The sequence below is a fragment of the Bradyrhizobium sp. HKCCYLRH3097 genome (assembly GCF_051167875.1).
Taxonomy (GTDB): domain Bacteria; phylum Pseudomonadota; class Alphaproteobacteria; order Rhizobiales; family Xanthobacteraceae; genus Bradyrhizobium.
In genome coordinates this window covers 1-57,671 of the sequence record NZ_JBNPTX010000010.1, presented here as the reverse complement: position 1 = coordinate 57,671, position 57,671 = coordinate 1, and the positions used below count along the sequence as shown (strand labels likewise).

Sequence of the window (57,671 nt, the reverse complement as noted above, 5' to 3'; positions counted from 1 at the left end):
TGACGGCCTCTGAGGCCGAGAACAGGCTGCAGACCGAGCGGATCACGTCGATGGTCTCGACCGGGCCGAGCACGTAGTCGTTGACGCCGCGCCGGACCAGCTCGCGATAGGCGACGCCGTCGGACGGGCTGCCGATCAGCACCACGCGGGTGCCGGGATCGCAGACGCTGGCGAGATCGTCGAGGCCGCCGAGAATGTCGCCGCCGGGCCTGGTCTCGATCACGATGACGTTCGGCGTCGGCTGCGAATGATAGGTCTCGATGGCGCGCGGCATGCCGCCCGCCTTGATCGTGATGTGCGCCTTGCCGAGCCGGCGGTCCTGGCTCGCGGCGAGGATCGCGGCCGAGGTCTGGTCGGTTTCGCAGAATGCCTGCACCGAGACGCGCGGCACCGGCGCGATGTGATCGTCGAGGGCCGGGCCGGTGGGGCCGGGCTGCTCATCCTGGCTCTGACGGGACGCGTTGATCATTTGCCTGTATCGCTGAGCTTGGCCTTGTCGGACTCCGGATACGCCACCGCCGTCGACTCGCCCTTGCGGTACTTCTCGAACAGCGCGGAGCGGCGCGGCGTGTAGGCGGCCATCTCCGAGCGCGGCTGCTCGAGATCGGCCGGGTTGTCGATCATCGCAGCGAGGTTGCGCTGCGTGGCGCAGCCGAAATTCTGATAGTGCTGGTTGCTGCTGTAGCCGGGATTGCTGAAGTTCGGCCCGAGGTCGTCGGGCCACAGCCCGCAGGGACCGGCAACGGCGGCGATCTTCGGATAGCTCAGCCGGATGACGGCGAGCTGCCGCGGATCGTCGGGCATGGTGTTGCGCAGGGTGATCGCGTGCGAGGGAACGCCGCCGGCGGTCAGCACGGCGCGGATCTCGCGGTAGGCGTCGGCCGCGGCGCGTGCATTCGACGTGCCCGTCGGCACCTCCGCCATGATCCCGCCGGTGCCTTCACGCAGCCATGAGCGCGCGAGCCCCGCGACATCCACGCGCTGCTGGTAGGTCAGGCCGCCGCGGCCGCTGCCGATGAAGACGACGGTCGACTGCCGGCCTTCCTCGATCGCGATCGGATGGCGGATCTTGTAGTCGTCCGGGATCGTCGCGACGACCTCACCGGTGGTGGTGTTGCAGGCGCCCAGCGTGAGCGCCAGCCCCGCGATGGCGACGATCCGGCGCAGCGCGCGCCTGCCGTCTGGTATGGATGTTGCCGACATGATCGTTCCCCCGTGCCCCGTCGTCCCGCAATCTCAGTCGATGATGAAGCCGAAGCCGGCCGGCTGTCCCGTGGCCGCGTCGACCCTGGCGGCGATGCCGTACAGCCGGTTCATGCGGCCGAGCAGCGCCGACTCCGAGTCGGTGGCCGGCGCGAAGCCGTCGTCCGGACGCGACAGCTCCTTCTGGGCGACGGCGCGCACGACATAGGGCGTCACCAGCACCATCAGCTCGGTCTCGTTGTTGACGTAGTCCTGGCTGCGGAACAGCTGGCCGAGCACCGGCAGCTGGTTGAGCCCGGGCAGGCCGTTGATCGCCTGCTTGGTCTGGTTCTGGATCAGGCCGGCCATCGCCATCGAGCCACCGGAGGGGATCTCGACCGTGGTCTCGGCGCGGCGGGTGCGGATCGCGGGGATCGTCACCGACGAGGTCGAGGCCGAGGTCAGCGCATAGGACACCGTGATCGCGTTGTCGTTCGACAGCTCCGACACCTCCGTCATCACCCGGAGGCTGATGCGGCCTTCGCCGAGCACGACGGGCGTGAAGTTGAGCGAGATGCCGAACTTCTTGTAGGTGATCGACGTGCTGCAGACCCGCGTGGTGGGATCGCAGGAATAGCCGCCGGGAATCGGGAATTCGCCGCCCGCGATGAAGGTCGCGGATTCGCCGGAGATCGCGGTCAGGTTTGGCTCGGCGAGCGTCTTGACGACACCGGCCGTCTCCATGGCGCGCAGCGTCGCCGAGACCGACGACAAGCCGCCGCCGGTGGCGGAAAGGCCGTTGGGGCCGACCAGCGACTTGCCATAGGCGGTGAACGGGTTCGTGTTGTTGAAGTTCACCACCGCGGTGCCGTAGTTCAGGCTGGCGCTGAGATCGATGCCGAGCTGCTTGACGATCTCGCGCCGGACCTCCGACACGTTGACCTTCAGCATCACCTGATCGCGGCCGCGCACGACGATCGAGTTGACCACCTTGTCGGCACCGCCGACGAGGCGTGCGGCGATCTCGCCGGCCTGCTGCGCCTCGACCGGGCTCGACACCGATCCGGTCAGGATCACGCCTTCGCCGACGCCGTCGATCTTGACGCCGGGAATGCTCTGGCTCAGCGCCTGGCGCACGCCGTTGAGGTCGCGCTTGATCGCGATGTCATAGGCCGCGACCTGCTGTCCCTCGCCGTCGAAGAACACGACGTTGGTCTGGCCGACTGCGGCGCCGATGATGTAGGCGCGCCGGGCCGAACGGACGACCGCGTTGGCGACCTTGGGATCGGCGACCAGCACGTCCTTGACGTCCTGCGGGAAGTCGACGACCACCGACTTGCCGATGCCGAGCGAGAGGAAGCGCACCTTCGACGAGCCGACCGACACCACCGGCGTCTCCAGCCTGTCGTCAGCCGCCTTCACCGGCGTCAGCGCCGGATTGAGCGCAAGCCCGATCACGGCCGATGTCGATAGCGCGCGGACGACCCACGTCCCGAATTTTGCGCGTTGATGCCCACCCATCATCTTCCTCGTCCTTTCGGTCACTTCTGCGCCGTGAGCGAGCTCGTGATCCCATAGCGAATGATCTCGATGGCGCTGCCCCGTCGCGCCATCTGCTGCTGCTGTTGCTGCGCCTCGGTCTTGTTGCCGTCGGCGGCGTTCACGTCGGCGATGCTGCGCAGCGCCAGCGCCAGCGAGCCGGCCTGTCGCGCGCGCGCCAGGGTCTCGGCCTGCTCGGGCCTGAGCTCGAGCGTCACCGTCTTGCCGACGACGGTGTTCTGGCCTTCCTTCTCCTTCGGCGCCTGATCGATCGCGAGCACGCGGACGTTGGAGAGAATGATCTCGGAGCTGACGAAGTCGGCGGTGCCGGGCTTGTCAGGGTTCTTGTCGCGCTTCGACAGGATGACGTCGACGCGGTCGTTCGGCAGGATGAAGCCGCCGGCGCCGGTCTCGGGTGAGATCTCGGTGGAGATCGCGCGCATGCCCGCGGGCAGGATCGCCGCCATGAAGCCGGAGCCGTCCGCCTTCACCAGCTTCTGCTCGCGGATCGGCTCGCCGATCACGAACGGCGAACGGGCGATGGTGCCGACCAGCTGATTGGCCGCCTCGGGACGGTCGCCGCGCCGGATGAAGATGTTGCTCGCGGCCTCGGGCCAAGTCTGCCAGATCAGGTCGCCGGGCTTGATCGCCTGTCCGAGCCCGATGTCGGTCTTGGCGACCAGCACCTCGACCGTCGGCAACTGCACGACCGGCGCCGCCGGCGTCTGCCGCTGGCCGTCGGAATTGCTGACCAGATAGGCCGCAACGCCGCCCGCGCCGAGAGCGATGGTTAACACCACGATGCGTGCGGTCATCATACGCGTGACTACTTTGCTTACTCATACGCCTGGGGCGACGCGCGAGCCGACTGACAGCCGTCCCCCTCACTTACGACTAAGCGGCAATAGTATAAGCGAAATTGAACGGCGTGGGCTGCAGCAGCTGCCGTGCCGACCGATTGCGCAAGTGGTGAACAGGTTGTTAGCAAGCAAATAGCGAAACGACGCGAATGTGTTAGCTGTTTGCTGGCAGCGCGGTTGCGCGCGCTGATAGTTGCTCGCCAGATTGAATGAAATTGTGAGTTGCAGCCACGCCTCGGTGGTCGCGCGTTAGGATGAATCATTGACTAATCACGTTGGACGCGAACGCACGCTCATCGTGAGACGGTGTGCGTCGTGGCGCGATGGCGCCGCGGCTGATGCGATCAGCCGCTCGTGCCCGGACGAACAAGTGCCGCGCCGCACCGTAATCCGACGGGCCGACATTTTTAGAAAGCAGAAACGGGTTGGACATACGATTCCGTTGAGCGGGATTTCCGTTTCGGATTCAGATTTCCTCAAGAATTTGCGCGCACGGTCCGGGGCATGGCGGCTTTGCCCATTTCGAGTTAGTTCGACCGAAAATGCATGCAGAAATTGTAACAGGCATATCGTGCCTCGGCGGGGGCCGGGCCATCGGGGACATCATGGGTTCGAGGGGAGACGTGCAATGTCGGTTGCTCGATTCCTGAAGCAGCGCGCGGTCAGGATTCAGACGGTCGGGTCCTACACGCTTCCGAACTGGTATTCCCCGGAAGGACGGCTGCGATCCTTCGCCTGCCGCACCACGCGGGTGTCGCCGTTTCGCGCGCTGCTCGAGGTGCCCGTGGTCGGCAAGGTCGGCGATCGCCTGACCTCGTATTTCCGCGACTTCGGCAAGTTCGAAGGCGAGATCAGCGACACCGTGCATGGCGGCTTTCTGCTCGAGCTGGAGATGACGCGCGCCGAGCGCGCCAAGCTCGCCGAGAAGCTGGTCTGGCTGGAGAAGAAGCAGAAGGATCCGTCGATCCGCGATTCCCGCCGCGATGCGCGCTTCGTGCCGAACTCGCCGCATTCGGCGCTGACGCTCGCCGACGGCAGCTGCATCCCGTGCTTCGTGATTGATGCCTCGATGTCGGGCGCCGCGGTCTCGGCGGAGATCCAGCCGGAGATCGGCACGCCGCTGGCGGTGGGCAGTTGCATCGGCCGTGTCATCAGGCATTTCCCCGACGGCTTCGCCGTCCGCTTCGTCGACCAGTTGCCAGGCGCCAACGAGCTCGAACGGCGGGTCATCACACCGCCGGTGCGCCCGATGCGGCGGCAGCTCGTGGTGCACGGCGATGACCGCCTGATCGGGGCGCCGGAGGACTTCTTCCTGGTGTGACGGCGGCGCTCCTGCGGCGCTCGACGGCGGCCGCTCCGGCCTGCGCGGTTTCGCGTATGGAGCGGCGGTAGGAATCGCGGCATGGGAACCGGCGGCCGTCCGCACGGTTAACGCGATGTTAATCGGCATCGTGACAGCTTGCGCGTGCCGGGTGCATTGCCAGGAGGACCAGTCCCATGGAGGCCCAGAAGACCGCGGTGGATGCCATCGTCGTCCTGACCGGCTGCGACCGCGACGCGGTGGCCGCCTTCATCCGCCGCATGTATCTGGCGGGCGTCCGGGACCCCAAGCGGCTGACCTTCAAGGGCCTGCAGGAGCTGACGCGGGCTTAGCGCGATCGCGAGCCGGGGCCGGCGGCTGTTGCAGCCGGGTCACGCCGCAGAACTTTCAACCCCGATTCCCGTTCACAACCCTCGTGCGAAGGGATGCGGCCGGTCGCGCTTGCGGCTAAATTGAGGCGCTTGGCCGGCATCAGAGCACCCCTTCGATCTCGCCCAGAAGGCGACACATCTGCGCAACACGCTCTGAGCGGCCGGATCATGGGTCCCGGACATGCTCAGACAGCTCTTCGCGCCACAGCTCATCGGCCTCTACATCCTGATCGGGGCCACCATCTACGTCCACTTCCGCGGCAAGCAGCGGCTGCGCTTCGCCCGCCAGCTCGGCGACCACTCCACCTATCTCGCCCCCTACAACGTGCTGATGTATGCCGGCTCGGCTGTGCCCAACACGCCGGTGATCCCGGTGGAGCAGTTTCCGGAGCTCTCGAGGCTCACCGACAACTGGCAGGAGATCCGCGAGGAGGCCGTGCGTCTGTTCGACGAGGGCTTCATCCGCGCCGCGGCGGCGAACAACGACTGGGGCTTCTACTCGTTCTTCAAGAGCGGCTGGAAGCGCTTCTATCTGAAATGGTACGACGACTTCCTGCCGTCGGCGCGCACGCTGTGCCCGAAGACGGTCGAGCTGCTGAACGCCATCCCGAACGTCCATGGCGCGATGTTCGCGATGCTGCCGCCCGGCGGCAAGCTCGGCGCCCACCGCGATCCCTTCGCCGGCTCGCTGCGCTATCATCTGGGGCTCGTCACCCCGAACTCCGACAAGTGCCGTATCCTGGTCGACGGCGTGCCCTGCGTCTGGCGCGACGGCGAGGCCTTCATGTTCGACGAGACCTTCATCCACAGCGCCGAGAACGCCACCGACGTCAACCGCATCATCCTGTTCTGTGACGTCGAGCGCCCGATGAAGCTCGGCTTCATCGCCGCCATCAACCGCTGGGTCAGCCACCACATCGTCAAGGCCTCGGCGACGCAGAACGTCGAGGGCGAGCACGTCGGCGTGCTGAACAAGGTGTTCGGCAAGCTGTATGAGTTTCACCTCGCGACGCGGAAGGTGAAGGCGTGGAACAGGACGGTGTACTATGCGGCGAAGTACACGCTGACAGTCGCGATCGTCGGCGCGATCGTGGTGTCGGCGTTCCGGTGAGGCACCGAGTAGGGCGGATTAGCGGAGCGTAATCCGCCGCTTCTTCTCCGCGGAGGGACGGCGGATTACGCCTTCGGCTAATCCGCCCTACGCGTTCCAAAGATGGGTTCGGAACGGACGTTCGCGGTCACTCTGCCGTGGTCAGGGGTATGGCGGGTGCCAAATCGCAAATGGCGGGCTCCATTGGCCGGAATCGTTCAGTACGAGCAGGACCGCAGCGCCACGCGCCGCCGAGGTCCCATTGAAGAGCGAGAACTGGATGCTGTGGTCATTTCGTTCCTCTCCCTTGAAGAACGCCGAAGTCTTCATCGCCTTCGACGCCACGTCGGCCGTACAACCTTCCGCGGGAAGGTGACGGTGCACGACCGAAAGAACTTCATTCAAGTCTCGAGGGTGCTGCGCCAGTAGATTGTCGATCTTCAAGACGAACGTGGAAAGTTGGCTTTCACAGTTAGCGCGCCCGGCATCTTGCGCGTTGGTTGAGGGCGTGCCACCCGAGACGCCAACGAGTGCTGCTGCCAACGCCACTATCAATTTTCTCTGCATCTACTCCACCTGGGCTCAGGTACCTTGCCGCAATCGACGCAAACGGCAAATGGATGGCCAAGACGTTGAGATCTCGATGATTGTGTTATTGCCTACGTCAAGCCCGGCCGCTATCGGCGCAGCGATGGTTCGTTAAGCGGAATCTAACGGAGCTAAGAACTGTCCGCTGTGCGGATCACCATCAGGGGACTGCCGACCTCTTCTAAAAAGATACGAGCTGCTTGACAATTTCGCCAAATCAGCATTATGGTCCGCCCCATCCCGTTGCACGGTATGGGGACGGTTCGCGGTCGTCACGGACGTTGGCAGCGGGGAGCGGTGGACGCGGGGCGGCGGCGTGTGATGAGCACGGACGAACGCTTTCCTCGTGGACGGTGAAGGCGTGTGGTTCTGACACTCCGACGCTAGTGTCAACGTTGCGACGACGCTAACGCGTCGCGTAGCGGATGGTGGCCAGAAAGCCCGGTGCACCAGGAAGAGCGCGCTATAGCCTGTTAAAACCATCGCGCGGGGAAGGCCGGGTGTGTTCGGCCAGACCTGTGGTGACTGCCGCCTGCTTTTTTTCTGCAGGCGGGCCACGGGCGCGGCCAGCGCCCGGCCTTCCCTGCGCCCTCCATCTGGAGAGGGCGGGAATTGGAGCATCACTCGGGCGCGGAATGCGTCGCGAGGCAGTGGATGCTCGTTCCCTGTTCAGCCCGATGCTGTTTGAGATTGTGGATCAGTGTTGCCGCTTGCGTCCCTGCGAGCGCAGCGAAGCAATCCAGCGTCCTCGTGACGCCTTGGATTGCTTCGCGACGCTCGCAATGACGGAGTGTGGGGCGGGCTCCGCGGCGCGCCGCGAGGTCGGTGCTTACCCTCCCCTGGAGGGGGAGGGTCGCTCGCGCGCGAAGCGGGCGAGCGGGGTGGGGTGATCTCTCAGCGGGCGCCGTTGCGAGCGGAGAGATCACCCCACCCCGCCTCACGTGTCGCTGCGCTCCTCGTGAGGCAACCCTCCCCCTCCAGGGGAGGGTGATCCCGGTGCTTGGCTGCGATTGGGCGCCAGACCAAAAAAAGCCGCGCAGAGCGCGGCTTTTTGGAAGTGTTGCGAGGACCGTGGGCGCGTCGGCTTACGCCGCCGCAGGCCCGATCGAGACCTTCAGCGTGCCCACGCCGTCGACGCCGCATTCGATCTTGTCGCCCGGAACGACCGCGGCGACGCCGGCCGGAGTGCCGGTCATGATGATGTCGCCGGCGGCGAGCTCGACCTGCTGGGAGAGCTTCCAGATGATCTCCGGCACGTTCCAGATCAGCTCGGAGAGGTCGCCGGTCTGGCGCTCGGTGCCGTTGACCGACAGCCAGATCTTGCCCTTCGACGGATGGCCGATCTTGGACGCGGGCTGGATCGCCGAGCAGGGCGCGGAATGGTCGAACGACTTGCCGACCTCCCAGGGGCGCTGCATCTTGCGGGAGGCGAGCTGCAGGTCGCGGCGGGTGAGGTCGATGCCGACGGCGTAGCCGTAGACGTGGTCGAGCGCCTTGTCGGTCGGAATGTTGAGGCCGCCGCTCTTCAGCGCGACCACCAGCTCGACCTCGTGATGCATGTCCTGGGTCAGCGGCGGGTAGGGGATCACGGCGCCCTCGGGCGCCAGCATGTCGGCATGCTTGGCGAAGAAGAACGGCGGATCGCGCTCGTCATTGCCCATTTCGCGGATGTGCTCGAGATAGTTGCGGCCGACGCACCAGATGCGGCGGACCGGGAAGACACCGGCTTCGCCGACGACGGGAAGCGAAGGCTGCGGGAAGGCCGGGATGACGGTGGAGGCGCTCATGAAATGGATCTCGGGTGCGGTGAAATAAGCGGGTCAGGACGTCGCGGTCATGGGGATGACGTTCGGCCCCATGTCGCGCTGTTGCAGGCGGAAGAACGAAGCATAGCGGCCGCCACGGCGCAACAGATCGTCATGCCGGCCGCGCTCGACGATCTCGCCGCCCTCGACCACCAGGATGGAATCGGCGTTCATGATGGTGTGCAGGCGATGCGCGATGACGATGGTGGTGCGGTTCTGGCAGAGATGCTCGATGGCCTCCTGCACCTGCCGCTCCGACTCGGAGTCCAGCGCCGCGGTGGCCTCGTCGAGCAGGATGATCGGCGCGTTGCGGATCAGCGCACGCGCCACCGCGATGCGCTGGCGCTGGCCGCCGGAGAGCTGGGTGCCGTGCTCGCCGACCGGCGTGTCGTAGCCGAGCGGGAAGCCCATGATGAAGTCGTGGGCGCAGGCCGCCTTCGCCGCCTCGATGATCTCGGCCTCGGTCGCGCCCGGCTTGCCGAAGGCGATGTTGGCGCGGATCGAGTCGCGGAACAGGTAGACGTCCTGGCCGACATAGGCGGTCTGCTCGCGCAGGGAGCGGCGCGAGACCTGCGCGATCGACTGGCCGTCGATCAGGATGTCGCCCGAGGTCGCCTCGTAGAAGCGCAACAGCAGCGCCAGCACCGTCGACTTGCCGCCGCCGGACGGGCCGACCAGCGCGGTGACCTTGCCGGGCTCGGCGACGAAACTCATGCGGTTGAGCACCGGCTCGTTGTCGCGATAGGCGAAGGAGACGTCGCGCAGCTCGATCTTGGCTTGCGTCAGCTTCAGCGCCGGCTTGTCGTCGTCCGGCTGCTCGCTGGCCGGGCTGTCGACCACTTCGAGCAGCATGCGCGCGCCGACGAGCTGGCTGTTGAGATCGATGTTGAGCCGCGCCAGCCGCTTCGCCGGCTCGGTCGCCATCAGGAAGGCGGTCATGAACGAGAAGAACTGGCCGGGCGTGGCGTTGAGCGCGACCACGGCATAGCCGCCATACATCAGGCAGCCGGCGACGGCGAAGCCGCCGAGCATCTCCATCAGCGGGTTGGAGCGGTTGGAGACGCGGGCCATCTTGTTGGCGTTGCGCTCGACCACCGCGATGTTCTCGTCGATGCGCGCGCGCATCGCGTCCTCGAGCGTGAACGCCTTGACGGTGCGGATGCCCTGCAGCGATTCCTGCATGGTCTCGAGGATGTCCGCATTGCCGGTAAACTGGCTGTGGGCGAGGCCCTTGATGCGCTTGACCAGCTTGCGCAGCACCAGCATGGCCGGCGGCACGACGACGAGGCCGAGCAGCGACATCCAGGGGTCCTGCGCGACCATCACGGCGATCATGCTGATCAAGAGCAGCAGGTCGCGGCCGATCGCGTTGATCAGCATGGTCAGGACGTCGGTGATCGACTTGGCGCCGGCGGTGAGGCGTGCCAGGAACTCCGACGAATGCCGCTCGGAGAAGAAGCCGATGCTCTCGCTCATCAGCTTCGCGAACAGCGCGCGCTGGTTGTTGGCGAGGATCGCGTTCGAGATCTTCGACAGGATCACCGCATAGCCGTAGGTCGAGACGCCCTTGACGAACAAGAGCAGCACGGTGACGCCGGAGAGCACCGCGATGCCGGGGATGCTCTTGTCGACATAGGCCTTGTTGATGACCTGGCCGAGGATGTAGGCGGCGCCGGCGCTGGCGCCGGCCGAGACCGCCATCAGCGCGAAGGCGGTGAGATAGCGGCGCCAGTAGAGGATGCCCTGTTCCATCACGAGGCGGCGGATCAGGATCGCGGCGCCATAGGGATCGTCGGTGATCTTCTTCGGAAATTCGGCCATTCTGGTCCCTGGCCGCCGGGACAAATCGCCGGGCGGACAGCAGTGCTTGCCCGCTCGGGGCGGCTTTTTCAAGCCCCCCGGCGTCCGGCTAAGTCGTTGATTCTAGGCCGAGGCCCGCTGCAGCGTGCCGCTGTGGCGTTCCAGGAACAGTTTCTCCTCCCAGGCCAGCGCATGGGCGGCGATCGTTTCCAGATCGTCATAGATCGGCGTCCAGTCGAGCAGCGCCTTCAGACGGCTGGTGTCGGCGACCATGCTCATGATGTCGCCGGGGCGCCGCGGCGCGTATTGGACGGGAATGGCGCGGCCGGAGACGCGCCGGACGGCCTCGATGGTCTCGAGCACGGAATAGCCGCGGCCGTACCCACAATTCAGCGTGACCGAGCTGCCGCCGGCGCGCAGATAGGCCAGCGCGGAGCGGTGCACCTGGGCGAGATCGCAGACATGGATGAAATCGCGGATGCAGGTGCCGTCGGGGGTCGGATAATCCGTGCCGTAGACGTCGATCTTGGCGCGCTGGCCGGTCGCGACCTCCATCGCGATCTTCATCAGGTGCGTCGCGCCGACGGTGGCAAGCCCGGCTCGTCCGAACGGATCGGCGCCGGCGACGTTGAAGTAGCGCAGCACCACGTAGTTGAGGTCATGTGCCGAGGCCACGTCGTGCAGTATGATCTCGGCCATCAGCTTCGAGGTGCCGTAGGGCGAGGTCGGACGGGTCGGCGCGCTCTCGGGCACCGGCACCTCGTTCGGATTGCCGTAGACGGCCGCGGTCGAGGAGAACACGAAGCGGCTGACGCCGCGCTTGACCGCCGCATTCAACAGGCTGCGCGTGGTCATGGTGTTGTTGCGGTAGTAGAGCAGCGGATCGCGCACCGATTCCGGCACCACGACCGAGCCCGCCAGATGGATGATGCTGTCGACGCCGTGCTGGCCGATGACGCCGTCGACGAGATTTTCATCGCCGGCATCGCCGATGAACAGCGGCACGCCGTCGGGCACGAAGGCGGAAAAGCCGCTCGAAAGGTTGTCGATCACCACGACGCTTTCGCCGGCTTCCGCCAGCGCGAGCACCATGTGGCTGCCGATATAGCCGGCGCCGCCGGTCACGAGCACGGTCATTGTTTGACGCGATCCCTGTTTGTTTCCGGCAGACTAACGCCCGCGAAATGAACGACCTGTTGCGTGCATAGCGAACTGGCGGCGATGCTTAATGTTGCGTATAGGGAACCGCTGCAATTGGAGTTGAGTGTGCAAGCCGAGCCGTTTTCCGCCGCAGATCTCGACGTGATCGTGCCCAACCTGCATCGGCGCTATTCCGGCGTGACGGCGACCAACCGGATGGTGGCGCCGAAGCTGGCGAGGCTGGTGCGCGCGGCGTGGCTCGGCTCCTACGCGCCCGAAGGGATCGCGCGGATGCGCGCGAGCGATCTGTTCAAATTGTGGGGCCGGCGGCGGCCGCTGATCTGGCATGCCCGCCGCAACGACGAGATGATCGTCGGCGTGATCATGCGGGCGCTCGGCTGGCCGTTGAAGCTGGTGTTCACCTCGGCCGCGCAGCGCCATCACAGCTGGATCACGCGCTGGCTGATCCGCCGCATGGACGCGATCATCGCGACCAGCGACATCTCGGCGTCCTATCTGAAGCGCGAAGCGACGGTGGTGACGCATGGCGTCGACACCGAAGTGTACTCCCCGCCGGCGGATCGCGCCGCGGCCTTCGCCGAGAGCGGACTGCCGGGCAAATATGCCATCGGCTGCTTCGGCCGCGTCCGCGCGCAGAAGGGCAGCGACGTGTTCGTCGCCGCGATGTGCCGGCTGCTGCCGCGTTTTCCGGAGTTTTCCGCGGTGCTGGTCGGCGCCGTGACGCCGGAGCAGATGCCGTTCGCGAGCGAGCTGAAGAAGCAGATCGCCGCCGCGGGCCTGGAGCAGCGCATCGTCATCGCCGGCGAGCTCGACATCGCCGACGTGCAGCGCTGGTACCAGCGCCTCACGATCTACGCCTTCACCTCGCGCAACGAAGGCTTTGGTCTCACCTTGATCGAGGCGATGGCCGTGGGTGCGGCGCTGGTCGCGGCGCGTGCAGGCGCGGCGGAGATCGTGGTTGAGGATGGCGTCACAGGCGTGCTGGTCCCGCCCGGCGACGTCGATGCGCTGGTCGCAGCGCTCGAGCCATTGATGCGGGATCCGGATGCCGCACAGACGATGGGCGCGCGGGCCCGGACGCGCGTGGTGGAGAAATTCAGCCTCGAGGCCGAGGCCGACAAGATCGCAGCCGTCTATCGCGAACTGGTCTGAGCGATGATGTCGGCGACGAACGCATCGAGATCGCCGCCGGCGAACAGGAAGCCGGGCAGGCCGGCGGCTTCGGCCGCCGCGATGTCCGAGGCGCGGTCGCCGATCACGAAGCTGCCCTCGCGCCTGATGGGCCAGTGCTGCATCAGGTCGAGGATCATGCCGGGGGCCGGCTTGCGCCAGGGATGCTCGCGCAGATAGCGCTCGACGGAGCCTTCGGTGTGGTAGGGGCAGTAGCGGACGTCGTCGATCACAGCCCCCTGCGCCGCGAGCTCGGCCCGCATCCAGTCGTGCAGGTCCGTGACGTCATCCTCCGAGAACAGCCCGCGCGCCACGCCGGACTGGTTGGTGAACAGGAAGACGTGATAGCCGGAGTCATTGAGCCGCCGGATCGCCTGCGCCACGTTCGGCATCCAGCGGATGCGCTCCGGTGAGCCGATGTAGTTGTCGTCGTGATTGATGACGCCGTCGCGGTCGAGAAACGCCGCCGGCTTGAGCTGAGCGGTCGTCATCTAGCCCTCGTCCTGCATCAGCGCCGCTTCGATCATCTCGCAGATGCCATGCGCCGTCGCGAGATGGATCTGCTGGATCAGCGGCGTGTCGTCGCTCGGCGCCACCAGCAGCTCGTCACACAATTCGCCCATCGGGAGGCCCTTGGCGCCGGTGAAGCCGACCGTGACCAGTCCGCGCTCGCGCGCCTTGCGCAGCGCGTTGAGGATGCTCGGCGAGCGGCCGGAGGTCGAGATCGCCAGCAGCACGTCGCCCGGTGTACCGAGCCCTTCGACCTGGCGGGCGAAGACGTGATCGAAGCCGTAGTCGTTGCCGATCGCGGTCAGCGCCGAGGTATCGGTCGTCAGCGCGATCGCGGCATAGGCGGGCCGCTCCTGCCTGTAGCGGCCGACGATCTCGGCGGCGATGTGCTGCGCGTCCGCCGCGCTGCCGCCATTGCCGACGATCAGCAGCTTGTGGCCGCCACGCAGCGCAGAGATGATTTTCGTTGCGATCCGCCCGGCGCTGGTGAGCATCGCGGCATCGTCGGCCGCGCGCTCCATGGCGGCGCGGGAGCGGGCGAGATGGTTGGCGATCGGGTCGAGGGCGCGGGTCACGTGGCGGCTCAGGTTACGTCAGGGCCGGTGTATGGGGCGCGGTGTCGCTTCGCAAGCTAGTGCACGACCGGTATTGCCGCGTCGGCAAGGACCTGCTGGGCGATGGCGGCGACATCGGTCGCCGGAATGTCGCGCATGCAGCGGTGGTCGTTCATCCGGCAGACCGGCCGGTGGCAGGGCTGGCAGGGGACCTGTGTCCTGGTCTGGACCGTCGCCGCGAGGCCGTTCAGCGGCGCCCAATGGTATGGGCTGGTCGGACCGAAGATGCCCATGGTCGGCGTCCCCAACGCCGCGGCGATGTGCATGAGCCCCGAATCATTGGAGATCGCGACGCTGGCCGCCGCCATGGCCAGGATGCCGTTGCGCAGGTCGGTTCCGGTGAGGTCGCGGACGTCCGGGCCGCCAGCGGCGACGATCTCGGCGGCGAGCGCTTTCTCGCCGGGGCCGCCGACCACCCAGACGTCGAGGCCGGCCCCGCGCAGCAGCCGGGCCGCCTCGCCGTAATAGGGCCAGCGCTTGGCGGCACCCACCGATCCCGGTGCCAGCGCCACGGCCGGGCGGTTCCCCAGGCCATTGGCCTCGCGCCAGCGCGCGACGTCCTCCGGCGGCACCCGCAGCTGCGGGACCGGCCATTCCGGCGGCAGGGGCGCCCCGTCGGGCAGCGCCAGCGCGGCATTCTTGTCGATGAAGCGGGGCAGCGCCTTCTCGCCCCAGCGCCAGCGGTTGAGCAGGCCGAAGCGGACCTCGCCGACGAAGCCCACCCGCTCGGGGATGCCGGCCAGCGCCGGTGCCAGCGCCGATTTCCAGGTCCGCGGCATCACCAGGGCGGTCCGATAGCGACGTTCGCGCAACATCGCGGCGAGCTGCCATTGCCGGCCGAGCGCCAGCCGGCTGCGCGGCAGATCCCAGACGATGCCGGAGCGGACCCCGGGCATGTAATCGACCAGCGGCGCGCACAGCGACGTCACCAGCAGGTCGACCGGCCGATTCGGCCAGCGCTCCTTGAGCACCCGCACCACGGTGTGGCCGCGCACGAAATCGCCGATCCACATATAGGGGATGATCAGGATCGGGCTGGTGTCCGCCGCGTCCACCTCGACCTTGGCCGAATTCGAATTCATTCTTTGTCTGCCTAGCTCAGGCGCGCTGGTAGCCGCTCGGCCGCCGCAGGTAAAGTGGGCCGAGCGGGCCGTCACCAAAGCGCTTACACTTTGCCGCCGCATGCGCTACGCGAGGGCCGGGGTTTTCGGGATCAGGACGGGTTGCGGAATGTTGCTGGTGACCGGCGGCGCCGGGTTTATCGGATCGAATCTGGTCGCGGCGCTGAACGACGCCGGCCGGACCGATGTCGTGGTCTGTGACACGCTCGGCAGCGAGGGCAAGTGGCGCAACCTGGCCAAGCGGCAGCTGGCCGACGTCGTGCCGCCTTCCGATCTGGACGTCTGGCTGAAGGGGCGCCGGCTCGAGGCCGTCCTGCACATGGGCGCGATCTCCGCGACCACGGTGGTCGACGGCGATCTCGTGATGGAGCGCAACTTCCGCAGTTCCTTGCGCCTGCTCGACTGGTGTACGGCCAACACCACGCCGTTCATCTACGCCTCGTCGGCGGCGACCTATGGCGACGGCGCGCAGGGCTTCGTCGATGAGCCGTCGCTGGCGGCGCTGAAGACGTTGCGGCCGATGAATCTCTATGGCTGGAGCAAGCATCTGTTCGACATGGCGGTGGCCGCGCGCGCCGAGCGCGGCGAGAGGCTGCCGCCGCAATATGCCGGGTTGAAGTTCTTCAACGTGTTCGGTCCCAACGAGTACCACAAGGGATCGATGATGAGCGTGCTGACCCGCCGCTTCGACGACATCAAGGCCGGACACACGCTGCAACTGTTCAAGTCGCACCGCGAAGGCATCGCCGACGGCGACCAGCGCCGCGACTTCATCCATGTCGACGACGTCGTCCGCGTGATGCTGTGGCTGTTGGCCTCTCCCTCCGTCTCGGGCCTGTTCAACGTCGGCACGGGCCAGGCGCGCAGCTTCAAGGACATGATGCTGGCGGCCTATGCTACGCTCGGTGCGACGCCGCGGATCGAGTACATCGACATGCCCGAAGCGATTCGCGGCAGCTACCAGTATTTCACCCAGAGCAAGGTCGACCGGCTGTTGGCGGCCGGCTACAACGGCGGCTTCACGTCGCTCGAGGATGCGGTCGCTGGCTATATCCGGAACTATCTCGATTCCGCCGACCGCTTCCGCTAGACGATCTGGTTCCGACCATTGCACCGAGACTGCCGCTGATGTTCGACTTTGACGATCTCTCGCAAGCGATCGCCCGCCAGACGGTGCTGTGCATCGGCGACCTGATGCTGGACGAGTTCGTCTATGGCGAGGTGTCGCGGATTTCCCCCGAGGCGCCGGCGCCGGTCATCGCGGTCCAGCGAAGCGAGACCACTATCGGCGGTGCCGGCAACGTCGCGCGCAACATCGCCGCGCTCGGCGCCCGCTGCATCTTCGTCGGTCTCGTCGGGCAGGATGCGGCCGGCGACCAGCTGGAGGCCGAGCTCGCCAAGGAGGGCGGCATCGAGAGCGTGCTTGTCCGTGATCCTTCGCGGCCGACGACGCGCAAGGTGCGCTTCGTCTCCGAGCATTTCTCCACCCACATGCTCCGCGCCGACTGGGAGCGCGCCGCACCGGCGGCCGGCGAGATCGAGCAGAAGCTGATCGAGGCCATCCTGCCACTGATCGCGCGGGCCGATATCGTGCTGCTGTCGGACTACGCCAAGGGCGTGCTCACGGCGCGCGTGTTGCGCAACGTGATCGACGCGACGCGCAAGGCCGGCAAGCGCGTCATCGTCGATCCCAAGAGCGCGAATCTCGCGATCTATCGCGGCGCGAGCGTGCTGACGCCGAACCGCAAGGAGTTTTCGGAAGCGACCCGCAGCCGCGCCGAGACCGAACAGGAGATCGCCGCGGCCGCGCAGGATGCGATCTATCTCGCGGACTGCGAGGCGATCCTGGTGACGCAGAGCGAGCGCGGCATGACGCTGGTCCCGCGCGAGGGCGATCCGATTCACGTGCCGGCCTATCCCGTGAAGGTGCGCGACGTCTCCGGCGCCGGCGACACGGTTGTTGCGGTGCTTGCCGCGACGCTCGCGGCCGGCGCCGCCTGGGCGGATGCGTTGCGGATGGCGAGCGCCGCGGCGGCGGTGGCCGTCAGCAAGCACGGCACCGCCAGCGTGACATCGGCCGAGCTGCGCCGAAAGATCCTGCCGCATGCCTATCGTGCCGCTGAGGAGAAGATCATCGAGAGCGATGACGAGCTCGCCGCCCGCGTCGAGGTCTGGCGGGGAGAGGGCCTGCGCGTGGGCTTTACCAATGGCTGCTTCGACATTCTGCATCCCGGCCACGTCAAGGTGCTGACCGCGGCGCGCGCCGCCTGCGACCGGCTCGTGGTCGGGCTGAACAGCGATGCCTCCGTCAAGCGGCTGAAGGGCGAAAGCCGGCCCGTGCAGGACGAGCGCGCGCGCGCCGAGGTCCTGGCCGCGCTCGAGGCGGTGGACCTCGTCGCCATCTTCGCCGAGGACACGCCGCTCCGCTTGATCGAGCTGGTCCGGCCGAGCGTCCTGGTCAAGGGCGGCGACTATACGCGCGAGCAGGTGGTGGGGCATGAGGTCGTCGAGGCCGGCGGCGGCGAGGTGATCCTGATCGACATCCTGAAAGGGCACAGCACGACCGCGCTGGTCGATCGCGCCCGGAGCGAGGCGCGATGAGCGCGCTGGCAGGTCATCCCGGCCCGGCGCTGCTGGCGCGCCGCTGGCGCGATCCGGCGGCGTGGCGGACGACGGTCGATGTCGTGGCGATTCTGCTGGCGGCCTCGCTGCCGTGGTCGACCTCGCTGGTGTCGATCCTCGGCGTCGTCATGCTGATCACGATGGTGCCGTTTCTCGATGTCGAGCGTCTGCTGCAGGTCCTGAAGCGGCCGATCGCGCTGGCGCCGATCGCGCTGTTCCTGCTGGCGCTGGTGGGAACGCTGTGGTCGGACGTCGCATGGGGCGCGCGGTTCTACGCGGTGGGACCTGCGGCCAAGCTTCTGGTGCTGCCCGCGCTGCTCTACCATTTCCAGCGGTCGGAGCGCGGCCTGTGGGTCTTCACCGCGTTTCTCGCCTCCTGCGTGCTGATGGTCGTGGTGTCGACCGCGGTCGCGTTCAATCCTGCGCTCGCGCTCAAGGCCAATGCCGATCGCGGCATCTTCGTGAAGAACTACATCGACCAGGGCCAGGAGTTCTCGCTCTGCGCCGTGGCGCTGGCCTATCCGATCGCCCAGTTGCTGCGCGCCCGCCGCTTCCTTCCGGCCGGCCTGCTCACTGCGATCATGATCGCGTTCCTCGCCAACATGATCTTCATCGTTGTCTCGCGTACCGCGCTGGTGACGATCCCGATCCTGCTTGCGGTGTTCGGGCTGATCCACCTGAAATGGCGTGCCAACCTGCTGATCGCGGCCGTTGCCCTTGCGCTGGGCCTCGCGGCATGGACCGTGTCCCCGCAATTGCAGGGCAAGGTGGCGACGTTCACGAGCCAATATCAGGACTACAGGAACGATCGCGCGGTGACGTCGATCGGCGAGCGGCTCGAGTTCTGGCGCAAGTCGTTGCGGTTCCTGGCCGACGCGCCGCTGATCGGGCACGGCTCGGGCTCGACGCGTCATCTGTTCGAGCTGGCCGCGAGCGGGTCGCGCGACCTCTCCTCGAGCCAGGTCGTCAGCAATCCGCACAATCAGACGCTCTACGTGGCGGTCCAATGGGGGGCGCTCGGGATCGTGATTCTCTACGCGATGTGGGCCGTGCACCTTCTGTTGTTCCGCGGCGACGGGCTGGTGCCCTGGATCGGGCTGCTCGTCGTCGTGCAGAACATCTTCACCTCGCTGTTCAATTCCCACATCTTCGATTTCCACGAGGGGTGGATGTACGTGATCGGCGTCGGCGTGGCCGGCGGAATGGTGTGGCGATCGCGGACGCCGCCTGATGCTAGGCAGGGGACGCTCGAACCATGACGCGTCCGTCTCAACTGACCTACCGGAATATGCTGATCGCCGCGCATGACCTCCTGGTCAGCGTCGTCGCGCTGTTCGCGGCGTTCTATATCCGCTTCGAAGGCGCCAGCACCTTCTGGGAGCGGGTGCCGCTGCTCTTGCAGATCCTGCCGTACTTCATCGCCTTCAGCTTCGTCGTCTTCTACTTCTCGAGCCTTCTGACGACGAAGTGGCGGTTCATCTCGCTGCCGGACGCGCTGAACATCGTCCGAGTCGCGACCGTGCTGACGCTGGCGCTGCTGGTTCTCGACTACATCATCGTTGCGCCGAACGTCCGCGGCACCTTCTTCTTCGGCAAGCTCACGATCATTCTCTACTGGTTCCTGGAGATCTTTGCGCTGAGCGCGCTGCGTTTCGCCTATCGCTACTTCCGCTACACGCGGGTGCGACGGCACGCGCGGTCCGAGGACGCTGCCCCCGCGCTCCTGATCGGCCGTGCTGCCGACGCCGAGGTCGTGCTGCGCGGCATCGAGAGCGGCGCGGTCAAGCGGATCTGGCCGATCGGCATTCTCTCGCCATCGGCCGCCGACCGGGGGCAGTTGATCCGCGGCGTGCCGGTGCTGGGCGGCATCGACGATGTCGAGGATGTCGCGGCCGACTTCGCCCGCCGCGACCGGCCGATCGCGCGCGCCCTGATGATGCCGACGGCGTTCGATCCGGACTGTCATCCGGAAACCTTCCTGATGCGGGCGCGCCGGTTGCGCCTGATCGTGAGCCGCCTGCCGTCGCTGGAGAGCGGCGATGCGCCGAGGCTCGCGCCGGTCGCGGTCGAGGACCTCCTGCTGCGGCCGAGCGAGAAGATCGATTACGGACGTCTCGAAGCGCTGGTGCGTGGCAAGGCGGTGGTCGTCACCGGCGGCGGCGGCTCGATCGGGGCCGAGATCTGCCAGCGCGTCGTGGCATTCGGCGCGGCGCGGCTGCTCATTCTGGAGAATTCCGAGCCGGCGCTCTACGCGATCACCGAGGTGCTCGCGGCCGATCCCGAGGCTGCCGTCGCCGTCGAGGGGCGCATCGCCGACATCCGCGATCGCGACCGGGTGTTCGCGCTGATCGGCGAGTTCAAGCCGGATCTGGTCTTCCATGCCGCCGCCCTGAAGCATGTGCCGATCCTCGAGCGCGACTGGAGCGAGGGCGTCAAGACCAACATCTTCGGCTCGATCAACGTGGCCGATGCCGCGGTGGCCTCAGGGGCCGAGGCCATGGTGATGATCTCGACCGACAAGGCGATCGAGCCGGTGTCGATGCTCGGCCTCACCAAGCGCTTCGCCGAAATGTACTGCCAGGCGCTCGATCGCCAGCTCGCCGACCGGCCGGTGGGACGGCCGCCGATGCGGCTGATCTCGGTGCGCTTCGGCAACGTTTTGGCGTCGAACGGCTCGGTGGTGCCGAAGTTCAAGGCCCAGATCGAGGCGGGCGGTCCTGTCACGGTGACGCACCCGGACATGGTGCGCTATTTCATGACCATCCGCGAGGCCTGCGATCTCGTGATCACCGCGGCCTCGCATGCGCTGGCGCCGCAGCGCCCGGACGTCTCGGTCTATGTGCTGAACATGGGCCAGCCGGTCCGCATCGTCGAACTGGCCGAGCGCATGATTCGCCTGTCCGGCCTGCAGCCGGGCTACGACGTCGAGATCGTGTTCACGGGCATCCGGCCCGGCGAGCGCCTCAACGAAATCCTGTTTGCGAGCGAGGAGCCGCCGGTCGAGATCGGTGTCGCCGGCATCATGGCCGCCAACCCGAACGAGCCGCCGATGCCGACGCTGAAGGCCTGGATCGCGGCGCTCGATCAGGCGATCGCGCGCAATGATCCAGTGACGATCAAGTCGGTGCTGAAGGATGCGGTGCCGGAATTCGGCTCGAGCGCGGCCTGAGTCTTCAATGGCGCCGCCGCGAGAAGCGGCTCAGCACCCAGGTGACGGCGCCGAGACCGAAGATGAGCAGGATGGCGTCGGCCGTCATGGAACGCTGCGCGACCGAGATGGCTGCGAGCGTCGCAAGCACGACGTTGAGGATGAACACCTCGCTGACGACGCGCGAGACGGTGAAGCCGTTATCGGTGGCCTGTTGATAGAAATGCGTGCGGTGCGCCGCCCAGAATGGCTCGCGCTGCGCCATCCGCCGCAACAGGGTGAAAGTGGCGTCGATCAGATAATACAGCGGCAGCAGCAGCGCCGCTGCGACGTCGCCCTGCCAGGCAAGATGGAGCAGGCCCCAGCCGAGCAGCAGCCCGATCGGCAGGCTGCCGACATCACCGAGAAAGACCTTTGCGACGGGACGGTTGAAGGGCGCAAAGCCGAGCATGGCGCCACCCAGCGCCGCAGTGATGGTGGTCGCCGGCCAGGGCAGTTCACCGGAGAGGCCAAACAGGACGAGCGCCGCCGTGATCGGCACCGCCTCGGCCACGGTCATCAAATCGAGCCCGTCCATGAAGTTGACGAGGTTGACGAACCACAGGCCGGCGATCAGCAGCAGCGCGCGCTCGACCGCCAGCGGGATCGGAAACAGCCTGAGATCGTCAGGCGCGGTGAATACGACGAGGCCGACGGCCAATCCCTGCAGGACCAGGCGCGGCAGCACCGGGATCGGCCTGATGTCGTCGATCAGGCCGACCAGCGCCAGCATCGGCACGGCGATGAACAGCATCAGCAGCGGCGCGAAACCGGCCACGGAGGCGAACGCGCCGCCGACAACGATCGTGGCGCCGATCACGGCAATGCCGGCCCCCTGCGGCGTCGGGATCTTGTGCGACGAGCGCGCATTCGGCCGCGCCAGCGCGTAGCGTTGGAGCACTGGACGCAACAGCACGATCAGGATGGCGCACATCGCGGCCGCGAGCACGGCGATGGCGGCAAGGACCGCGGTGGGATCGGCGATCATCCGCGGACCTCTGCGGCCGAGATGAGGCGATCATAGAGCGCCACCACCGAACGGCCAATGATCCTGGCCGAGAGCTTGTCCTCGACCAGTTGACGGGCCGCCGCGCCATAACGTGCGCGCATCTCGGGCGACGCCGCCAGCTGCGCCATCGCCTGCGCGAGCGCCGCCGCATCCTCGACCGGCACGGCGAGTCCGGTCTGGTCGTGGATCGCAATCTCGCGGCAGCCGGGTGCATTGGTGGAGATCAGCGGCCGGGCGCAGGCGGCGGCCTCCAGCAGGCTGACCGGAAGTCCTTCGCGATGCGACGGCAGCACGGCCACGTGGCAGCGGCGCCAGAGCTCGGTGATGTCCTTGATCTGGCCGAGCAGGGTGATGCCGGGTTCCTTCCGCCAGGCCTCGACCTCCTCGGCCGAGACTGAGGCAGGATTGGCCGGATCAGGCGAGCCGGCGATCAGCAACTGGTCGTCGCGGCCCTGCTGGCGCAGCATGCGGTGCGCAGCGACCAGGGCGCGGACGCCCTTGTCGGTCAGCAGCCGTCCTGCGAAGCCGAAGGTGATCGGCCCGTCCGGTTCTGGCAGCGGCTGGAAGCGGTCGGTATCGACGCCCGAGCCCGGGATCAGCGTGATCTTGTCGCCCCGGACGCCCATGGCTTGAAGCGCCTCGCGATCGTCGGGATTCTGGACCAGCACGCAGCTCGGTGTCCGGTTCATGAGCTGCGGCAGCAGCCACAGCAGGCCCTGCTTGAGCAGACGCGAGCGCCAGCTCGCCGATGTGAACACATAGCCGAGGCCGGTCATGGCGTTGACGACCGGAGTGGTGCGTCCAAGCGCGGCGAGCGAGCCGAGCACGCTCGACTGCAATCCGGAATGATGCACCACGTCGGGGCTGATCGCAGCCTCGACGGCGCGGATCGCGCGGATCGTGGGCAGGGCTGATGACGGCGACAGCCCGCCGCGTTGGAACGGGATCGGATGCAGCACGAACCGCTCGGCGGCGATCGCGGCGGCGCCGGCATTGACGTTGGTCGCGACATGCACCTCGTAGCCGGCCTCGCGCGCCGCGCGCGCCATCGGCAGGCGATGCATCAGGAAGGCGTAATCCTCGTTGGCCACGTAGAGCAGGCGGCGCGGCGAAGCGGAGCGGGGCGGGGGCATCAAACTCACGGTGTAGGATGGTCGAAGCGCCGTATAGGGCAAGAGCGGCCCTCGCGCGAGCCGTTATCTGTCCTGCGGCGGGCGGAAACCGCCCGCCGGGCACCCTTCGCCCGCCGAATGGCGGAGACGACGCCTCGAATGCCGCCGGTCTCAGACCAGATGGAAGCTCGACAGATGAGACAGCAGCTCGGCCGTCGACACGTGCTGAATCGTGATGGTGTCGAGTGCCGGATCGGTGATGACGGCGTTGCCCGCGGCGTCGTCATGGATGGCGGCCTGCAGCGTGGACGGGTCCGCGAAGATGCTCTGGCTGAACACGATCTTGTCGGTGCCGACCGCAAAGTCGGCGATGTTCACCTGACCGAAATGCTCGGCGAACACGAAGGTGTCGTGTCCCTGCAGCGACACCGATGAGGATGCCGCGCCGGAGATCGAGGTCCCGGAGATCAGAGTGCCGCCCTGGCCGTCCGCTGCGAAGTGAAAGCTGTCCTGCGACAATGGGCCGACGAAGTGCAGCGACGCGCTGTTGGGCCCGTCGCTCAGCGACAGCATTCCGCTCGTCTCGTCGAAATGCGTCTGAAGCGATGTGAATGCGATGCTCTTGAGATCGATCTGAGCGGCGGTGCTACCGAATCCGATGAGATTGCCGCTGAAGGAAGGCGCGGCGAGGACCAGGTCGGTCGCACCCGACGTCGTGGCCGTCTCTGCGCTCGCCGTCACCGAGCTGACGGTCGGGATCCCGATCGTGCCGTCGCCATTCAGATCCTGATGGAAGCTGCTCTCGAGGGCTTCAAGGGACGTCGAGCTGCCGGAAACGGCGCCGATGGCATTGCCGGTGTAGTTGCCGCTGCTATCGGTGTTCCAGACCGTGTAGAGGTCGGCGCCGGCCATCTTCCAGGCGACCTGATAGCCGCCGCCCGAGACCTCCGCAGCGATCGCCGCCCAGCCGCCGAGCTGGCCGGCAACGATGACGTTGCCGCCGAACATGACCTGCGTTGCGGTGCCTCCCGACACCGGCGCCATCAGGTAGGTCGTGCCCGACAGCGACAGGCTGGTAGACCCGAGCGCTTCGATCACGCTGCCGCTCGGTGTCACGCTTGGGGCGCCGATGGTGCCGTCGCCGTTCAGATCCTGGTGGAAGCTGGGCTCCAGCGCTTCCAGGGCTGCGGAGCTTCCCGCAACCGCGCCGATGACGTTGCCGGTATAGTTGCCGCTGCTGTCGGTGTTCCAGACGGTGTAGAGATCGGCGCCCGCCATTTTCCAGGCGATCTCATAGCCGCTGCCGGACGGCTCCGCGGCGATCGGCGCCCAGCCGCCGAGCTGACCGACGGTCACGATGCTGCCGCCGAACATGATCTGCGGACCAGTGCCGCCGCCGACGGGATTGAGGAAATAGCTCGACCCGGCCAGCACCAGGCTTGTCGATCCCGCGGCCTCGATGACCGTGCTCGGAACGCCGATCGTGCCGTCGCCGTTCAGGTCCTGGTGAAAGTTCGGCTCCAGCGCCTCGAGCGCGCTGCTGGCGCCATTGACCGCGCCGATGGCGTTGCCCGTGTAGTTGCCGCTGCTGTCGACGTTCCAGACGGTGTAGAGGTCGCTGCCCGCCATCTTCCAGGCGATCTGATAGCCGCCGCCGACGGCCTCTGCAGCGATCGGAGTCCAGCCGCCCAGCTGCCCGGGGCTGACGGTGCTGCCGTTGAAGCTGATCTGCGGTCCTGTCCCGCCCGCGACCGGATTGAGGAAATAGCCGTTGCCGGACTGGACCAGGCTCGTGGCCCCCGCGGCCTCGATGACCGTGCTGACAATGCCGATCGTGCCGTCGCCGTTCAAATCCTGATGGAACGCCGTCTCGAATGTTTCGAAAGCGGACGAGCTTCCGGAGACGGCGCCGATCGCGTTGCCGATGTAGTTGCCGCTGCTGTCCACGTTCCAGACGGTGTAGAGATCCTGCCCCTGGAATGTCCAGGCGACTTCGTAGCCGCCGCTTCCATTGGCTTCGACGCCGATCGGCGTCCAGTTGCTGAGCTGGTGAACGACGACGTTGGCGCCGTTGAACCGCAGCGCCACCGATGTGCTCGCACCGATGGTGTTGAGATCGTAGATGACGCCGACCTGGGCGAGGCTGATCGATCCGAGCGCCTCGACGATGGTGTTGGCGAAATAGGGGGCCGATCCGACGGCAGGATTGATCTGGGCGAGACCCGCGCCGGCGACCGCCGGATTGGCCATCGGCACCGCCGTCTGCTGCAGGATCTCCGAGACGTTGGCGTAGCTCAGCGTCGGGTTGGCCGTCAGGATCAAGGCCGCGATCGCGGCAACGCTCGGTGCGGCTGCGGAGGTGCCGTAGAAGTCGGTCATTCCGGTGACGGTCGTCGAGATGTTGTCGATGCCGGAGACCACGACCGGGCTGAGCTGGAGCGGCGTCGTAAGGCGCGTGCCGTCGTTGGCGAACAGGATCTCGGTCCCGGCGCCGGACGATGAAAAGCTTTCCGAGACCGGTGTTGCGCCAAAGGCAGGCGTGTTGGCGGCATCGACGGCTCCGACGGTGATGACCCCCGGGGTCATCGCGTGACCGAAGACAGTTCCGATATTGGCGCCGCTGATGGAGACCGGGAGGCCGTTGCCTGCCAGGATCTCCTTGATCGTCGATGGCGTGGAGCCGGAAACGTCCGCAATGACGATCTGGTAGGTGCCGGAGACCGCGAAATGCAAGCCGATCCACGGGTTCTGATAACTGTTGGGAACGTGTCCGAGATATTGTCCATTCTGGTACACGTTGACCGAGAGATGAGACGCGGCTTGACCCCAAGCCTCGTCCCATTGCACGAGCAGGTTGGCGCCCGCGGTCACGGTGATGGTTTGCGCGATGTTGCCGCCGAAGCTCAGCGCATTGCCATCGTAGTACATTCCTCCGATGCTGCCGGAGATCGAGGTCCAGGACGTCTGATAGGCCGTGCTGCCGTTGTTGCCGGCCGACGTCACATAGGTCACGCCCATGGCCTGAACGGTCTGAATGGCCTGGGCGACAACGCCGTTCTGGAAGAACGGCTCGTCCGAATAGCTCACATCGTCGACGATGACCTTGCAGCCGGCATTGGCGAGCGCGATGATGCCGTCGGCGAAGTCCTGTTCGCTCTGGAACGCGGTATAGAAGGCGAGACTGGCGTCAGGCGCAATGTCGTGGATGACCTGCATCATCGCACGGCCTTCGTCCGTCCCGCCCGATGGCATATCCTTGAGGATCTGAATCTTGGAGGCCGAAGGCAAGGCTCCGCCGGCTTCGTCCGCAGCGGCGCCGCCGAGATTGTTGAAGCTGCTGGAGAGGACGCCGATCTTGATGCCGGCTCCCGTCACGCCCGTGGAGTTGCCGCCGAGCGCCTGAACGACCTGGGCGCTGGTCGCACCTTGTGCACTGACCGCCGAGGCGATGGCTTCCGTCACTGCGTCCTGAAGCGACGGCGCGGGCGCGCCGCTCGGCCCGGCCTGCGCTGTCGCGGGCTTTCCGAGGCTGCTGAACGACCATGTCTGCAGCGATGCGCTGGCGCTTGACCACATCTCGACGCTGATCGAGAGGACGAATCCGGTCTCGTTGGTGCTTGGCCCGGCATACGCCGGTTCGACGGAGACGTTGCCCGCAATCGCTGGGGCCGGATGGAAGGACGTCTCGGTGACTTGCCAGGTCGAGCCGGCGACCACCGTCCGAGCCGTTAGCTCGGCCGCCTCCTGGGCCGACGTCTGGGCCCGCGCGCTCACGTCGAAGAGTTGTGCGACCACCGTTGCCTCGCCGTCGCCGTGCGCGAGGAGGCCCGGCGCCTCGCTCGGAGCATCGGCGCTCGGCGCAGGAGGGGCAGGATCGATCTGCCCGGCCGGGCCAAGCAGCGTCTGCGCGATGGCGGAGGCCGGCTTGAATTCGTACTCGGCGGGCGCGGCAGGCTGCTGCACATGCGACTCGTGACGGCCGCCAGCAACAGGATCGAAAATGAGGGACTCGGCAGCTTCCCGCCAACGGTCAGGAATGTCTTCGGTACGGCCAGATTGGTAAAGCATGCATGCAGCGATGGTGATCCTGTCCTCGAGGCCGACAGGCGAAATGGGATTGAAGCATCGCGCAGTGATGCCCCTCGATCTTGTATAAAATGGTACCGAAGAATGGCGGCTCCGGCCATACGTCATTGTTCGATCTGTTTGATCGATTTCAACCATTGATTGTGTTCGGGGGTGGCAGCTCCGGACGGTCGCGGAGATCGGAGCGTGCGCTGCAGCGGATCGCTCCCGCCAGCCTGCCCCGAAGACCGCTGGCGCGCCGATCAGACCAGGTGGAAGCTGGACAAATGGGTCAGCAGGTCTGCCGTCGTGACGTGCTGGACGGTGATCGTGTCCTGCGCGGCATCGGTGATCACGGCGTTGCCGGCCGCATCGTCGTGAATCGACGCCAGCAGAGCCGCCTGACTTGCGAAAAGGTCGTGGCTGATGACGATCGCGTCGCTGCCCAGATGGAAGTCGGCGACGCTGACCTGGCCGAAATGCTCGGCGAAGACGAAGGTGTCGTGTCCTGCCAGGGAGACGGCCTGCGGAGCAGGGCCGCTCGCCGGACCCGCGGCCGCCGAGATCATCGTGCCGCCCTGGCCGTCATTGGCGAAGCGGAAACTGTCCTGCGACAGCGGTCCGAGGAAATGCAACGAGGTGCTGCTCGCGCCGTCGCTGAGCGACAGCAGCCCGCTGCTGTCGTCGAAATGCGCCTGCAGCGAATGAAAGGCGATGCCGTTGAGGTCGATCTGATCGCCGCTGCTGCCGAACCCGATCAGAGAGCCGCCGAAGCTGCCGGGCACCGTCAGGACCACGTCCGGGCCACCGGCCAGCGTCACGGCTTGCGTGCTCGCCGCGACGTGCGCGGGCACACCGATGGTGCCGTCGCCGTTCAGATCCTGATGAAAGCTGGTCTCCAGCGTCTCCAGCGCCGCCGAGCCGCCCGGAACGGCGCCGATTGCATTGCTGACGTAAGCGCCGCCGCTGTCGGTATTCCAGACCGTGTAGAGGTCGACTCCCGCCATCTTCCAGGCGACCAGGTAGCCGCCGCCGGAGCTCTCTGCGCCGATCGGGTTCCAGCCGCCGAGCTGACCAACGGTGACGACGCTGCCGCCGAACACGATCTGTGGCCCGGTGCCGCCGCCGACCGGATTGAGGAAGTAGGTCGAACCGGATTGCACCAAGCTCGTCGATCCCAGCGCTTCGATCACGGCCGAGGGGATGCCGATCGTGCCATCCCCGTTCAGATCCTGATGGAGGTTCGTCTCCAGTGCTTCCAGCGCGCTGTTGGTGCCGTTGACGGCGCCGATCGCGTTGCTCGTATAGGCGCCGCTGCTATCGGTATTCCAGACCGTATACAGGTCCGCGCCCGTCATCTTCCAGGCGATCTGATAGCCGCCACCGACGGTGTCCGCCGCGATCGGCATCCAGCCGCCGAGCTGACCGACGACGAGAACGGAGCCGCCGAACGTGACCTGCGGACCGGTGCCGCCGCCGACCGGGTTCAGATAGTAGCTGGATCCGGATTGGACGAGGCTGGTCGATCCCAGGGCTTCGATGACGGTGGTCGGAATGCCGATCGTGCCGTCGCCGTTCAGGTCCTGGTGGAGGTTGGTTTCCAGCGCTTCCAGCGCACTGTTGGTCCCGCTGACCGCGCCGATCGCATTCGTCGTATAGGCACCGCTGCTGTCGGTATTCCAGACCGTGTAGAGGTCGGCGCCGGCCATCTTCCAGGCGATCTGATAGCCGCTGCCCACGACGTCGGCTGCGATCGGCGTCCAGCCTCCGAGCTGACCGACCACCAGGTTGGCGCCGCCGAACTTGACCTGCGGGCCGGTGCCGCCGCCGACGGGATTGAGGAAATAGCCGTTGCCGGCCTGGACGAGACTCGTCGATCCCACGGCCTCGATGACCGTCGTGGGAATGCCGATCATGCCGTCGCCGTTCAAATCCTCATGGAATGACGTCTCGAACGCCTCGAATGCAGCCGTGCCTCCCGAGACGGCGCCGATGGCATTGCCGGTGTAGTTGCCGCTGCTGTCGACATTCCACACCGTGTAGAGATCCGCCCCCGACATCTTCCAGGCGACCTGATAGCCGCTGCCGCTGGTCTCGCCCGCGATCGGGGTCCAGCCGCCCATTTGTCCGGGCTGGACGATGCTGCCGCCGAACTTGATCTGCGGTCCGGTACCGCCGCCGACCGGATTGAGGAAGTAGCTCAGTCCGAGCTGCACCAGGCTGGTCGATCCCAGCGCCTCGATCGTCACCGGCGTTGCGGAAACGAGATGGAAGCCGAGCGCGTCCATCTGCTTGAGATCCACGGCCGTCAGCGTCTGCAGCGTGCTGTAGGTGTAGAATTCGTTGAACGGATCGTTGCCGCCCTGCACGCCGCTGTTCAGGAAGTCGCTGGGGTCCGAGGACTGGCCGTAATCCGCGAGCTTCGTATAGCCGCCGTCGACCGAGAAATACGCGGTCCCCGCCGTCGCGCCGCCGGTCATCAGCCGGACGCCCGGGCTGGAGAAGCGGAACAGATCGAACACGTCCGGCTGCGGCCCGTAGGGCACGCGGCCGAACGCGTGCGTCAATTCGTGCAGCGCCACGCCGACCAGCAGGTTTGAATTGATGTCAGTCGCGAAGGTCGCGCTGCCGTCGTCGGTGGTTGCATCGTTGGCGCCGAGGCCGCCCCACAGCTTCAGCTGCGAATTCCACACCGCGACGTAGGACTGTCCCTGGATGCTGGATCCCGCCGGCAGGGCATTGAAGGTGGTATCGCCTGGGCTGGCATAGTTGATCAGGTTGGACCTGACGCTCGAATAGCTCATCCACTGGCCGCCGTCAGGACCGGCCGCCGCGCCGCCGCCGACGCCGCTATAGTCGATCTTGATGTTGACGGTGATATGATCCGAGATCATCGAGGTGAGGATCGCGGCGGCCTGCTGAATGCCGGCGCGAAAGCTCGCCGGTGCATTCATCGCCGCCGTGTCGAACAGCAGATTGATTGTCAGTCCGCCGGCGCTCACCGCGGTGACCGCGCCGATCCCGCCGAAGTCACCCTGCGCGAGCTGGGCCTGGACCGCCTCGTCGGGCAGCTCCACGGGATTCGACGGCGGAGGGACCCCCGCGTCGTACGGAGGTGAGGTCGTGACCGACTGTAAGGTGGACACTCCGGGCATTGCCTCAGTTCCGGCTAATCGCATGAGCGGCGCATGGCTCGACCGTATCGACGCGCTGCCGAGCCGAATCGCGACCATCCCAAGTTACAGGGCATCGATCTTGCTCGGAGGTTAACGGGAGCCCCGAAGCACTGGAAAACGACCCGCGATGGCCGTCGCGGGCGTTGATCGAACCGAGGCCGGGTTACGCGTTCAGTGCAGCAGCTCGGGCAGGCGGTCCAGGAACGCGGGGACCGGTAGCGCAGCACCAAAATTGTAGGGGTTGCTGCTGAGCGCTGCGCGATAGCGATCGAGCTGCGGGCCGCCCTCACGCAGGGATCTGCCGGTTCCGTCCAGGCAATCGAGCTTGTAGCGGACGGCTGCCGTGATGTCCTGTGCGGTATTGGGGTGGATTTCGAGCCCGTGACGGGCCAGCACGGCGGTGTCGATCAGCAGCGCCTGCAGCGGCTGGCGGTAGGTCTCGCGCAGCGAGAGGTAGCGCCGTCCACGCCGGTCATAGACCGGCCGCACGGTGAAGTCGGTGCGGTCATGCCAGAACTGGCAGTCGTTGGAGATGCAGTTGACCAGCAGCATCGGCGTTCCCAGCGCCTGCACGGCCGTGGTCAGGCCCGATGTCGTGCCGACGAACAGACGAGCTGCGGCGCAGAGATAGAGGTCCATCTCCGCCGATTTGATGTCGCTGTGCGCGTAGTCGAACACGCCGGCCATGCCGCGCAGCGGCGTCATGCTGCGATCGCCGAGCCTGACCACGGCGCCGCCGCGTGAGGTGATTGCGGCGATGGCGTCCAGGTAGTCGCCGACATTGGCGGAGCGATGCTGGCGCGTGGTGCCTGGTCCGTCGCCATGATAGCCGCCCTCGCGGATGTGCATCGCGACGAACCAGTCCGCGGTGACACCTGCGGCGCGCAGCCTGGCAGCCCCGGTGTCCATCAGCTCCGATGGGACCTTCACGATCGGCAGCCGCCGCTGTTCGGCCCAGGCGACCTGCGCGCGCGACGCCGCGTGGGCCCATGGCTCAGCCAGGCCGTCCTGGCCGCGGACGGCGATGAACTGGTCGCCGACCAGCCGCTGATAGGGCAGCAGGTCGTCGACGAGAGCGGGGTCCTCGACGATCGTGACATGCGGCGCGAACAGCCTGAGGAACGGTTGGTTGACCACCTTGCTCGCCGGAGCAAGCAGGACGTAGTTGGCGCGCGGCAGCATGCCGAGCGCGGCCATGCGCAAATGGCAGTCGATGAAGCCGATGTGGCCGATCAGCGTCACCCATTCGTAGCCGAGCAGCCGGACCGGGAGCGCGGGATCGAAGATGCTGCTGGCGCCGGCAATCCGATCGATCAGCGCGCCGGGAATCGACCATTTGGCCGCCAAGGCGTCCTGATGGTCGAGCGCGGCCTGATAGCAGCGGAACGTGTCCTCGTAACGGCCCTGGTGATAGAAGTTCTCGCCGAGCTGGATCAGATTGTCGTAGATCAGGAGCTCGCCGGCATGCTCCAGCTCCCAGGCGCTCGGCGTGTAGGTCGACGGATCATAGCCGCCGGCATAGTTCTGGTGCGCCATCACCGAGCGGGGATCGCGCGCGACCGACGCCCTGAAGCAGGCGGCGGCCCGGACGTGGTCGCCGGCCAAGGCGTGGACGGCGCCGAGCTTGCGCAGCGCGTTGCCGTCGCCGGAGGCCGCAGCCGCTGTCAGGAAATGGGCCGCGACCGGCAGATTGTCGCGATACATGTGGGCGACGCCGACCGCGAAATTGATCGCGAAGCTGTCGATCGTCTCGGGCCGTGGCACGTCGCGCACGATCCGGTCATAGGCGCTGCACAGCGCCAGCGTGGTGAAATAGGCCTGCGCGCCCACACCGGCTCGCGCACGCACGTTGCTGCGGAAGATCAGGTTCAAGATCCGCACCGCACGCAGCGCGCTCGGCTTGCGGCTTGCGGCCAGATGAACCTGCGCGGCGGCGGCCAACGTGGTCGAGGTCGTCAGCGCCAGCAAACGGCCAAGGCGCGATCCCCTTGCCAGTTGCCGGTCCATCAGCCGGAGCAGCGTCGCCCCGGCCGGCGCAACGATGAGCCTGCTGTCGACGATGTTCGCGGCACGAGTGGTCAGCGGCAGCAATTGCCGGCGCCGCGCGCTCAGGAACGCGTAGAGACGAAATGCGGATGTCGTCAGCCACGTCCGCGGCGACCAGCGGCTGCGCGGCGCCTGCGGCGATGGTTGCGCCGTCGGCATCGCGCGGATCGGCGCAGGCGCCGCCTTCGCGCCGAGGCGGCGCCGGAGAGAGCCGAAGGGGGCGCGGACCGTCATGGCGCGCGATAGCCGGGCGTGGTGGACAAGATCGCCCGTCGCGTGGCGGCCTGGGCGAGCAGGCGAGACAGCGACATCGGCCGCGTCCGCAAGGTGATCCAAGCCAGCGCAGCAAGGCGGCCGCTTGCGCCGAGGCTCAACATCAGCCCAAGCAGGTGCGTATCGAGCGCATTGCCGTCGAGCAAGGCGGATACGCGCGCTGCCTTGGCCGACGCTGCCGTATCGCCGCCCAGTACCATCCGCGCGGCGCCGAAGCGATTGCGCCGGGCGAACACATCCTCATACCCCTTTGGGAACAGCCTGCTCTGCGCAATCAGCGCGCCGATCTCCGCGAGCTTGGCGTTGAGCGAAGCCGGATCGGTTGCGGTCGCCGTCGAATAGTTCTGGCCGTGGATGCGCCAGTAGCCGAGCGCCTCGGCGATGAAGCAGCAGCCATAGGTCAATGCCAGCCGCCGGGCGAGAAACGCGTCCGAGAACGAGCCGAGCTTGACGTCGAATCCGCCGAGCGCCTGCAAGGCCGTGCGGCGGTAGAGCGAGGTGGTGCCCGAAAAGTAGTTGTCGCCAAAACGCAGCGCGTGGCGAACGTCGGCCGGCGTCAGCATCGCCGATGCGGAAGCCGGCAGCATCACCGGCCGCAGCATCCGTTTTGCGGACGGTCCCTGAGGGCCGATGATCTCGCAGCAGGCGAAGACCAGACCGGCTTCGGGATGGGTGGTCGCCTGCGCCATCGCCTTTTCGAGATAAGCCGGATGCAGCGCATCGTCGGCCCCGAGAAAACCGATCCATTCGGTGTCCGCGATCGCCAGGGCCTCGTTCTGACCGCGCACGACACCCTGGTTGGTCTCGTGGCGGATCAGTCGCCAGCTCGGCCGTTCCGCCACGAAGCGTGAAATGACCGCGATGCTGTCATCCGTCGAGCAGTCGTCGATGATGATGACGCGGTCGGGGGCGCGGGTTTGGTTCGCGATGCTGCCGAGCGACTCGGGCAGGTAGTGGGCGTGGTTGAAGTTCGGGACGACCAGCGTAACGGTCGGGGAGGCAGCGCGGGCGGGCGTCGTGGTCATGGTTCAGCGAGCTTCCTGCCGCATGCTGTCGAGCCCGGCCGCTCAAACCTTGGGCAGCTCTTTCAGAACGTCGTCCAGGGCGCCGAAGGCCCGCACGCGGCCGCCATCGAGATAGAGCCCGAGATTGCAGGTGTCGCGCAGCAGGCCATGATCATGGGTGGCGAGCACGACGATTCCCGAGCGCATCGTGATGTCCTGCAGCCGGCCGTGAGTCTTCTTGCGGAACTGCGCGTCGCCGACCGCGATCCACTCGTCCATCAGGATGATGTCGCCGTGAATCGAGGCTGCGATCGAGAACACGAGACGCAGCAGCATGCCCGAGGAATAGGTCCGGATCGGCAGCTCCAGATAGTCGCCGAGCTCGGCAAATTCGGCGATCTCGGGCACGCGCTGCTCGATCTCCTCGGGCGAGAGCCCGAGGATGAGGCCGCGGGTGCGAATGTTCTCGTAGCCCGAGGCCTCTTCGTCCATGCCGAGACCGATGTCGAACATCGGAACGTTACGCCCTACGGTCCGCAGCGAGCCGCGCGTCGGCTCGTAGATGCCGGCGAGCACGCGGATCAGCGTGGTCTTGCCGGCGCCGTTGTGGCCGATCAGGCCGAGCCGGTCGCCCTGCTTCAGGGTGAAGCTGATGTCATCGAGCGCCTGGACGAACTGGAACGAGCCGTCGCTCTTCGAGACCCGGCCGCCGACGCGCGAGGCCGCCTTGATGGCCAGATGCCGGAATGATCGTGCGTTCGGCGGCGCGACCGGAAATTCGATGCCGATTTGCTTGGCTTCAATGAGAGTCATTCGAGGCGGATCCAGAGCTCCCGGCCATGATGTCAGGCCCAATACACGACGCGCGACCGATAGCGCGTGTAGATATAGATCATGGCGGCGGTCAGGACCGCGACCGATCCAATGGCACCGGCCCAGGTCGCAAGGCCGGGAACGTCGCCCATCAGCGGACCGCGCGTGACCGACAAGAGATAGGCGATCGGATTGAGCGTGACGATGAGCTCGCCGCCGCGGATACTCGACGGTTCCCAGATGATCGGAGAGATGAAGAACAGGAGCTGCAGCACCGCCGCCATGACGGGCGGCACGTCGCGATAGCGCACGCAGATCATCGAGACGATCACCGAGGCGCTGACGACGAAGACGTAGACGATCATCAGGCCGAGGATGGCGAGGACCATTCCGAACCCGACCGACCATGGATAGACGAGCCAGATGAACGGGATCACCGCGATGTTGTGCAGGAAGATGATCAGGTTGCGCTGAACCATGCGCATGACATGGATCAGGATCGGCATGTCGACGGCTTTGATCATGCCGCCTGCATTGATCATCGTATAGCAGGCCTCGCTGAGCGAGGACGAGATGAAGCTCCAGATGGTCATGCTGACCATGAAGTGGGGCAGGTAGGTCTTCATGTCGGCGCCGAGGAAGCGGCCGGCCACCGTGCCCATGATCAGGGCGGTGATCGCGTTGGTGGCCGTGATCCACCACGGGCCCAGCATGGTGCGGCGGTATTTCGATCGGATGTCACCGGCAGCGAGCGCGCGCCAGGTGACGTGACGGGTGATGAAAGGCGCGATGTCCTCGCGGCAGCGCGCCCAGGAGATGCGACGCCGATCCGCAACCACGAACCGCTCGACCTGTCCATCGGTCAGGGTGGTCATCCTTGTACCTCGCGAGAGCCGTAAGTGTTTGTCTTACCAGCTGAATGCGGTTGGACCCCCGCCACGCCGGCGGCCCATCGCCGGGGCTTGCTGGACCATGTTACGAGGGCACTGTCAACCGGTCAGCTCAGGCCGCCGCCGCGGCTCAGATCGCGACCGAGCCCGAGGCGTCGACGATCCGCGGCTCCGGCAGCGGCACCAGGAATCGACCGCCTGCGTCCAGGTAGGCCTGGTTGCGCTTCAGGATCGGGTCCGCATAGATCCAGGCGAGGACGACGACGATGTCGGGCTTTCGCGTCGCGAGCTCGCTGGAGGGCAGCACGGGGATGTGGGCGCCCGGGCTGAAGCGGCCGTGCTTGAGCTGGTTGTCGTCGACGATGAACTTGATCCGGTTCTCCAGCTCGAAATGGTAGAGCAGGGTGGTGGTGGTGGTCGAGGCGCCGTAGGCCGCGACCAGCTTGCCCGCGGCGATGGCCTCGTCGAGAGTAGCGAGCACCCGGCGCTTGCAGTTCTCGATGGCGACGAACCAGTCACGGTAGATCTGCGGCTTGGTGACGCCGCGCCGTTCCTCCTCGGCGATCAGCGTCGACAGCTCCGCCGAGCGCGGGCGCTTGCCGGTCGATTTCGGCTGCGCAAAGGCGCGGATCGAGCCGCCCTTGGTGCCGGTGCGTTCGACGTGGAACAGCGTCATGTCGTGCCGGTTCAGGAAGGTCTCGAGCGGGATCAGCGCGTGATGCGAGACGTGCTCGTGGTAGATCGTGTCGAACACCATGTTGTCGATCATGTCGACGATGTAGGAGACCTCGAACACGAAGGCGCCGTCGTCGGCGAGCAGGAGGCGGATGCCCTTCACGACGTCGGACATGTTGTCGATATGCGCAAACACGTTGTTGGCGCAGAACAGCTTGGCTTCGCCCTGCTCCGACTTGATGCGGGCCGCCAGCGCGCTGGTGAAGAAATCCGGGATCGTCGGCACGCCTTCCTTGGTGGCGGTCGCCGCGATGTCGCGGGCGGGGTCGATGCCCTGCACGCGCATGCCCTCGTTCTTGAACGCCTTGAGCAGCGAGCCGTCATTGCTGCCCATCTCGGCGACCAGGCTGCCCTTGGGGATGGCGAGCGAGGACACCACCGATTGCGCATAGCGCTTGAAATGCTCGACGAGGCCGAGCGAGACCGAGGTGCGGTAGGTGTAGTCGCGGAACAGGATGTCGGGATCGACGACGTCGAGATTCTGCAGATGGCCGCAGTCGAGGCAAAGATAGCAGTCGAGCGGGTAGAGGTCCTGCTTCTCGCCCAGCCGGTCCGCCGTCACGAACGCGTCGCCGATCGCCGAAGGCCTGATCGGCAGCACGTGATCGAGCGAGGTCGAGCCGCAAAGGCGGCAATCGGTCTTGTGCTTGACGTGCTGCATGAGGTGTCGATCCTGGGTTGGCGATCCCGCAGGCGGGACGGTCGGCCGAAGAGGAATTTGCGGCGGGTTTTACAGGCCGGCGAAGCTCTTGGCGACCTCTTCTTGCCAGACTGTGGACACTCCGCCATCCAGAAACAGGCTCTGCCCGTTGATGAACGAAGCGCGCGGGCTGCAGAGGAAGTCGAGGGCGTCGGCGCATTCCTCGGCCGTCCCGAGCCGGCCCAGCGGGACCAGCTTGCGGTAGGTCTCCATCAGCTTCTCGTTCTGCTCATAGAAGATGCGCGATTCGCGCTTCAGATAGGTCAGCGGCATGATCGCGTTGACGCGGATGCCGCGCCGGCCGAGCGTCGCGGCGTAATGCCGGACCATGGCGTTGAGGCCGCCCTTGACGACATGGTAGCCGACCGGCTGCGAACTGCCGACGAATTCGGCATAGACCGAGCTGACCACGCCGATGGCGCGGTCGCCATCGTCAGCGAAATGGCCGGAAAAGCCCTCGATCAGGTCGCGCGAGGCGGTCAGGCCGACCTGGATTTCCCCGGCCCAGGGATCGCCCTGGCCGCGAAAGCGCTGGCTCAGGACGAGGTAGCGGACCGGGCCGTTGGCCTCGGCGATCTCACCCCAGAGCCCGGCAAAGCTCTCGCTGCGCTCGAGATCGGCGGAAAAATGCTTCAAGCCGGGCTGATCGGGAAAATCGGCCGGGCGCTGCCGCGACACGACGCTGACGGCGCAGCCGCGCGCCAGGAAGCGTTCGACGACCACGCGGCCGAGGCCGCGGGTGCCGCCGACCACGACGGCATGGCTGGTCATGCGGCAACGCCCTGCCGTGCGGCGACACGCCGGACGAGATCGGCCTGATAGGCCTCGGCCCCGGCGGCGTCGCTGTCCTCGGGCGCGAAGTTGGCGAACACGCTGGCGCCGGGGCGGAACGGGCCGTTGGTGATCTCGTGCACGATCAGCAGGTCGCTGCGGATGATCAGGGTGTGAAAGAATGCATTCGACATGCGATAGTAGAAGGGGCGCGCACCGCCCGGCGGCCCCAATTCGACGACACGCTCGATCTGGCCGTCATCGTCGAACACCACGATATCGACCTCGCCCTCGATGATGTGGAACGCCTCGCTCTTGCCGGGGTGCTTGTGCGGACGGATGTAGGAGCTGGAATCGATCGCGATGATCATTTCATGCAGGCTGTCATCGCCGTCCGGATGGGCGTTGATGCGGGCCCGCCGCTTCGGGCTGGCCTTCACCGCGGCCTTCAGGGTGTTGATCTCGGCCGCGCCCACCGATGAAATGGGGCCCTCGGCCAGGAATACCTCGGGGGATTTCTGGACGAGCGTCATGCGTGATCCCTCATGATCGAATTGTCGAGCGCCGCGTAGATCGAGCGGAATTCCACGCCCCTGGCAGCGAGCGGCGCGAGCTTTTCACGCACCTTGCCCTCGATGTGCGGCGCGATCGCAAACAGGCAGAGCCTGATCCGCTCGTCATCCAGCAGCCGCTGGGAGCCTACCACAGGTGTACGGAAGCCGGGGGGGAAAAAGCCTGTCTTGTCCGCATCATCGTCGACGGCCACCGCGATCAGGTCGGCCAGGCCGAAGGCGTTGACGAACATGATGGCGTGATGGCCGATGCCGAACAGCGCGATCCGGTCGCGGTCGGGACCGGCCAGGTCCGTCAGCTTGCTGCGCAGTCGCGCGCGGGCGGGGGCGAAATTGTCACGATAGACCTGGAACAGGCTGGAAGGTCCGCGGGGCTTCACCGGAGTGGCGGGAATATCGGCCGGGGTGAGGACGGCGACCAGGGCATCTTCCAGGGCGCCCGGATAGCGAAGCAGGGCCAGAACGCGATAGCCGCTCACCTCAGCCAGGCGCCGCAGCGTGTCCTCGACGAAGTAGCAGCTATGCTCCTCCCACAGGAAGCAGTAGTCGCGCGCCGCGAGGAACTTGCTGCTGTCGGGGACTTCGATCAGCAGCAGGCCATCGGGATTTAGAAGAACCCTGAGCGCTTGCAGCGCCTGCACCGGCTCCGGCGTGTGCTCGAGGATGTAGCGGCACGATACGATGTCGAAAGTGCCAAGCTGCGTCGCTTCTGCAGCCAGCCGGTCGGCACGGAGGGTGGCCTGCCAGGTTTCCAGATAGGGATAGCGCCCCGGAGCGCCGGCGGCGCCGAGCGCAAGGGCGCTCGCGGTGAGCCCGCGGGCCTGCAACCTGCCCAGCAGGGGCCCCTCGAACGGACCGGTCCCGAGGGCGGTGCAGGCCCGCGGCTTCAACGACAGCAGTTCTCCGACCAGGGCGTCGAGATGGCCTTCCGGCTCCCGGTAGCGGATCCATGGCACCTCGGGAACAAGCACGTCTGGCGGTGGAGGCTCGCGGAGCTGGACGAGCTGACACGTGTCGCACGCGACGATGTCGAGGGTTATCCGAAGCTGGACATGGTTCTCACGCGCGAACCGGTTGCAGACCGGGAGCTCACCAAGCGGGAGCGCCTGCGGGGAGATCGGCTGACCGCACAATCGGCAGCCGGATCGTGGTCCGGTGGACATGGCTCGGCTGGATCGCTCGATCAATGGACACGCTCAGGCTCGCCGCTGCGTCCAGCGCGCCGGCTGCTATGGATGTTGCCATCTGGAGGCAACCTCCATAGCAGTGTAATCGGGAACATGACAACGTAAAATGTTCGGCTTGGCACAGACCCTGGAACTCGCGTCATTTGTGATGTTTCGCGTTACTATTGCTCTTTGAGCGCTCGCATCACTCCTTCTCGGTTCAACCGACGAATCAGTGTCAAGAACGCCAGTAGATATTTGTTCTACAGTAGCGGGGATTGTGCGACTGGGCAGTCTTCCAGCGAAGATGCTACACATGATGACCAGGGGCTTTGGCGGCTATTGTTCCGCCGCATGAGATCTAACGTTGGTAAGAGGGGGCGCCGGCGTGAAGGATATGGTTTTCGTTTTAAGATCGATCTTGCGCACCGTCTGCGTGAGCACGGTCCTCTTCTGTGTTCTTCTTGCAGTCGGCGCAGGGTTCCTCAACGCCTTGCTTGCGGGATTTGTGGCTTTCGTCTTCATCTTGCTGGGGATCGGCCGGCTCGTGCTCGAGCGGCTGGCTCTGTGGTCGACAATTCTGCTGATTGTCGACAGGGCAGGGCTGTTGCCGATCACCGAGTGGGTTCACGGGATCATCACGCTCATTGGTCGCGGGTTGGCTTGACAGCCCGACAGGCATGCGGCGTGTATTGCCGACAGCCAATTCGAGACAGGCGACAAACGGCATAGCCTTCTCCTGGTCTGCCGCAGGGCGGTCTGGATGTTCGAGAACGGGGGCCTGGCCGTGAGCCGAAGACGGATTTGGGGTAGCCGATGCAGCGCTTCAAGGAGCCGCTAGTTCTGCAGAGCCCAGTGCGCAGACGCGGATTCCTTGAGCTGTTCAACGCACTGGAGACTCTGCCAGCCGAATCGGCCCGTTGGGGAGAGCGGTCTCTGCTGGGGCCGCAGCGATGGGCGCGCATCCTGATCGTCGGGACTGCCAAGCTGCTGCGCCTGCTGCCGCCGCGGCTGGCCTTCCTGATCCTCGCCTTGTTCGAGATCGGAGACCTTCGCGATCGCCGCCTGCTGCAAAGAGCCTATCAGGTCTACTGCGCGTCTCTGCTGGCGAAGGATCCGGACCTGCGGTTTTCGGGATTGCTCGGACGGTGCTTTCCAATGCTGTCAGCGGAACTGCTGCTTCGGATCGGGGCCGATTGGGAAGCCTATGATCTGGTCCTCCAGGATCAACTCGCAGCCCGCTCGCCGGAACTGGCGAACATGATGATTCGCGCGCTCTTCGAGCTCGGGGAGTTCGACAAGGCCTATCGGCTGGCCTCCCAGCTGGATCTGAGGGCAAGGTCGGAATCGGAGATACATCTCACCTTTCTCAAGGGCATGCTCGAGATCATGGTCGGCAACGAGGCCCGCGCGGTCGAATGCATGTCGGACGCATGCCGTGGTATTCCCGACTACATGCGTCCTCATCAGAACATGGCGTCGCGGCCGGCGCGAAACTATCATCCCAACCCTCTTGATTTCGCCTGCGGCGCCGCGGGCAGGCTGTTCGATCTCTGCAACTTCAGCGGCCAGCGCGTGACTCATGTCGGCTCTGGCGACATCGGCATCGGTCTGTTCACGAGAGCGCTTGCGGCGCAGTCGGAGCTCGGCGAGGCGGCGCCAGCCGTATCAGCGGAGGCCAGCCACCTGTTGCGCAGGTTGGGAATTCCATTGGAGCAATTGCGGGTCCTTCCCGAGGAATGGACGACCCAGATCGGTCACCTCGGCATGCTGGACATCCTGTTCCGAATGCGCGACCTGGGGTGGTGGTCGGGAAGACCGCTGATCGTCGTCCGTCCGAACTGCGTGGCCAACAGGGCCTTTCTTCGGCTGTTCGAAAGGTTCGCCGATGTCGTCGTGATCGGGGAAACCGTCTCTCACGCGCTCGGCGAAGAGCTGCTGTCGCTGCAGCGTTGGTACGGCATGAACTTCAATGTGTTTCGACTGCCGAACGGCGACGTGGTGCCGTGGCAGGAAGCCGGGGCGCTTGCCATCCTGCAGTGGGAGCGGGATGGCCGCGGGCATCCCTTGCGCGACGAGTACGACCGCATCTACGAGGCGGCGCCGAAATTGCAGGACGACTATCGGCGGATGCGCGAATCCTGGGGCATGAAGCCGGACGACTGGTACGTGTGCCTGCACACCCGCGACGGTTCCCATTATTCCGAGGTCGACGGCACCGGCCAGACCCATCGCAATGCGCCGATCGAGACCTACCTCGATGCGATCCACGCGGTCACCCGCAGGGGCGGCTGGGTGATCAAGCTCGGTGGTCCAAATTCACCCGGACTTCCGCCGCTCGACCGTGCAATCGATTATGCTCAGAGCAAGTTCAGATCCGAACTGATGGACATCTGCCTCATCCGGAATGCCAAAGCCTTCATTGGCACGACTTCAGGGTTGACGAATGTCGCGATCAGCTTCGGCATTCCAAGTGCCCTCGTGAATTGCATCACCACGGATCCGCAATTGTGGAACAGCGCTGTTCGGTTTGCGCTGAAGCCGGTGCGTCTCGCCGACGGAAAGATGCTGACCCAGACGCAGCTCACCTCGCCGCCTTGGCGCTGGCGCCTGTTCGACGCCTGCGTTCTCAGCCGCAACGGAGCGCAGCCGTTGAACAACACGTCAGACGAAATCCTCGCGGTCGTCGAAGAGGTCGTCGATCTCGCTTGCGGACATGCGGCCGACACAGCCTCGCAGCAACTCTTGTCGCTCTGGAGGGAGCAGCTTGTGCCGCCTCACTATTACGGCGGCGGCACGATCAGTGCCCACTATCTCGCGAAGTACGAAAGCGCATTCTTGGTGCCTGGAGCGGCCCCGCAGAGGAGCCTTCCCGAGGTCGCCAGGGCGCGACAACGTTAGTCCGACAGCACGGCCCTACTGTTCGCGGCCGACGTCCTCAGGTGCGCGCCAGGTCCGGGCGGCATCGCTTGATGCATCGCGCTGTCCTCACGGTTCTCTCAGCAGGTCCTGAGCGTATTTCTCGAGGAAATACCTGCTCGGCCGTGAACTGCCGAAGAAGCCCGGCACCTGGACGTGACGCTCCCATTTGCCGTCCACGCCGGGGGCGGGTCCTTTCCGCCGGGGATCGGAGATTTCGAGCACCTCGCGCACGGCTTCCAGGATTTCGTCCGAGCTGCTCTCGCTCACGACGAGTTTGGCACGCGCCATGGATTCATGGGTAGGGTAAGCCCAGCGATACTCTTCCGAGGTCCATTCGCGCAGCGAAAGCATCTGGCCATCCGCCCTGTGCACGGGCTTGAGCGCGAAGCGGGTGTCCGTCGACCACAGCAGGCCGATCGAGCTCAATGCATTGACCATCGCAGTCGGGATGCCGAAGCTGCTTGCCACATAGGCGAAGCCGGAGGTCGTGCCGATGAACATGCGGGCACGGCGCATCAAGTGAATGTCCATCTCCGGAAACGCGTCGTCGCTGCGGGCGTAGTCCACCACGCGTTCCATTTGCGGGAACGGCGGCACCTTGCGACCGCCCATCCGGACAACCCATCCGCCGCATTCGGTGATGTGGCGGACGGCATCGAGATAGCTCGCGAGCGACGCGTTGCGGATGGATTCGCCGACGCCTTCGGTATCATTCCGGGTCTGGGCATCCCGCACGTGCAGGCAGACGAACCAGTCGCCGTCCGCCATGCCCCACTTGCGCCGGTAGTCCTGGTACGTCTGCTCGACGCGGTTGTCGGAAAGCAGGCGGCGGTCGTAGATGTCGCGCAGCGGAAAGCTTCGCTGCCGGCTCTCCCATTGCTTGAGCGCGAGTGAGCCCGCATCGTTCCAGTACACCGCGCGTCCGTCCTCGAAGCGGAATGCCTGGTGGGAGTCGCCGATGAACGGGGTGAGGCTGGCGAGTTCGTGCCAGACTCCGGCCGTGACGTTCTCCCCCAGGGTGAGCGTCGGACAGATCTCCGAGAACAGCGACAGGAACGGCTTGTTGGCGATCCGGTCCTTGTAGGCCAGGAGCAGCGGCTGGCCCTGCCACCACCCCATCTCGCGCATCATCAGATGAACGTTGAGATGGCCGTTATGGCCGATCAACGCGCTCCAGTCCGGCGAGAGCAGCCTGACGTCCGACAGATCGGTGTCGAGCTTCTTGAGAAGGGCCTTGAGCTCGGGGCTGGGCGCGGGAAGATGACGGCGCAACCGCTTCTGTGTCTCCGTCAGCTTGGTGTAGACCTGCGGGACATGGAAGCCCTCGCCGCTGTGATATGTCGTCAGCAGCAGGTGGCGATAGGCGTAGAACAGGTTGATCTCCGACAACACCTTGCGCTGCGGATGATCGGCGGGAAAGCGCTCCCAGTATTGGCCGCGGTCCTCGCGTGCGGCGAGGATATCGTCGTGCCGGGGGAGACCGAGCTGAGTGACGAGGGTCTCGATCAGCTCCTTGTCGCAGAAGAAGTCGGGAACATAGCGGTCGAGCGGGGCTTCGAACGGCTCGGGGTCGCCGTCTCGGCGCGCATCGTATTGCCGTCCTTCGAAGGACGTCTGCTCGAAACGAAAATTCCGGTGCTCCAGCATGATCTTGATCAGCTCGGCAAACCGGCGCAGGTCCTGCGGACGAAGCGCGGTCCAATTGATGGTGTGGGCCTGCGCCAGCAGCTCCATGAAGTAGCCGGATGTCAGCTTTTTCGTCAGCTTGCCGATCGCCTCCATGAACTCGTCATCGACCCGGTCCCAGTCGATTCTGGGAAACAGCTCCAGAACGCGCTTCTCCTTCTCGCACATGAGAAGGAAGAGGATCAGCTCGTTGCAGTACTGACCCGAGTGGCCGCGGGTGAGCACCCATTGCATCTCTTTTTCGATGTCGGGACCGCAGAAATAGCGGAATTGCCGGTCAAACTCGTTCCGGTGTGCATAGCGGTGGAAGACGAGCGCCACCATGAAGGCCTGTCTGAAGGTCAACAGGGCGAAGATCAGGTCCTTCAACGATTCCGCCCGTTCCTGCCCGGCTGCATTCAGAAACCAGCCGATCGCCCTCGCGGCACGGCCGGCGAGGTTCGACTTCAACGCCTGGACCCGACTGCGTTGGCGTGGCGCGGGATGCCCGGCTGGATTTGAGTGGACGGACTCGACGAACATTTCCAAGGCCCCATGACGAAAGCGAAGGTCTCACCGGCGCACTGCTTCGGCAGCACAACCGCCCGGCATTGAAACAGGCCTGCCAGCTTTCCGGACTGGACAGGGATCGCGCCCAAGCGTGGCACGAGCATAGAGCGCGCGTGGGTTGGCCGCCAGTCCAGGCGCTCGCCGCCCGTCAGGAGAGGGGGACCTGAGCGGACCACCGCCAGCGACACGCGAGGACGGCGGCTTTCCGACGGGAGGTGGCGGCTTCTTTCGCCCGATTCGGGTTGATCGGGTCGGGCCTTCACAGTAATCGTTGCCTGCTGTTTCCGAGGTTGCGCCGGAGGTGCGGTTTGCCGCTCGACACCATTTCGACCGAGGGCCGGCCCGTCGGCAGCGCTCCGGTCCACGACCTGACTCGCGCGGAACGTACATTCGGCCGATATTATCCTCTGTTGCGCCTTCTCGCGCGGCTTCCGGGTCGGCATTTTCTGCGCAATCTGGCATTCACGGTGTTGCCGTTCAGGGCGAGATTTTGGCTGACGGTACAATTCCGCCACTTCTTCCAGCATCCGGGCCTGGACCGCCACTTCGTCTTTTTCTGCGGTCCCTTCCTGGGCCGGCACCTGCCCTGGATCTTCAACAGCTCTGTTTGGGAGCGCTACCCGAACGAGGTTGCATTCTATCTTCTACTCGCGGGATACCGGAAAGAAGCGCTGCCGCTGTTCCGCCGGTTGAGGTGGGACGGGGAGCGCCCGATCGCCGAGCTCGCCTTGCACGGAACGGGCGTCGTCGGTGACGGCTACTCGATGGATCTGCTGACGCAGATTCATTTTCTCGACTGGCAGCAGGTTGCCGAGCGGTCGCCGGCGATGCGGACCTTCGTCCGGATGATGTTGGAGCATCGCAACTTTCAATATGAGGAACGGGCTTTTCGCGGGCGTGTCGAGTTCGATCACGTTCCGAGGGACGTCCCGGTCGAGCAATTCATTCCTTATTTCTTCCGCGACCGCGAGGTGATCGTTCGCCTGATGCAGGAACTCGGTCTCGTCGATTCGACGGGCGTCCTTCGAAAGCTGGACGCGTCCGGGCAGTACTGGGAAAGCCTTCCCAGATATCTGCCCGACCGCATGGTCTGTCTCGACATCTACCTGTTCTATGCTTATCGCGAACTCCTGCTGAGGACTTACCACAACGGGGAAGGAGACAAGGTTCCTCTCGTGTACAGCCGCGGTCTGGACACGCAGCGTCGCCTTCGCCGTCAGCTTCCGAAGCCGTCCGCCGAGCTGAAGCGCGTGCTCGACGGGGTCGGTGCCGAGCTCGGCGATGTCAGATTGCTCTCACCCGATTGGAGCGCGCTGATCGGTCACAATGGTCATCTGAACGTGCACCTGATGATGCGGAGCATGGGGTGGTGGAAGGGACAGCCGGTCCTGCTCGCCTACAAGGATCGGATCGCCAACAAGCCTTTCCTGTCGCTGTTTTCCGAGATTTGTCCGACGCTCACCCTGGGTGAGAACGTTTCTCCCGGTGTCTGGTACGAGCTCGCCAGCCTGACGCCTTTCCTCGGTGACTCGCATCAGGCCTTCCAGTTCGAGGATGGCCGGACGATGTACTGGAACGATGCAGGCGCGATGGCACTCCAGCAGTGGGAGCGCGAGGGCAAGGGTTTCCCGTTGCGCGACATCTATGACGCGCGCATGAAGGCGGACGACAGGACCGAGGTGCTGTACCAGTCGCTGCGTCGGAAATGGGGGCTCGCGCCCGGTGATTGGTTCGTGTGCCTGCATATGCGCGACGCCGAGGCGCGCGGCGAGACCCTCGGAACGGGCGAGTCGATCCGCAGTGCCACCATCGGCAACTATCTCGAGACCGTCCGCTACATCACCCAGCAGGGCGGTTGGGTGATCCGCATGGGCGGACGCAAGGCGCCGCCGCTGCCGGACATGCCGCGCGTGGTCGACTACGCGCGAAGCGAGGATCAGGTGGCGGAGATGGACATTCACCTGATGCGCCGCGCGCGCATGTTCATCGGCACGACCTCGGGCTTTGCCTATGTCGCGACCAGCTTCGGCATTCCGACCGCGATGGTGAACGCGCTGAGCTCCGTCGGCCTGTTATGGTCGAAGGATACGCGCTTCTCGCTCAAGCCCGTGCATACGCGCGAGGGGCGCATGCTGTCGTTGAGCGACGTCACCTCCGAGACATGGCGCTGGACGTTCCCGACCTACGAGACGGTCAAGGCTGCCGGCCTCACGGTCGGCGAGAGCTCCGCCGACGAGATCCTGGAGACCACCCGGGAGGTGCTGGATCTGTCGTCCGGGGCGCCGCCCGTCATTCCGCCGGTCGACGATGCCTGGGAAAAATGTGTGAACATCCAGGGATTCTTCGGCAATTCACGGCCGTCCCGCTATTTCCTGGACAAATATGCGGCGTCGCTGCTCGATCGCTCCTGAAACGAAACGGTCCGATGAACTTCGCCCAACCGAACATGTCCCTGGAAGAAGCCCGCGCCACCCCGCTCGGCTATCGCGCCGACATCGACGGCCTGCGTGCCGTCGCCGTGCTGCCGGTCCTTCTCTACCACGCGTTTCCCGCGGCCGTCCCCGGCGGCTTCTACGGCGTCGACATCTTCTTCGTCATTTCCGGTTATCTGATCACCGGGATCATCCACAAGCAGATGCTGTCGAAGACGTTCAGCATCGCCGATTTCTATGCCCGCCGGATCCGCCGCATCTTTCCGGCGCTGATCACGGTGGTGCTGGTCACCTTCCTGATCGCCTGGTTCTTCCTGCCGCCGCGCGAGCTGAAGTCGCTCGGCACCAACATTGCCGGCGGCGCCGTCTTCATCCAGAACTTCATCCTGCTCGGGCAGGTCGGCTATTTCGACCTCGCCGCCGAGAAGAAGCCGCTGCTGCATCTGTGGTCGCTGGCGATCGAGGAGCAATACTACATCGTCTGGCCGCTGCTGCTGATGCTGATCGGCTCATGGCGGCGCAGGAGCCTGGCGATCACGGTCGCGCTGGCGGCGGCGTCGTTCGTCGCGTGCCTGATCGTGCAGCCGCGCGCGCCCGAATATGCGTTCTATCTGCCGGTGACGCGGGCGTGGGAGCTCTTGGTCGGCTCGGGACTGGCGCTCTGGGTCAATGGGCGCAGTGCGGAGGCTCGTCCGCTGCCGCTGATCGACGTCCCGCTCGTTCGCGAGCTCATCGCGCTGGCCGCGATGCTCGCGATCGTGGTCGCGTTCTGGCGCTACGGTCGGCTCACCCCGCATCCGGGCGTTCACACGTTGCTGCCCGTGCTGGGCGCAGCCGCCCTGATCGCGACCAGCGGCACGCTGGTGCATCGTTATGTGCTGTCCGCGACGCCGGCGATCTTTGTCGGCCTGATCAGCTATCCGCTCTATCTCTGGCACTACCCGCTGATGGCCTATGCGCGCATCCAGTTCATCGATCCCGTGCCGGCGTGGGTCATGGGTGCGATCATCGTGGCCAGCCTGGTGCTTGCCTGGGCCACCTACCGCTTCATCGAGCGGCCGATCCGCTTCGGCCGGCGCCTAGTGCCGCTCAAGGTCGGCGGACTCGTCGGCGGCATGGTCGCGCTGGGCATCATCGGCGTGGTCGCCGACCGCACCAATGGCCTGCCGGCGCGCATTCCCGCCGAGCTTCGCGGCTTCATGCTGGACGGCAGCGAGACGGCCCGCTTCTGGCGGGCCGACAAATGCCTGCTGAAGCCGGATCAGAGCGCGTCCGAATTCTCACCGGAATGCGCCGGCACCGGCCGCCATCCGCTCATTTTGGTCTGGGGCGACTCCTATGCCGCCTCGCTCTATCCGGGACTCGCTCATTTCGGTGCCGAGCGAGGATTCGAGGTCGCGGAATACACAGCCTCCGCCTGCCCGCCGCTGCTCGGTTTCGTCCATCCGGAACGGCGGTTCTGCAAGGGCGCGAACGACTTCGTCATCCAGAAGGTCGCCGGGCTGAAGCCGGATCTGGTCGTGTTCTATTCGACCTGGAGCTATGGTCCGGACGACCTGCGCAACGGGCTGGACAGAACGGTCACGGCATTGAAGGAGCTCAACGTCCCGAAGATCGTCCTGCTCGGGCCGCCGGCGACCTGGCTTGGCGAAAGCCTGCCGGCGAACATTCTCGACTATTATTTCCGGACGCATTCGCTGCTGCCGGCGCGCACCAAATTCCGCTCCAACGACAATTGGACGCGGGCGCTGGACGAGTTCCTCGAGGCGCAGGCGCAGCGCGTGGGCATCCAGTACATCTCGGCACGCCGCATGATGTGCAACGATGACGGCTGTCTGGCGCGGATCGGCGCGGACGGATCGGACCTGACCGCGTATGACAGCGGCCATTTGACTAACCCCGGCTCCCTCTTCATTGCCAGACAGGCGCTGGAGGCGTTGCCTGGCTTCGATAAATAGCCGCGTCGTCCGCCCCGGGGCCACCATGGATCGTCGGACAGAGCAGAGCGGTCGCGCCGGATACGAGGCCGGGAACGACGACCTCGGCCGCGCGGGAGGCCGCTATCTCGCCAGCGTGCTTGGACTGGTGGCGGCGATGCTGGGCGGTGTCAGCCTGTGGCTGGCAGCGCAGGGCGGCGACCATTTCAGCGCGATCAGCAGGGCCGGCGATCGGTCATGGTACCGCAATTTCGGCGGCGACAGCGTCACCGAGATCCAGGACCAGGATCTGTTCTACCATGGCATCGGCCGGTCGATCGACAACGCCCGCCAGGCCGACGTCATCATCCTCGGCTCATCCCTGGTGTCGTTTGCGCTCGACGAGACCGTCATGCGCGAGCGCCTCGAGCAGCCCTACGGCCTGAAGTTCTACAACATGGCGTTCGTCGGCGTTGCCAGCGGCGAGTTCGCGCGGCAGATCGCGCTGAAGTATCACCTCCATCCGCGCCTGTGGATCTTGAACGCCGACGATGGCGGCGGCGGCGGCAACTTCTTCCACCGCAACCTGACCCGCGCGTTCGGCGCCGACGTCCGTCCGATCCCGAGCACGAAGCTCAGTCGCTACGGCGCGACCTACGAGATCATCCGGCGCAATCTGCGCTGGCGGTTCGAGGACGTGACGCGGCCATGGCGCCAGGCGCTCACCGGCCCGCGATCCGGACCGCTGCCGCGCTTCGACCGCGATGATCGCACCGGCGCGGCCGACATGAGCACGTTTCCGCGCTTTCTCGCCGACGGCAACCCGGGCGTGAAGATGACGCGCGATCCCGATTGTCACACCACGCCCGACGTGATCGCCAATGCGCGCGACCTCGTGCAATCGCTGGGCGCGCCCGTGGTCCTGACCCTCGTTCCCAATTTTCACGGCTGCCTGACCCAGGTTCGTGAGATCGCGGCTGCGCTCGGCGTCGAGACGGCCTTGCCGGCGCGGACCGACTATTCGAGCTGGGATGGCGGCGGCCATCTCGACGCCAGGGGCGCGGCCGATTTCACCCGCGACCTCGTCGGCGGTCTGGAAAAGACGCGAGCGTTTCAGGGAATGCGTGAGAATGGCGATCACCGAAAGCCTTGATCATGCGGCCGCAGCGGATCGCCATGCGCGGCCGATCAGCCGGGCGCACGCGCTGCTTTATCGTCCCGACATCGACGGCCTGCGCGCGATCGCCGTCGTCGCCGTGCTCGTCTTTCATACCTTCCCGCGGCTGCTGCCCGGCGGGTTTGCCGGCGTCGACGTGTTCTTCGTGATCTCCGGCTATCTGATCACGGGCATCATCGATCGGCAGTGCGAGGACAACAGCTTCAGTTTCGCGACCTTCTACGCCCGCCGCATCCTCCGGATCTTCCCGGCTCTCATCACCGTGGTGCTGGCGACGTTCGTGATCGCCTGGTTCGTATTCCCGGTCGCCGAGATGGAAGCGCTCGGGTCCAACATCAAGGGCGCCGCCGCCTTCATCGAGAACTTCATGCTGCACGAGCAGATCGTGGGCTATTTCGATCCCGGTGCGGAGCGCCTCCCGCTGCTGCATCTGTGGTCGCTCGGCATCGAGGAGCAGTACTACATCGTCTGGCCCGCGATGTTCGTGCTGATCGCCCGATGGCCGTCACGGAAGGCGGCCATCGTGGCCGCACTCGCGTGCGGCTCTCTGGTGGTCTGCCTGTCGACTCCCGCAAGAGAGGCGGCGTGGGCGTTCTATTCCCCGACCACGCGGGGCTGGGAGCTGCTGGCCGGCTCGCTCCTGGCGGTGTGGCTGCGCCGGCGCGCCGATCGCCCGATCGATGCGGCCACCAGCAATGCGCTCGCGGCTGTTGGCGTGGTGGGCATCGCCGTCGCCTTCTTCGCGTTCAGCGCCGCCTCGCCTTGGCCCGGCATTCGCACCACGGTGCCCGTGCTGGCGACCATGGCCCTGATTGCGGCCGGCGGTACGCTGGTTCAGCGGGTGTTGGCGTGGCCCGCACTGGTGTTCGTCGGCCTGATCAGCTACCCGCTCTATCTCTGGCACTTTCCGCTGATCGCCTTCACCAAGCTGCAGTTCGGCGGCGCGGCTCCGGCGTGGATCCTGCTCGCGGTGCTCGGGCTGAGCGCCGTGCTGGCCTGGCTCACCTATCGCTTCATCGAACTGCCGATCAGGTTCGGAGCCGCGCCCGTCGCGTGGCGGGCGGGATCTTTGCTGGCCGTGATGGCGGCCATGATCCCGATCGGCGTCGCGGCGACGAGCACGCGCGGCCTGCCGGTCCGATTCGCGCCGGAGATCAGGGGCTTCATGCTCTCGGGCTCCGAGACCTCCTCGCACTGGCGCCGCGGCCGCTGCCTGCTGCTGCTGCAACCAGCCTCCGCGTTCGGCGCCGACTGCGCCGGGCAGGGGCGCCGGCCGCTGCTGCTGATCTGGGGCGATTCCTACGGCGCAGCGCTCTATCCAGGGCTGCTGCATCTGTCGACGGAGCGCGGCTATGACGTCGCGCAATATACGGCCTCTGCCTGCCCGCCGCTGATCGGCTACACGTTGGAGGCCCGGCCGTTCTGCAAGAGCATCAACGACGACGTCGTGTTGCGGATCGGCCGTCTCCGGCCGGACGTCGTCATCCTCGACGCGACCTGGGGCCACGCCGAGTCCGTGCTGCGCGAGGATCTGCCGCGCACGGTCGCGCTGCTCAGGGCCAACGGGATTGCGAAGATCGTGCTGATGGGACCGCCGCCGAGCTGGCAGGGCGTCGGCCTGTCGCACAACGTGCTCGACTACTACCGGCAGACCGGAACCGTGTTGCCGGAGCGGACTCTGTTCCGCTCCAACGACGAATGGACGCGCGGCCGCGACGCGCTGTTTCGCGAGCTGACCCGTCAGCTCGGCATCGACTACATCTCCGTGCGCGACGTGTTCTGCAACGACGAAGGCTGTCTCAGCCGGATCGGCCCGGGCGGCTCGCAATTGACGGCATTCGATCCCGGGCACCTCACGGTGCCCGGGGCCATCTTCCTGGCGCGCCACACCATCGACAGCCTGCTCGGCCCGGCCCAGCGGCCGCCGCCGTGAGCAGCGTCAGGTCGGATCGGCCGGGATGCCGCGATAGGAGTGGATGATGAAGCGAGTGCCGCCGACCGAATAGTCGCCGCCGTTGGAGGCCTCGATCGCGAACATCTCGACCAGCTCCTTCCAGGCCTGCCGTTCGCCCGTGGTCGGAATGGCACGATTGGCGTTCCAGTCGTCGAAGCAGATGACGGCGCCAGTCGAGATCATGCCGCGCTCGAACAGCGGGACGAGCGCATCCATGGTCGACTGGTAGAGGTCGCCGTCGAAATGGATCATCGCAAACCGCGTCTCGGGCGGCAGCGTCTTCACGGTGTCGGCGAACCAGCCTTCGTAGAGTTGAAAGCGGTGCGGCGGAATGATCTTGCCGATCAGCGCGCTCAACTGCGGCGCGGCCAGCACCTTGCAGCCGCCCTTGGCCCACGCGCCGGAGATGACGTGCGGCGCGACCTGGTCGACCGGCGAGGTGATCTCGGGAAGGCCCTCGAAGCTGTCGAACAGGCGTAGGATACGGAACGGGTTTTCCCCGGACGCGCTCTTGCCGAGCGGCTGGCGCTGCAGGTCGAACACCATCGACGTGGCGATTGCGCGGGCGCTGAAGCCGCCCATCGTGCCGAACTCCGCGATGTCGCCGTTCACATGGGCGCTGTTGATGTACTGGACGCACAGCGTGAGCGTCTTGGCGATCTCCTGTGCCGGCAGGATCAGCACGTCGGCATAGCTGTAATACGCGCCGGGCGAGGGAAGCTGCCGCGCGCTGTATTTCTCCAGTGCGATGTCCTGGATGATGCGTCCGTCATCGACCGTGTCGGCGGACGGGGCTGCGATTGCGACGGCCGGAGGCCTGTCCTGCACGCTGGCGCTGCTGCTGCCGTTTCCATAGGGCCAGGGCAGCGGCGGCTGGAACAGGATCGCCCGTTTCACCGAGCGCATCCAATACAGCACGTCCGGCGGCAGCGAGGTGGCGAGCGCATTCTTCAACGGTTGCAGCATTCAAATCTCCAACGCGGCGCTGTTCGATGACCGCAAAACGACCTTGAGGGATGGCGCAGACATGATGCTGCGCCGAACAGGGGTGTTCGCCTGGCGACGCCCAACAGGCGGCGTCACGCCGAGACGGGATTCCGCGCTCGGTGGCGGTGCCGGCTCCGCATGCACCGGCCGCAACGGGATGAACATCCGAAATCTCCGAGCGATCCCGCTCATGGCCACCCAGAGGTCGACATCGGCGGTGAGCGCGCCGTCGCGCGCTAGCCCACCAGTTGCCTCCTGGCTTAGCCGTCCTCCATTCCTGGTGCAAGCGGGCGGCCATGCGTCAATAGAGGCTGGCAGCCCGGCGTCCGTCGGCCAGCGCGTCGTGGACGTCTGCGGTCCGCTCCTTCGGCAGCTTGACGAAGAACGGGTCCGCCGGCCAGTGGTTCATGCCGGCGACCATGATCGTCATCTCCTCGTCGGGCATGCGCGGCATGAATACCAGATCGATCGCGGAGCGTGTCTTGTGCGACGGCGGGCTGCCGCGATGCATGAGGCGGGTTGCGTCGAACACCAGCAGATCACCGGTCTTGCCCAGAACCGTGTGCTCCCGGTAATTGGCGTCGCGATACTGGAACGGACCGGTCTGCTCGTCGACATCGCAGAGATAGAGCACGCCGCGAATGACGCCGGCGGGACAGTGGTCGCTATGCCATTCCTGGGGGCCGACGCCCTCGGTCACATGCGGCTTCGAGCGCACCAGCCGGACATTGGCGACCTTGGCCGGGCAGCCGAGCACACCGCGGAAGAAGGAATCGAAATCGCCGCCGCTGAACAGCGCGTGCAGATAGTCGACGAGGGCGGCCGACGGCATCCCGGTCTGCAGATCCTGCGTGTAGGAGGCGACGCTGTTGCCGGCCCAGTCCCACGCCGAGTGGCGATTGCTGACGTCGCGATCGAAGCTCTCGGTTTCCCGGAACATGGTCGCCTTTTCCGGATTCGTGCTGATCACCGTGACGCCGTTCTGCTGGAACGCGACGATCTTGTCGGCGAGCTGGCTCGGCGTCTTGTGCGGATCGAACTTCGGCGCATGGGCCGTGCACAGCGGCGGGGCGCTATTCGCGGCCGGGAGCAGCGTCAGCCGGCGCGGCTGCGCCGTGCCGTTCTTGTCTGCGGGGGCTGCGTCAGGACTGAGATGTCCATTCAGGCGGTCGAGCGTGTCGGCCCGCACCAGGCGGTAGCCGAGAGCGCCGAGCGCCTGGTTGACGCCGCCCTTGAGCCGCTGCTTGGCGGTGCTGATCATCGATCCCAAGGCCATGCTGTCCTCATGCTGCGTTCGGCTTGGTCGGCTGGAACGGGTCCAGGCCGCACGCCATTCGATAATACAGTTCGTATCGCGGATGATTGGCGACGAGGCCGCGGCTGTCGATCGCGTGATCGATCAGCGCCTCGAGCAGGAGACGGGCGCCCTTCGGCGGCAGATGCACCCCGTCGAAATCGAACTCCGGACGCAACAGATCGCCGTCCGTCAGGTCTGACCAGCGGTCGATCATGAACAGGTTCACCGAACGCACCTTCTGCGCCAGCTTCCAGTTGAACGCCTGGACCAGCTTGGTGCGCACCGACACCGGGCAGTCGTAGTTCTGCAGTTCGCGGATGCGCGCTTCCTGCCGGGTCGGAGGAACCACGCTCTGCACGTAGACGCGCTTGAAGCCGGCTTTGACCAGCTGATCGAGCCCGGCGACGAGCGGCCCGAGCCGGGCTTCGATCGCCTCGTCGATGAGATCCCACGGCACCAGCGGCTTGTCGAGCAGAGGCAGCGTCGTGGCGAACGGCGGAACGAAGTCGTGGGTGTCCTTGAGGAGTTGCAGGAGCGGACCGCGAACGTCGATCTCGCCGACGGTGATCATGATCAGCGGCGGCCGCACGGCCTGGCCGACCGCTTTGGCAATGGCGAAATCGACCTCGTCCATCGACAGATGCGTCGCGCGTCCGTTGCGCACCAGGCCTTCATATTCGAGGAAGGCGATGAAGTCGGGATGAAACTCGCCGGTGGCGGGATCGTAGAACTCCCGCGCCGTGGCGCCGGGGATGTACTTGGTGCGGGCCATCACCCAGGCGCCGGTCCAACGCTCGCGGAACACCATGTTCCGATACGGCAGGGAATGGCTGTCGCCGACGATATAGACCGGCAGAACCGCTTCGAGCTCGGTGTCCACGCTGATACTTCCCCTCACATCACAGGCTCGGCCGCAGCCGCCGCTCGTCCTCAGTTGTTACGGCTCGCGGCCAGTGCGCGGTAGAACTCGTCCTCGTCGCAGATGATCTGCGGCGCGGTCGGAGGAGCCGCCGGTTGCGTTCGTTCGTCATCACGTGCGGATCGCACCTCTGCGCCAGCGTCCTCGCCGGTGAACTGCGCGAAGAACAGCTTCATCGCGCGCGCGACGCCCTCGGACGTGACCGAGCGCGCATCGTCGGCGAAATACGCTCCCGCGTTCTTCGCATTGGTGATGATCTCGTAGGACGCGAAGTAATGCACGTTGTCGTAGCGCCGGACCATCTCCTCCGCGGCGACGCGCAGCACGCTCTTGGAATAGGTCGTGGCCTGCAGCACGTGGCGCGGCTCCATGGTGGCCGCAAGCGGGACCGGCGAGACCGTCAGGATGATCTGCAGGCGCGGATTGGCTGCCGACATCAGGTTGATCGCCTCGGCAAGATAGCCGGTGGTCTCCATGACCGAGAGATTGTGGAACGCGTATTTGGCATCGTCGAAGTCGCCGGCGCTGCCGCACCCCGGACAGGTCGGATACACCGTGCCGTCGAGCTTGGACACCCAGCTCTCGGTCAGACCGAGCGTGAAGATGAAGATGTCGGTGGTTTCGAAGAGCCGCCGCACCGCCTGCAAATGCTGCTTCAGATCGACTTCGGCCTCGACCATCGAGACGTAGCCGCGCGGCGTGATGCGGGGGCGCAGCAGATCGAACACCCAGCCGTCGCTGTTTGTCCAGAACTGATCGGCTGGCCGGAAAGCTCCGAAGGCGCGTTGCAGCAACTGCAGAAGCTGCAAGGTGCTGTAGATGTTGCCGTAGCGCGCGGAGAACACGCCATAGCCGAAGCGCTCCTCCTGCTCGGGCGTCAGATGCGGCGGTGCGGGCTCGGTGACATGGTAATTGTAGCCCCGCTCCTTCAGGGCGCGCGAGATGTGCTGCGCGAAGCAACTGCCGGCCGAGGCGACGCGCTGATCTGGACCGAAGCGGAGCCGCGCGGTCAGATGAGGATCGAGATCGGATGGGCTGCGCTCGGCAACGGCCTGCCGCCAGAAGCTGCTCGCGGGCAGCGTGGTGTAGGGACAACTCATGCACTCACCCTCTGACCGCATGGGGCCGCGACGCAATGAAAGCGAAGCGCATGCTGCTCAAGCCCTCGGCTTCATTCCGAGATAGGAATGAATGATGAACTTGGTACCCTGGATCGAGTAGTCGCCGGAATGGCTGGCGACGATGTTGAAGCGACTGACGAGGTCGGCCCAGGCCTTGCGCTCGCCGGCCTCGGGGTCGGCCTCGTTGCAGTTCCAGTCGTCGAAGCAGAGCACGGCGCCCTTCGAGATGAAGCCGCGTTCGAAGCACGGCACCAGCGCGTCCATGGTTGACGAATACAGGTCGCCGTCGAAATGGATCAGCGCAAAGCGCGTGTCCTCCGGGAGCAGCTTCACCGTGTCGGCGAACCAGCCCTCATAGATCTCGACCCGGCTGGGCGGGATGATGGCCTCGACCATGGTCCGCAGATCCGCGGCGCTGAGAATTCGGCAGCCGCCCTTCGACCAGGTGCCCGATTTCACGTGCTGCGACTCGAGGTCGACCTGCGCCGTGATTTCCGGCAGGCCCTCGAAGCTGTCGAACAGGCGCAGCTTGCGCAGCGGCTGGTTCGGCTGATAGCGCGGGTCGAACACCATCGCGTTTGCCAGGGTGCGTGCGGTGAAACCGCCCATGGTGCCGAATTCGGCGATATCGCCTTTGACGTCGGCGCTGTTGATGTACATCACGCTCAAGGTCAGCGTGCGCGCGATCTCCTTGGCGGGGAGGATCAGGACGTCGTCGATGTCGAAGAACAGGTACGGTGCGCTGATCTTGTGGGCGTCGAGCCGTTCCAGGGCTTCGGTCTGCCGCGTCCGCGGCTCCGACACCGCTTCGACGACCGGCGCGGGGGCCGGTTGAGGCTCGGGCTGGGGCTCTGGCTCCGGAGCAGCCTGCGGCCGTTCCGGGGGCGGCTGCCCCATCAGCGCGCGCTTGATCGAGCGCAGCTTGAACAGCGTCTGGGGGGGCAGGCCTTCGGCAATCGCCACCTTCAATGACTTGGTCATGACAGCCCCGTTCCCCACCGTTCGCGATGTCCGCCGCCAATTTATAGATACATTTTGCAAAGATCGCAAAAGCGGCATGCGGGCTCTGCACTCGTTTTGCGTGGGTGTCGGCCGGCGAGGCGCCGCTGATGGTCGAACCGGTCCGGCGTGCGCGTCAAAGACGAATTGGTCCGCATCTTCAGGTGCATCACCCCTGTCCAGTCCTGCCGGGAAAAATATTCTTCTTTCGTTTTATCGGAAAATATGGTTCTCTCGCGTCATCCCGCCTCATGCAGAGGGACGTACGCGTCGTCACGATACGTGGAGGTGGGCTGCGATGGACGTGACGGCTGCGCCAGACGAGCGCAATCGGCGCGGACGGCGAAGTCGTGTGGTCCTGGCCTCTCGACGCTGAGGTCTGCGCAACGCGCCAAAGGCGCGTTGTCGCAAAATGGGGGCAAGAACGCCGATCCCCAGG

43 protein-coding genes (1 of these 43 running past the window's edge) are annotated in these 57,671 nt (G+C 65.9%); 14 read left to right on the top strand and 29 right to left on the bottom strand.

Features of this window, described 5'->3' with window-relative positions; genetic code table 11:
• The 4 genes in view from ACQR0U_RS22685 to cpaB are tightly spaced (at most 33 nt apart) and all read right to left on the bottom strand, a layout consistent with a single transcriptional unit that may run on beyond the window.
• Positions 1–469: the start of an AAA family ATPase gene (locus ACQR0U_RS22685; protein WP_315712868.1), read on the bottom strand. The gene continues 800 nt to the left of window position 1, outside the view; the window shows 469 of its 1,269 coding nt (coding positions 1–469); it begins with the start codon at positions 467–469; its stop codon lies off the left edge, out of view.
• A complete protein-coding gene (locus tag ACQR0U_RS22680; RefSeq protein WP_315712867.1) occupies positions 466–1,203 on the bottom strand; it encodes a CpaD family pilus assembly protein in 738 nt (245 codons plus the stop codon). The genes ACQR0U_RS22685 and ACQR0U_RS22680 overlap by 4 nt, the downstream gene beginning before the upstream one ends.
• 33 nt (positions 1,204–1,236) lie before the next feature.
• Positions 1,237–2,706 carry a type II and III secretion system protein family protein gene (locus tag ACQR0U_RS22675; RefSeq protein WP_315712866.1) on the bottom strand — a complete coding sequence of 490 codons (1,470 nt, stop codon included), beginning with the start codon at positions 2,704–2,706 and terminating at the stop codon, positions 1,237–1,239.
• 17 nt (positions 2,707–2,723) lie between these two features.
• Entirely contained in the window at positions 2,724–3,539 is an 816-nt protein-coding gene (gene cpaB, locus ACQR0U_RS22670; protein ID WP_434843975.1) for a Flp pilus assembly protein CpaB, read from the bottom strand.
• A gap of 670 nt (positions 3,540–4,209) precedes the next feature.
• Between cpaB and ACQR0U_RS22665 the strand changes: the two genes are divergently transcribed.
• The 3 genes from ACQR0U_RS22665 (at position 4,210) to ACQR0U_RS22655 (ending at position 6,384) form a co-directional block, all read left to right on the top strand.
• Positions 4,210–4,902 carry a PilZ domain-containing protein gene (locus ACQR0U_RS22665; RefSeq protein ID WP_316169703.1) on the top strand — a complete coding sequence of 231 codons (693 nt, stop codon included), beginning with the start codon at positions 4,210–4,212 and terminating at the stop codon, positions 4,900–4,902.
• Positions 4,903–5,078: 176 nt separating this feature from the next.
• Positions 5,079–5,234: a hypothetical protein gene (locus ACQR0U_RS22660; protein WP_315712861.1), complete on the top strand. Its 156-nt coding sequence runs from the start codon at positions 5,079–5,081 to the stop codon at positions 5,232–5,234.
• 220 nt (positions 5,235–5,454) lie between these two features.
• Positions 5,455–6,384: an aspartyl/asparaginyl beta-hydroxylase domain-containing protein gene (locus ACQR0U_RS22655; RefSeq protein ID WP_434841815.1), complete on the top strand. Its 930-nt coding sequence runs from the start codon at positions 5,455–5,457 to the stop codon at positions 6,382–6,384.
• 141 nt (positions 6,385–6,525) lie between these two features.
• Here ACQR0U_RS22655 and ACQR0U_RS22650 read toward each other — a convergent pair whose 3' ends face one another.
• The 4 genes from ACQR0U_RS22650 to galE all read right to left on the bottom strand — a co-directional run bounded on the left by ACQR0U_RS22650 (position 6,526) and on the right by galE (position 11,693).
• Positions 6,526–6,930, bottom strand: a complete 405-nt coding sequence (locus ACQR0U_RS22650; protein ID WP_315771443.1) for a hypothetical protein — start codon at positions 6,928–6,930, stop codon at positions 6,526–6,528.
• 1,106 nt (positions 6,931–8,036) lie between these two features.
• Positions 8,037–8,738 (bottom strand): fumarylacetoacetate hydrolase family protein, encoded by a 702-nt coding sequence (locus ACQR0U_RS22645; protein WP_434843974.1) that lies wholly within the window; start codon positions 8,736–8,738, stop codon positions 8,037–8,039.
• 33 nt (positions 8,739–8,771) lie between these two features.
• The gene (locus ACQR0U_RS22640; RefSeq protein WP_434843973.1) at positions 8,772–10,577 is read right to left on the bottom strand and encodes an ABC transporter ATP-binding protein; all 1,806 of its coding nucleotides are present in this window, start codon (positions 10,575–10,577) and stop codon (positions 8,772–8,774) included.
• 102 nt (positions 10,578–10,679) lie between these two features.
• Positions 10,680–11,693, bottom strand: a complete 1,014-nt coding sequence (galE, locus tag ACQR0U_RS22635) for a UDP-glucose 4-epimerase GalE (protein WP_315753283.1) — start codon at positions 11,691–11,693, stop codon at positions 10,680–10,682.
• A gap of 129 nt (positions 11,694–11,822) precedes the next feature.
• On the opposite strand from galE, the gene ACQR0U_RS22630 reads away from it, so the two are divergent.
• Positions 11,823–12,869 (top strand): glycosyltransferase family 4 protein, encoded by a 1,047-nt coding sequence (locus ACQR0U_RS22630; RefSeq protein ID WP_434843972.1) that lies wholly within the window; start codon positions 11,823–11,825, stop codon positions 12,867–12,869.
• Here ACQR0U_RS22630 and ACQR0U_RS22625 read toward each other — a convergent pair.
• Genes ACQR0U_RS22625 through waaF form a run of 3 tightly spaced genes read right to left on the bottom strand, consistent with a single transcriptional unit; the run spans position 12,851 to position 15,093 of the window.
• Complete coding sequence (locus ACQR0U_RS22625) at positions 12,851–13,378, bottom strand: D-glycero-alpha-D-manno-heptose-1,7-bisphosphate 7-phosphatase (protein WP_315753279.1); 528 nt, start codon at positions 13,376–13,378, stop codon at positions 12,851–12,853. The two genes, ACQR0U_RS22630 and ACQR0U_RS22625, sit on opposite strands and share 19 nt — an antisense overlap.
• A complete protein-coding gene (locus ACQR0U_RS22620) occupies positions 13,379–13,972 on the bottom strand; it encodes a D-sedoheptulose 7-phosphate isomerase (protein WP_315768717.1) in 594 nt (197 codons plus the stop codon).
• Positions 13,973–14,028: 56 nt separating this feature from the next.
• Positions 14,029–15,093 carry a lipopolysaccharide heptosyltransferase II gene (gene waaF, locus ACQR0U_RS22615; RefSeq protein WP_316166171.1) on the bottom strand — a complete coding sequence of 355 codons (1,065 nt, stop codon included), beginning with the start codon at positions 15,091–15,093 and terminating at the stop codon, positions 14,029–14,031.
• A gap of 148 nt (positions 15,094–15,241) precedes the next feature.
• Here waaF and rfaD point away from each other — a divergent pair, with 148 nt between their 5' ends.
• From rfaD to ACQR0U_RS22595, 4 genes are read left to right on the top strand one after another with little or no spacing between them, the layout of a single operon-like run.
• The gene (gene rfaD, locus ACQR0U_RS22610; RefSeq protein WP_315768713.1) at positions 15,242–16,222 is read left to right on the top strand and encodes an ADP-glyceromanno-heptose 6-epimerase; all 981 of its coding nucleotides are present in this window, start codon (positions 15,242–15,244) and stop codon (positions 16,220–16,222) included.
• A gap of 38 nt (positions 16,223–16,260) precedes the next feature.
• On the top strand, positions 16,261–17,733 hold the full coding sequence (gene rfaE1, locus ACQR0U_RS22605; RefSeq protein ID WP_316166172.1) for a D-glycero-beta-D-manno-heptose-7-phosphate kinase: 1,473 nt from the start codon (positions 16,261–16,263) through the stop codon (positions 17,731–17,733).
• The gene (locus ACQR0U_RS22600; RefSeq protein WP_316166173.1) at positions 17,730–19,013 is read left to right on the top strand and encodes an O-antigen ligase family protein; all 1,284 of its coding nucleotides are present in this window, start codon (positions 17,730–17,732) and stop codon (positions 19,011–19,013) included. The genes rfaE1 and ACQR0U_RS22600 overlap by 4 nt, the downstream gene beginning before the upstream one ends.
• A complete protein-coding gene (locus tag ACQR0U_RS22595; RefSeq protein WP_315825085.1) occupies positions 19,010–20,923 on the top strand; it encodes a polysaccharide biosynthesis protein in 1,914 nt (637 codons plus the stop codon). Before ACQR0U_RS22600 ends, ACQR0U_RS22595 begins: the two co-directional genes overlap by 4 nt.
• A gap of 4 nt (positions 20,924–20,927) precedes the next feature.
• Here ACQR0U_RS22595 and ACQR0U_RS22590 read toward each other — a convergent pair whose 3' ends face one another.
• From ACQR0U_RS22590 to ACQR0U_RS22535, 12 genes are all read right to left on the bottom strand, one after another.
• Complete coding sequence (locus ACQR0U_RS22590; RefSeq protein WP_316201827.1) at positions 20,928–21,929, bottom strand: glycosyl transferase; 1,002 nt, start codon at positions 21,927–21,929, stop codon at positions 20,928–20,930.
• Positions 21,926–23,083: a glycosyltransferase family 4 protein gene (locus ACQR0U_RS22585; protein WP_315768705.1), complete on the bottom strand. Its 1,158-nt coding sequence runs from the start codon at positions 23,081–23,083 to the stop codon at positions 21,926–21,928. Before ACQR0U_RS22585 ends, ACQR0U_RS22590 begins: the two co-directional genes overlap by 4 nt.
• 150 nt (positions 23,084–23,233) lie before the next feature.
• A complete protein-coding gene (locus tag ACQR0U_RS22580; protein ID WP_434872259.1) occupies positions 23,234–27,025 on the bottom strand; it encodes a S8 family serine peptidase in 3,792 nt (1,263 codons plus the stop codon).
• A gap of 365 nt (positions 27,026–27,390) precedes the next feature.
• Entirely contained in the window at positions 27,391–30,282 is a 2,892-nt protein-coding gene (locus ACQR0U_RS22575; protein WP_316225667.1) for an NF038122 family metalloprotease, read from the bottom strand.
• Between the two features lie 192 nt (positions 30,283–30,474).
• Positions 30,475–32,583 (bottom strand): TIGR04372 family glycosyltransferase, encoded by a 2,109-nt coding sequence (locus ACQR0U_RS22570; RefSeq protein WP_316186977.1) that lies wholly within the window; start codon positions 32,581–32,583, stop codon positions 30,475–30,477.
• Complete coding sequence (locus tag ACQR0U_RS22565) at positions 32,580–33,647, bottom strand: glycosyltransferase family 2 protein (RefSeq protein WP_315825079.1); 1,068 nt, start codon at positions 33,645–33,647, stop codon at positions 32,580–32,582. Before ACQR0U_RS22565 ends, ACQR0U_RS22570 begins: the two co-directional genes overlap by 4 nt.
• A 42-nt stretch (positions 33,648–33,689) precedes the next feature.
• Entirely contained in the window at positions 33,690–34,439 is a 750-nt protein-coding gene (locus tag ACQR0U_RS22560; RefSeq protein WP_315712834.1) for an ABC transporter ATP-binding protein, read from the bottom strand.
• Between the two features lie 32 nt (positions 34,440–34,471).
• A complete protein-coding gene (locus ACQR0U_RS22555; protein WP_315712833.1) occupies positions 34,472–35,314 on the bottom strand; it encodes an ABC transporter permease in 843 nt (280 codons plus the stop codon).
• Between the two features lie 145 nt (positions 35,315–35,459).
• Entirely contained in the window at positions 35,460–36,725 is a 1,266-nt protein-coding gene (locus ACQR0U_RS22550; protein WP_315753257.1) for a class I SAM-dependent methyltransferase, read from the bottom strand.
• A 69-nt stretch (positions 36,726–36,794) separates the two neighbouring features.
• Positions 36,795–37,535 (bottom strand): SDR family NAD(P)-dependent oxidoreductase, encoded by a 741-nt coding sequence (locus ACQR0U_RS22545; RefSeq protein ID WP_315712830.1) that lies wholly within the window; start codon positions 37,533–37,535, stop codon positions 36,795–36,797.
• Positions 37,532–38,068, bottom strand: a complete 537-nt coding sequence (locus ACQR0U_RS22540; protein WP_315712828.1) for a WbuC family cupin fold metalloprotein — start codon at positions 38,066–38,068, stop codon at positions 37,532–37,534. The genes ACQR0U_RS22545 and ACQR0U_RS22540 overlap by 4 nt, the downstream gene beginning before the upstream one ends.
• A complete protein-coding gene (locus ACQR0U_RS22535) occupies positions 38,065–39,270 on the bottom strand; it encodes a class I SAM-dependent methyltransferase (RefSeq protein ID WP_315712827.1) in 1,206 nt (401 codons plus the stop codon). Before ACQR0U_RS22535 ends, ACQR0U_RS22540 begins: the two co-directional genes overlap by 4 nt.
• Positions 39,271–39,670: 400 nt before the next feature.
• Here ACQR0U_RS22535 and ACQR0U_RS22530 point away from each other — a divergent pair, with 400 nt between their 5' ends.
• Complete coding sequence (locus tag ACQR0U_RS22530; protein WP_315777190.1) at positions 39,671–39,940, top strand: hypothetical protein; 270 nt, start codon at positions 39,671–39,673, stop codon at positions 39,938–39,940.
• 149 nt (positions 39,941–40,089) lie between these two features.
• On the top strand, positions 40,090–42,174 hold the full coding sequence (locus tag ACQR0U_RS22525) for a TIGR04372 family glycosyltransferase (RefSeq protein ID WP_315825076.1): 2,085 nt from the start codon (positions 40,090–40,092) through the stop codon (positions 42,172–42,174).
• A gap of 87 nt (positions 42,175–42,261) precedes the next feature.
• On the opposite strand, the gene ACQR0U_RS22520 is transcribed toward ACQR0U_RS22525, so the two are convergent.
• Positions 42,262–44,331 carry a TIGR04372 family glycosyltransferase gene (locus ACQR0U_RS22520; RefSeq protein ID WP_315825075.1) on the bottom strand — a complete coding sequence of 690 codons (2,070 nt, stop codon included), beginning with the start codon at positions 44,329–44,331 and terminating at the stop codon, positions 42,262–42,264.
• A gap of 314 nt (positions 44,332–44,645) precedes the next feature.
• Here ACQR0U_RS22520 and ACQR0U_RS22515 point away from each other — a divergent pair, with 314 nt between their 5' ends.
• Genes ACQR0U_RS22515 through ACQR0U_RS22500 form a run of 4 tightly spaced genes read left to right on the top strand, consistent with a single transcriptional unit; the run spans position 44,646 to position 51,888 of the window.
• Positions 44,646–46,841 (top strand): TIGR04372 family glycosyltransferase, encoded by a 2,196-nt coding sequence (locus tag ACQR0U_RS22515; protein ID WP_434872258.1) that lies wholly within the window; start codon positions 44,646–44,648, stop codon positions 46,839–46,841.
• Between the two features lie 14 nt (positions 46,842–46,855).
• Positions 46,856–48,820 (top strand): acyltransferase family protein, encoded by a 1,965-nt coding sequence (locus ACQR0U_RS22510; RefSeq protein WP_434843969.1) that lies wholly within the window; start codon positions 46,856–46,858, stop codon positions 48,818–48,820.
• 25 nt (positions 48,821–48,845) lie between these two features.
• Complete coding sequence (locus ACQR0U_RS22505; RefSeq protein ID WP_434843968.1) at positions 48,846–49,931, top strand: hypothetical protein; 1,086 nt, start codon at positions 48,846–48,848, stop codon at positions 49,929–49,931.
• Positions 49,909–51,888, top strand: a complete 1,980-nt coding sequence (locus ACQR0U_RS22500) for an acyltransferase family protein (RefSeq protein WP_316225674.1) — start codon at positions 49,909–49,911, stop codon at positions 51,886–51,888. The genes ACQR0U_RS22505 and ACQR0U_RS22500 overlap by 23 nt, the downstream gene beginning before the upstream one ends.
• Before the next feature lie 6 nt (positions 51,889–51,894).
• Here the strand turns inward: ACQR0U_RS22500 and ACQR0U_RS22495 are convergent, their stop codons facing one another.
• The 5 genes from ACQR0U_RS22495 to ACQR0U_RS22475 form a co-directional block, all read right to left on the bottom strand.
• The gene (locus ACQR0U_RS22495; RefSeq protein ID WP_315825070.1) at positions 51,895–52,875 is read right to left on the bottom strand and encodes a TylF/MycF/NovP-related O-methyltransferase; all 981 of its coding nucleotides are present in this window, start codon (positions 52,873–52,875) and stop codon (positions 51,895–51,897) included.
• A 322-nt stretch (positions 52,876–53,197) separates the two neighbouring features.
• A complete protein-coding gene (locus ACQR0U_RS22490) occupies positions 53,198–54,172 on the bottom strand; it encodes a hypothetical protein (RefSeq protein WP_315753236.1) in 975 nt (324 codons plus the stop codon).
• 7 nt (positions 54,173–54,179) lie between these two features.
• The gene (locus ACQR0U_RS22485; protein ID WP_315753234.1) at positions 54,180–55,073 is read right to left on the bottom strand and encodes a hypothetical protein; all 894 of its coding nucleotides are present in this window, start codon (positions 55,071–55,073) and stop codon (positions 54,180–54,182) included.
• Between the two features lie 50 nt (positions 55,074–55,123).
• Entirely contained in the window at positions 55,124–56,212 is a 1,089-nt protein-coding gene (locus ACQR0U_RS22480; RefSeq protein WP_315825068.1) for a GSCFA domain-containing protein, read from the bottom strand.
• Positions 56,213–56,269: 57 nt separating this feature from the next.
• Positions 56,270–57,214 (bottom strand): TylF/MycF/NovP-related O-methyltransferase, encoded by a 945-nt coding sequence (locus ACQR0U_RS22475; protein ID WP_315825067.1) that lies wholly within the window; start codon positions 57,212–57,214, stop codon positions 56,270–56,272.
• Positions 57,215–57,671 lie beyond the last annotated feature (457 nt).

Bases quoted from the DNA above. Each gene is read 5' to 3' on its own strand.
- ACQR0U_RS22565 (WP_315825079.1), bottom strand. From the start codon at position 33,647: ATGACCACGACGCCCGCCCGCGCTGCCTCCCCGACCGTTACGCTGGTC.
- rfaE1 (WP_316166172.1), top strand. From the start codon at position 16,261: ATGTTCGACTTTGACGATCTCTCGCAAGCGATCGCCCGCCAGACGGTG.
- ACQR0U_RS22600 (WP_316166173.1), top strand. From the start codon at position 17,730: ATGAGCGCGCTGGCAGGTCATCCCGGCCCGGCGCTGCTGGCGCGCCGC.
- ACQR0U_RS22530 (WP_315777190.1), top strand. From the start codon at position 39,671: ATGGTTTTCGTTTTAAGATCGATCTTGCGCACCGTCTGCGTGAGCACG.
- ACQR0U_RS22495 (WP_315825070.1), bottom strand. From the start codon at position 52,875: ATGCTGCAACCGTTGAAGAATGCGCTCGCCACCTCGCTGCCGCCGGAC.
- ACQR0U_RS22535 (WP_315712827.1), bottom strand. From the start codon at position 39,270: ATGTCCACCGGACCACGATCCGGCTGCCGATTGTGCGGTCAGCCGATC.
- ACQR0U_RS22555 (WP_315712833.1), bottom strand. From the start codon at position 35,314: ATGACCACCCTGACCGATGGACAGGTCGAGCGGTTCGTGGTTGCGGAT.
- ACQR0U_RS22585 (WP_315768705.1), bottom strand. From the start codon at position 23,083: ATGCCCCCGCCCCGCTCCGCTTCGCCGCGCCGCCTGCTCTACGTGGCC.
- ACQR0U_RS22475 (WP_315825067.1), bottom strand. From the start codon at position 57,214: ATGACCAAGTCATTGAAGGTGGCGATTGCCGAAGGCCTGCCCCCCCAG.
- ACQR0U_RS22665 (WP_316169703.1), top strand. From the start codon at position 4,210: ATGTCGGTTGCTCGATTCCTGAAGCAGCGCGCGGTCAGGATTCAGACG.
- ACQR0U_RS22560 (WP_315712834.1), bottom strand. From the start codon at position 34,439: ATGACTCTCATTGAAGCCAAGCAAATCGGCATCGAATTTCCGGTCGCG.
- ACQR0U_RS22625 (WP_315753279.1), bottom strand. From the start codon at position 13,378: ATGACGACCGCTCAGCTCAAGCCGGCGGCGTTTCTCGACCGCGACGGC.
- ACQR0U_RS22490 (WP_315753236.1), bottom strand. From the start codon at position 54,172: ATGGCCTTGGGATCGATGATCAGCACCGCCAAGCAGCGGCTCAAGGGC.
- ACQR0U_RS22590 (WP_316201827.1), bottom strand. From the start codon at position 21,929: ATGATCGCCGATCCCACCGCGGTCCTTGCCGCCATCGCCGTGCTCGCG.
- ACQR0U_RS22525 (WP_315825076.1), top strand. From the start codon at position 40,090: ATGCAGCGCTTCAAGGAGCCGCTAGTTCTGCAGAGCCCAGTGCGCAGA.
- galE (WP_315753283.1), bottom strand. From the start codon at position 11,693: ATGACCGTGCTCGTGACCGGCGGCGCCGGCTATATCGGCAGCCACATG.
- ACQR0U_RS22675 (WP_315712866.1), bottom strand. From the start codon at position 2,706: ATGATGGGTGGGCATCAACGCGCAAAATTCGGGACGTGGGTCGTCCGC.
- ACQR0U_RS22660 (WP_315712861.1), top strand. From the start codon at position 5,079: ATGGAGGCCCAGAAGACCGCGGTGGATGCCATCGTCGTCCTGACCGGC.
- ACQR0U_RS22540 (WP_315712828.1), bottom strand. From the start codon at position 38,068: ATGACGCTCGTCCAGAAATCCCCCGAGGTATTCCTGGCCGAGGGCCCC.
- ACQR0U_RS22650 (WP_315771443.1), bottom strand. From the start codon at position 6,930: ATGCAGAGAAAATTGATAGTGGCGTTGGCAGCAGCACTCGTTGGCGTC.
- ACQR0U_RS22550 (WP_315753257.1), bottom strand. From the start codon at position 36,725: ATGCAGCACGTCAAGCACAAGACCGATTGCCGCCTTTGCGGCTCGACC.
- ACQR0U_RS22595 (WP_315825085.1), top strand. From the start codon at position 19,010: ATGACGCGTCCGTCTCAACTGACCTACCGGAATATGCTGATCGCCGCG.
- ACQR0U_RS22680 (WP_315712867.1), bottom strand. From the start codon at position 1,203: ATGTCGGCAACATCCATACCAGACGGCAGGCGCGCGCTGCGCCGGATC.
- ACQR0U_RS22480 (WP_315825068.1), bottom strand. From the start codon at position 56,212: ATGAGTTGTCCCTACACCACGCTGCCCGCGAGCAGCTTCTGGCGGCAG.
- ACQR0U_RS22505 (WP_434843968.1), top strand. From the start codon at position 48,846: ATGGATCGTCGGACAGAGCAGAGCGGTCGCGCCGGATACGAGGCCGGG.
- ACQR0U_RS22500 (WP_316225674.1), top strand. From the start codon at position 49,909: ATGGCGATCACCGAAAGCCTTGATCATGCGGCCGCAGCGGATCGCCAT.
- cpaB (WP_434843975.1), bottom strand. From the start codon at position 3,539: ATGATGACCGCACGCATCGTGGTGTTAACCATCGCTCTCGGCGCGGGC.
- waaF (WP_316166171.1), bottom strand. From the start codon at position 15,093: ATGAATTCGAATTCGGCCAAGGTCGAGGTGGACGCGGCGGACACCAGC.
- ACQR0U_RS22510 (WP_434843969.1), top strand. From the start codon at position 46,856: ATGAACTTCGCCCAACCGAACATGTCCCTGGAAGAAGCCCGCGCCACC.
- ACQR0U_RS22545 (WP_315712830.1), bottom strand. From the start codon at position 37,535: ATGACCAGCCATGCCGTCGTGGTCGGCGGCACCCGCGGCCTCGGCCGC.
- ACQR0U_RS22640 (WP_434843973.1), bottom strand. From the start codon at position 10,577: ATGGCCGAATTTCCGAAGAAGATCACCGACGATCCCTATGGCGCCGCG.
- rfaD (WP_315768713.1), top strand. From the start codon at position 15,242: ATGTTGCTGGTGACCGGCGGCGCCGGGTTTATCGGATCGAATCTGGTC.
- ACQR0U_RS22655 (WP_434841815.1), top strand. From the start codon at position 5,455: ATGCTCAGACAGCTCTTCGCGCCACAGCTCATCGGCCTCTACATCCTG.
- ACQR0U_RS22570 (WP_316186977.1), bottom strand. From the start codon at position 32,583: ATGACGGTCCGCGCCCCCTTCGGCTCTCTCCGGCGCCGCCTCGGCGCG.
- ACQR0U_RS22575 (WP_316225667.1), bottom strand. From the start codon at position 30,282: ATGCCCGGAGTGTCCACCTTACAGTCGGTCACGACCTCACCTCCGTAC.
- ACQR0U_RS22645 (WP_434843974.1), bottom strand. From the start codon at position 8,738: ATGAGCGCCTCCACCGTCATCCCGGCCTTCCCGCAGCCTTCGCTTCCC.